The sequence below is a fragment of the Streptomyces sp. NPDC006655 genome, from assembly GCF_040703965.1.
Taxonomy (GTDB): Bacteria; Actinomycetota; Actinomycetes; order Streptomycetales; family Streptomycetaceae; genus Streptomyces.
In genome coordinates this window covers 1-55,584 of record NZ_JBEYJU010000059.1, presented here as the reverse complement: position 1 = coordinate 55,584, position 55,584 = coordinate 1, and the positions used below count along the sequence as shown (strand labels likewise).

The window sequence follows — 55,584 nt, the reverse complement described above, 5'->3', positions numbered from 1 at the left end:
CACTCCCCCAGCCTCCGGCCGGGGGGACCCCCAGAGCACGCACCTGACGCCGCGCGGCCGCCCTCCGGGCGACGACGGGAATTGTCAGACAGGCCTTAGGGCCCTGGCTCACGGCGCCCCGGGGCCGGGCGTCTGCATCTCTGACTCCTTTGGCCGGGTCTCCAGCGAGTCGAGTCCGATGCCGATGAGGCGGGCCGCGCGTCGGACGTCGGCAGTCACGGCGTCGTGCAGTTCTTCGAAGGTCCGGGTGCGGTTCAGGTGCCTGCGCAGCGCCCGGAACTGGATGGACCACAGAGCGAGCAGGGCGGTTGCGGCGATCTGCGCTTCGGGGTCGTCCGAGCTCATCCTGGTTCGCCGGGCCAGGACTTCGGCGGCTACGGCGACTTGCCTGTCGGCGGTGTCGCGCTGGTAGGCCCGCAGAGACGGAGTGGATCCCATCAGCATGCCGAAGCGCGTCAGCATGGCCTTGGCCTCGGCCGGGTCGTTCTGAGCGCTCAGCCATGACGTGATGGCGGCCAGCTCGCTGGAGAGGATCTTCAACGCCGCGTCGACCGGCGACAGGTCTGGATCGGCCAGGACGGCCCTCAGCGAGGCCGTGGTGACCTCGCCCAGATCGAGGACGAGGGATTCCTTGGTCGGGAAGTAGTTGAACACCGTCTTCTCCGACACCCCGCAGGCTTCTGCGATCTCGGCGACCCGTACCGCGTCGAAGCCCCGCTCCAGGAACATCTCGGTGGCCGTGTCGGACAGCTGCCGTCGAAGAAGCCGTTTCTTGCGCTCCCGCAGCCCCTCGACGGCGGGTACCTCGTCGTGCGGGCGCAGGGCCGCCCAATCCACGGTGCGCATCGTCATCACCGAAGCATAATCCAGTGCCGGAATATCTTCTGCTACTGTAAGTTTACAGTCGCCGTAAATACATGCCGGCGTTGCCGCATGCGGGAGGAGCCCTCCATGAGCGCCATCCACATCGTCCGTGACTACCCGCATCCACCGGAGAAGGTCTGGCGCGCGGTCACCGATCCGGAGCTGATCCCGCTGTGGACGGCCACCGGCGCCGGCGCTCGGCCAGAGGGCTTCGCCACCACGGTCGGCACCACGTTCAAGTTCACCGCGAACCCCAAGCCGGGCTGGAGCGGCGTCGTCCTGTGCGAGGTGCTGGAGGTACGCGAGCCTTCGCTGCTGCGCTACTCGTGGCAGGACGAAAGCGGTGGCGCGGTGACCGAGGTCGCCTACCGACTCGCACCGCACGACGGCGGCACTCGCTTCACCTACGACCACACCGGCTTCACCGGGGCCGGCGGCTACTTCATGGCCAGGATCCTCGGCACCGTCCGCACCAAGATGCTCACCAAGGGTCTGCCTGCGGTGCTGAACGACCTCGACGACCCGATACCGCGAGAGTGGCCCTGACGGGACGGCGGACCGGCCCCGCCGGGGGTCAGCCCTTGCCGCCGAGGGTGAAGAGCAGGAAGAGGAACGCGGCGAACACGTGCCCCACGGCGATGTAGATGATGAGCCGGATCCACAAGGACCGCGGGAACCTCTCCTCATAGTTGCTCATGGCATCTCTCCGGTGATCGGTCCCAGGCACAGCGCGGCCGTGGGACTCTGCAGCAGGGTGTGGACGAACAGGAGCTCGACCCCGTCGTGGTCCTCGGCGGCGAGCCGGTGCGGGGTCAGTGAGTCGAAGTGGGCGCTGTCGCCGGCGGCGAGCACGTGCGTGGTGTCGCCGAGGCGCAGCCGCAGCCGCCCCTGCAGGACGTACAGCCACTCCTCGCCGGGGTGCACCCGCACGACGTCGCCCTGCGAGCCGTACGGCACCCGGACCCGCAGCGCCTGCATCCCCCGGCCGGAGGACCCGGCCTGCCAGTAGGTCCAGCCGCCCGCCCCGGTAGGTTCCATGTCACCGGCGCGCACGATGGCGTCCCGCTCGGCGACGGTCTCTCCCAGCAGCTCCGAGACCGTCGTACCGTAGATGCGGGCGAGTGCGAGCAGCATCGGCAGCGAGGGCTGCCGCTGCCCGGTCTCCAGGCGGGACAGGTGCGCGGGCGACAGCCCGGCGTCCCGTGCGGCGGCCTCCAGCGTGAGCCCGGCGCGACGGCGCAGGGAGCGCAGCTGGGGAGCGACGACGGGCAGGTCCTCGACCGGCCCGCCCGCCCGTCCGTTCTCGGAGGAGCTCATGCCTCCATTGAGTCAAAGCTTTGCCTCTGCGGCAATTTTCTTGCCTCAGAGGCAAAAATCTAGCGGTTGGCCACCGCCTGCTTGATGAGGGTCCTGCCGAAGTCCCACATCAGGCCGCCCCCGCTGTGGGCGTCGTCCATCACCTCCGTGAACGCGGCCACGAAGCGGTCGACGTCCGCCTCGTCCACGATCAGCGGCGGGATGAGCTTGATCACCTCCAGGTGGTCGCCGGAGACCTGGGTGAGGATCCGGTGCCGTTGCAGCAGCGGTACGACGACCATCTGCGCGAACAGGCCCTTGCGGGCCGCCTGGAGCATGGCCCAGCGGCTGCGCAGCTTCAGCGAGCTGGGCCGGCCGAACTCGATGCCGATCATCAGGCCCCGCCCGCGGACGTCGGCGAGCAGCTCGTACGTGCCGATCAGAGCGGTGAGCCGGGACTTGAGCTGCTCCCCCACCGCCCGCGCGTTGGCGACGACCTGGTCGTTCTCCATGACGGAGAGCACCGCGAGGCCGGCCGCCATGGCCTGGGCGTTGGCGCCGAAACTGGCCGAGTGGACCAGGACGCGGTCCATGGACGAGTAGACCTTCTTGAAGATCCAGTCCTTGCCGAGGGTCGCGCCGACGGGGACATAACCGCCGGAGAGCGCCTTCGCCACGCACAGCAGGTCCGGCTCGACGCCGTCCTCGTGCTGGTAGGCGTAGAAGTCGCCGGTGCGGCCGAGACCGGTCTGCACCTCGTCGCAGATGAGCAGTGCCTTGTGCCGGTGCAGCAGTTCCTGGGCGGCCCGCAGGTAGCCGGGCGGGGCCTCGTGCACGCCCTTGCCCTGGATGGGCTCCACGATCAGCGCGGCGACGTCGCCCTTCTTCAGCTCCCGGGCGAGCGCGTCCAGGTCTCCGAGGGGGACGGCCGTGTCGGGCAGCAGCGGGGCGAAGCCGTCCCGGAAACCGTCCTCGCCGTTGACGGACAGGGAGCCCGTGGTCAGGCCGTGGAAGGCGTGGTCGCAGTACAGGACGCGCGGTCTGCCGGTGGCGAAGCGGGCGAACTTCAGGGCCGTCTCGACCGCCTCGGTCCCGCTGTTGCCGAAGAACACCCGGTCCAGGTGCGGGCTGTGCGCGAGGAGCCGTTCGGCGAGCAGGCCGGGCAGCGGCTGGCAGTCGAAGCGGGTGAGGTCGGCCAGCTGGGCGTCCAGGACGTCGTGCAGGGCCTTGCGGACGACGGGGTGATGGCGTCCCAGGCCCATCACCCCGAACCCGGCGAGCATGTCCAGGTAGTCGTTGCCGTCCGCGTCCCAGAAGTGAGCACCCTCGGCCCGCTCGTAGACCTTGTCGAAGCCGATGGTGTGCAGCATGCGCGGGAGCTGGTGGTTGAGGTACTTGCTGTGCAGCTCGTACCTCTCACCGCCACGCTCGGCGAGCAACGCACCGAGGTCGAACTCCGTACTCATTGCCTCTCCTTGTCAACACCCTCGGCGTCAGCGCCCCTCAGGGGCGCGGGGACTTGCGCGATCGACCCGGACGGCGCCGCACCCGCCGCACGACCCTCCGCACCACCCCCGTGGGCGCCGGCCCCCCGCTCCGCGAGGCTCGCCCCGATCCGCCCCGCGATCTCCACCGGCGTCAGCCCGATGTCGGCCAGCACCTCTCCCCTCTTCGCGTGCGCCAGGAACTGCTCGGGAATGCCGAAGCGCCGTACCGGCACGTCCACTTCGGCGTCGCCGAGCGCCAGCGCGACCGCCGCGCCCACGCCCGCCGCCCGGCTGTTGTCCTCGACGACCGCCACCAGCTCGTGCCGGGCCGCCAGCACCGGCAGCGCCGGATCCACGGGCTTCACCCAACGGGGGTCCACGACCGTGCAGTCGACGCCCCGGGCGGCCAGCAGCTCCGCGGCCTGGAGGCAGACCGGCGCCATCACCCCGACCGCGACCAGCAGCACCCGCGGGTCCGCACCCCGGTGCAGGACGTCCACCCCGCCGACCCGGTCGACCGCCGGGATCTCCGGCCCCACCGACTCCTTCGGGAAGCGGACCAGCGTCGGCGCGTCGTCGACGGCGACGGCCTCCCGCAGTTGGAGGCGCAGTTGCTCGGCGTCGCGCGGGGCGGCGATCCGCAGGCCGGGCACCACCTGGAGGATCGACATGTCCCACATGCCGTTGTGCGAGGCCCCGTCGACCCCCGTCACTCCCGCGCGGTCCAGGACGAACGTCACCCCGCAGCGGTGCAGCGCCACGTCCATCAGCAACTGGTCGAAGGCGCGGTTGAGGAACGTGGCGTAGACGGCGACGACGGGGTGCAGACCGCCGGTGGCCAGCCCGGCCGCGGAGACGGCCGCGTGCTGCTCGGCGATGCCCACGTCCCAGACCCGGTCGGGGAAGCGCTCGGCGAACCTGCCGAGGCCGACCGGGTGCAGCATCGCCGCGGTGATCGCCACGACGTCGTCCCGTTCCTCGCCGATGCGGACGATCTCGTCGCCGAACACCGACGTCCAGGAAGGGCCGTTGGAGGGCGTCAGGGGCTCGCAGGTGAGCGGGTCCATGACGCCGACGGTGTGGAAGTGGTCCTCCTCGTGGGCGAGCGCAGGCTCGTAGCCGCGGCCCTTCTCGGTGAGGCAGTGCACCAGCACCGGACCGTGGAAGCGTTTCGCGCGCCGCAGCGCGGACTCCACCGCTCTGATGTCATGGCCGTCGATCGGGCCGACGTACTTGAGACCCAGGTCCTCGAACATCCCCTGCGGCGCGAAGGCGTCCTTGAAGCCCTTCTTGGCGCCGTGCAGGGACTCGTAGAGGGTGCCGCCCACGACGGGTGTGCGCAGCAGGACCTCCTTGCCCCAGGCCAGCACCCGCTCGTAGCCGTCGGTGGTGCGCAGGGTGGCCAGGTGGTTGGCGAGGCCGCCGATGGTGGGGGCGTACGACCGCTCGTTGTCGTTGACGACGATGATCAGCGGCCGGTCCTTGGCGGCCGCGATGTTGTTGAGCGCCTCCCAGGCCATTCCGCCGGTCAGCGCCCCGTCGCCGATCACCGCGACGACATGGCCCTTCTCCCCCTGTACCTGGCGGGCCTTGGCGAGGCCGTCGGCCCAGCCGAGCGCGGTGGAGGCGTGGCTGTTCTCGATGACGTCGTGCTCGGACTCCTCGCGCGAGGGGTATCCGGACAGGCCGCCCTTGCCGCGGAGCTTGGAGAAGTCCTGGCGGCCGGTGAGCAGTTTGTGGACGTAGCTCTGGTGACCGGTGTCCCAGAGGATGCGGTCGGCCGGGGACTCGAAGACCCGGTGCAGCGCGACGGTCAGTTCCACGACGCCCAGGTTGGGCCCGAGGTGGCCGCCGGTCCTGGCGACCGCGTGCACCAGGAACTCGCGTATTTCTTCGGACAGTTCACCGAGTTGTGCCTCGGACAGCGCCTTCAGGTCGCGTGGTCCCCGGATGGTCTCCAGAATCGTCACGCTCGGCCCCCTCTCGGTCCGTGCTGTTCAGCTCACCGTGACGGCGGGTGTTCCGGACCCGGCGCCGTCCTGCTCCATCTGCTCGGCGATCTTCATCGCTTCCTCGATGAGGGTCTCCACGATCCTGGACTCGGGCACGGTCTTGACGACCTCGCCCTTGACGAAGATCTGGCCCTTGCCGTTGCCGGAGGCGACGCCCAGGTCGGCCTCGCGTGCCTCGCCGGGGCCGTTGACCACGCATCCCATGACGGCGACGCGCAGCGGGACCTCCATGCCTTCGAGTCCCGCCGTCACCTCGTCCGCCAGCTTGTAGACGTCGACCTGGGCGCGCCCGCACGACGGGCAGGAGACGATCTCCAGGCCGCGCTGCCTGAGGTTGAGGGACTCCAGGATCTGGATGCCGACCTTGACCTCCTCGACCGGCGGTGCGGAGAGGGAGACCCGGATCGTGTCGCCGATGCCCTGGGACAGCAGCGCCCCGAAGGCCACCGCCGACTTGATCGTGCCCTGGAAGGCCGGGCCCGCCTCGGTGACGCCGAGGTGCAGCGGGTAGTCGCACTGGGCGGCGAGCTGCCGGTAGGCCTCGACCATCACGACCGGGTCGTTGTGCTTGACGGAGATCTTGATGTCCCGGAAGCCGTGCTCCTCGAAGAGCGACGCCTCCCACAGGGCCGACTCGACCAGCGCCTCGGGGGACGCCCTGCCGTACTTCTCCAGCAGCCGCCGGTCGAGGGAGCCGGCGTTGACCCCGATCCGGATCGGCGTGCCGTGGTCCTTGGCGGCCCGCGCGATCTCCCTGACCTGGTCGTCGAACTTCTTGATGTTGCCGGGGTTCACCCGGACCGCGGCGCAGCCGGCCTCGATGGCCGCGAAAACGTACTTCGGCTGGAAGTGGATGTCCGCGACGACCGGGATCTGGGACTTCCTCGCGATGGTGGCCAGCGCGTCCGCGTCGTCCTGCGTGGGGCAGGCGACGCGGACGATCTGGCAGCCGGACGCGGTGAGTTCGGCGATCTGCTGGAGGGTGGCGCCGATGTCCGAGGTACGGGTCGTGGTCATCGACTGCACGGACACCGGGGCGCCGCCGCCGACGGCGACCGGTCCGACGTGGATCTGCCGCGACCGGCGCCGCTCGGCGACCGGCCGGGCCGGGACCTCGGGCAGGCCGAGGGAAACGGCGGTCATCCCCTACTCCCGGTTCCCGGAGACCGTCTCGCGCATCGCGCGCAGCGACTCCTTGAGGGATCCCATGGTGGCCAGGACGGCGGTGGGCTCGTAGCCGCAGTGCGCCATGCAGTTGGCGCAGCGCGGGTCCTTACCGCGGCCGTACTTGTCCCAGTCGGTCTCCTCGATGAGTTCCCGGTACGTCGGCACGTACCCGTCGCTCATCAGGTAGCAGGGACGCTGCCAGCCGAACAGCGAGTAGTTCGGGATCGCCCAGGCCGTGCACGGGAAGTCGACCTTGCCCTCCAGGAAGTCCAGGAAGAGCGGGGAGTGGTTGAGCCGCCACTTCTTCCGGTTGCCGCCGGAGAAGGCCTTCTTGAACAGCTCGCGGGTCTGCTCCACGCCCAGGAAGTGCTCCTGGTCGGGGGCCTTCTCGTAGGCGTAGGCGGGCGAGATCATCATCTCGTCGACCTTGAGGTCGTCGTTGAGGAAGTTGAGCACCTCGACGATGGTCTGCGGGGTGTCCGTGTTGAAGAAGGTCGAGTTGGTGGTCACCCGGAAGCCGCGCCGCTTGGCCTCCTTGATGGCCGCCACCGCCTCGTCGAACACGCCCTCCTTGGCGACGGACTCGTCGTGCCGCTCGCGCAGCCCATCGATGTGCACCGCGAAGGCGAAGTACGGCGAGGGCGTGAACTTGTCCATCTTCTTGCGCAGCAGCATCGCGTTGGTGCACAGGAAGACGTACTTGCGCTTCGCCACCAACTGCCGCACGATCTCGTCGATCTGCGGGTGCATCAGCGGTTCGCCGCCCGCGATGGAGACCATCGGCGCACCGGACTCCAGCACCGCGCCGACGGCCTGGGCGACCGGCATACGCTGCTTGAGCACCCCCGCCGGATGCTGGATCTTGCCGCAGCCCTCGCATTTCAGGTTGCAGGCGAAAAGCGGTTCCAGCTCCACGATCAGCGGGAACTTGTCCCGCTTGCGGAGCTTCTGTTCAGCCAAGTAGGTAGCGACCTTGATCGACTGGCGCAGCGGCATGGCCATCTGGCTCACCTCCGGGGGAGCAGCAAAGAACGGTGCCATTCGAAGAAAGCTGGAAGAACGGATCGAAGGACGCGGAAAGCCGATATTCCACCGCGTACCGTGCCGATCCGGACGAGTTCATGTTCAGGAGCGTCCACGACCACCCGTACGGCCGCAACGGGGCGCTCGCCCGCGCGCACGGCGCTCAGGAGCGTGGCCGCCGATTCCATGTCGACCGCGATCGCGCCGGTCGCGAGCAGGTCCGACCGTTCGTGACCGCGGACGACGTGGTCCGAGCCGGTGACGGGCCCGGTGTGGACGGTACGGCCGGGCAGGGTCCGTACGAGTTCCTTCACGAGGAGTTCGGTGCCGACGCACGGGACGTTTCCGCGCGGGTCCCGGGTCTCCTCGGCGACGACCAGGTCGCCGGGGTGCATCCCGGGAGCGAGCCCGGCGCAGAAACCGGTGGCCAGCACGGCGGCACCGGCGAGCGCCGGATCCGCCAGGACGCGGGTGACGGACCGTTCCGCCGCCCTGGGTCCCATGCCGGTGCGCAGCACGGTGACCGGCCCGTCCGCGCCACCGCGTTCGCCGGCGCGCAGGGCGAGGTGCTCGATGCCGAGCGCGCAGGCGATCAGCAGCGGGGCCGCAGCGGGCGTGGTGCTCATTCAGCTCCTCTCGGCCTCGGACGTGGGCTCGCCGTGGACGTAACGGCCGAGTGCGGTGAGCGGGAAGACCTGCCGGTAGAGGTGGTAGTTGATGGAGAAGTCCCAGGGAAAGCCGGTGCCGGTGAAGTACGGCTCGTCCCAGGAGCCGTCCTCGCGCTGGGTCTCGGCGAGCCACCGCACGCCCCGCTCCACCGCCTTGGACTCCTTCTCCCCCGCCGCGAGCAGGGCCATCAGCGCCCACGCCGTCTGGGAGGCGGTGGAGGCACCGCGCCCGCTCCATTCGCCGACGTGCTTGTAGGAGCGCAGGTCCTCGCCCCAGCCGCCGTCGTCGTTCTGGACGTTCTCCAGCCAGGTCACCGCGCGTCGGATCGCCGGGTGGGAGGCGGGCAGTCCGGCCGCGGTGAGCGCGGGTACCACGGAACCGGTTCCGTACACGTAGTTGACGCCCCAGCGCCCGAACCACGAGCCGTCAGGCTCCTGTTCGGCGAGCAGCCATTCGATGCCGCGCCGGGTGCGCGGGTCGTGGGACATGCCCTCGAAGGCGAGCATCTCCACGACGTGGGCGGTGACGTCCGCGGAGGGCGGGTCGATGACCTCCCCGAAGTCGCAGAACGGCAACCGGTTGGGGAACGGGCTGGTGTTGTCGACGTCGAAGGCACCCCAGGCCCCGTTCTTGGACTGCATGCCGAGGTTCCAGCGCACCCCGCGCCCGATGGCCTTCTCCATCCGCTCGGGGTCGTGGTGCCTGATGCGGCGCAGCGCGAGGACGACCTCGGCGGTGTCGTCGATGTCGGGGTAGTTGTCGTTGTGGAACTCGAACGCCCAGCCGCCCGGCGGGAGCTGGGGTCGCTTCACGGCCCAGTCGCCGGGCCGGACGATCTGCTCGCCGAGCATCCAGTCGGCGGCCTTGACCAGTTGGGGGTGGTCGGCGGGCAGCCCGGCGTCGGCGAGCGCGATGGCCGCGAGGCAGGTGTCCCACACCGGCGACTGGCAGGCCTCGATCATCCGGGCGCCGTCCTCGCGCCACACGGCGTAACGATCCAGCGATTCCAGGCCCGCGCGCATCACGGGGTGTCGCAGGTCGTAGCCGAGCAGGTGCAGGGCGATCAACGAGTACACGGCGGGCGGCTGGATGCCGCCCCAGGCGCCGTCGTTCTCCTGCCGCTCCACGATCCAGCGGGCGGCGGAGTTCAGCGCGGAGCCGCGCAGCCGGCGCACCGCGACCCTGCGGTAGCCGCGGACAACCTTGTCGAGCCGCTGGAACAGGCCCTCCCAGGTGGTCGGCGGGGCCAGCGGGCGGGGCGGGTTGGGATTCGCGGGGTCGGTGTGCAGCTCGTCCAGCGGGAAGGGCGCCGGGCGCACCGGCCGCTTCGCCGAGACGACGGTGAGCGGCACGATGGTCTGCCGGGCCCACTGGCCGAAGTTGTAGATGCTGAGCGGGAACCACTTGGGGAAGTACAGTAGTTCGGGCGGGAGTTCGGGCAGGTCCTCCCACTTCCACCAGCCGAACAGGGCCAGCCAGATCCGGGTGAAGACCCGGGCGGCGGCGATCCCGCCGCGCTCGCGGATCCAGGCCGACGCCTTCGCCATGTGCGGCGCGTCGGGCGCGTCCCCGGCGAGCCGCAGGGCGACGTACGCCTCGATGGTGGTGGACAGTTCGCCGGGGCCGCCGTAGAAGGTGGCCCAGGTGCCGTCCTCGCGCTGCTCGCCGCGGATGAAGAGCGCGGCGGCGGCGGTCGTGGCCTCGTCGCGGATGCCCAGGAACTGACGGAGCAGCAGGTCCTCGGCGTCCATGGTGACGTTGGTCTCCAGGTCGCCTTTCCACCAGCCCTGCGCGTCCTGGAGGGCGAGCAGATGGTCGGTGGCACGCCGGACGGCGCGTTCGGCGGCTTCTTGTACCCCGGCCGCGACGGGGGTGGTGAGTTCGGTGGTGGCCGAGTCGGCCCGGGGCGGCAGGGTGGCCCCGGTGCTTCCGTCGGTCGTCGCTGTCATGGCATCCCCTTCGTGCAGTCGTGCGAAATCGTTCTGCTGTGGGTCCGCCGTCGGCCGGTGCTGGCTGCGCGCTCGCACCGGCCGGCGACTACGCGAGGGCTATTCGACCGATAGTGATCATCTCTTTCGTACGACGACGAAGTCGGCCAGCGCCGTGAACTGCGCCCGTACCCGGTCGGGCATGTCGACGGCGTGGAGGGCCTCGATGGCGATGGTGTGCTGACGGCGCGCCTCTTCGGCGGTCCACTCGCGTCCGCCGGCCTCCTCGATGAGGGCGGCGCGGGCGGCGAACTCCTCCTCGGAGAAGTTCTCGAAGTCGCTGCTCTTGGCGTCGGCGGCGAGGATCTCGCCGAGCCGTTCGGAGGCCGCTCCGCCGGCCGCGAGCGCGGCGACCACCGGCAGGGACTTCTTGCGCTGGCGCAGGTCGCTCCAGGTCTGCTTGCCGGTGGACTCCGGGTCGCCCCAGATGCCGAGGAGGTCGTCGACGGCCTGGAAGGCGAGGCCGAGGTGGTAGCCGTACCGCTCCAGGGTGTCGGCGGTGCGGTCGTCGGCGCCGCCGAGCACCGCGCCGATGGAGCTGGAGGCGGCGAGCAGGGCGCCGGTCTTGTTGCCCTCCATCTCCAGGCACTCCTCGACGCTGACCCGGTCGCGGTGCTCGTAGGAGATGTCCTGGGCCTGGCCGTCGATGAGGGCGCGGGTGGCGGTGGTGATCCGGCGGGTGGCCCGGCCGGCCTCGACGGTGCCGAGTTCGAGGAGGATCTCGTTGGCGAGGGCGAACAGGGCGTCGCCGACCAGGATGGCCTGGGCCGGGCCGTGCACCTTCCAGACGGTGTCACGGTGGCGGCGCTGTTCGTCGCCGTCCATCAGGTCGTCGTGCAGCAGGGAGAAGTTGTGGACGAGTTCGACGGCGACGGCGCCGGGGATGCCGATCTCCGGCGCGGCGCCGGTGACCTCGGCGGAGAGCACGGCGAGAGCGGGGCGTACCGCCTTGCCGCCGTCCCCCTCGGCGGGGTTGCCCTCGGCGTCGATCCAGCCGAAGTGGTAGGCGGCGACGGTGTCCATGGGAGGTGCCAGGCGGTCGACAGCCGCCCGCAGTACCGGTGTTGCAAGGGTCCGGCCGCGCTCCAGGAGCGCGGTCACGTCCACCGCGTCGGCAGCCGTCTCGGCCGGGGGCACAGTGGGCACAGTTTCTCCTCTTGTTGCGGTACCGGGGGTGCGGAGGCCTGCCACCCGCTGATCGAGCGTCACGCCGCCTCCTCGAACTCGAAGAGGTGACGGGGGCGGGGCCGGCCCAGAGTGCTCAACGCGGCATCGGCCGCACAGACACCGCTGCGGACCGCACTCTCCATGGTCGCGGGCCACCCGGTGGCGGTCCACGCTCCGGCCAGGTAGAGGCCGGGTGCCTTGGTGCGGGCGCCGGGCCGCAGCCGCCCGACGCCGGGGGTGGGGGCGAACGTCGCGGTGCGCTCCCGGGTCACGAAGAAGTCCCGCACCCCGGCGCCGCGCGCGCCGGGCAACAGCCGCTCCAGTTCGGGCAGGTAGCGTTCGCGCAGCACGGCCACGGGGGCGTCGATCTCGTCCTGGGCGGCGGACTGGGACAGCGCGAGGTACTGGCCCTCGCGCAGCCCCGAGGCGTGGGTGCGGTCGAACACCCACTGGACCGGGCTGCCGAGAGCCGCGAAGAACGGCTTCGTCAGCACCGTACGGTCGTAGACCACATGGACGTTGAGGATCGGCGCGGTGCCGATCTCCAGAAGGTTTTCCGGGGCGTCGAGGGCGCCGGCGGGCAGCAGGTCATAGGCCTCGCGCTGGGCCACGGCGAGCACCACCGCGTCCGCCGTGAGCGTCTCGCCGGGAACCTGAACGCTCCAGCCCCCGTTCTCGTTGTGGAGGACGGAGGTGACGCGTGTTCGGACTTCGGTACGCACGCCCGCGGAGTCGAGCGCCTTGCGGGCCAGCCGGTCGTGCAGTTCGCCCAGCGGCACCTGGGCCCAGCCGATGTCGGCCGCGCCCGGGTCGGACAGCAGACCGGTCTTGAACACCATCGCGGCGAGCCCCAGCGAGGCGTCGCCCGCGACCGCGTTGAGGGTGGCGACCCCGACCAGGTCCCACAGGGCCTCGACGGCACGCGCCGACTGGCCGTGGGCGGCCAGCCAGCTGCCGAAGTCCTGTGCGTCCAGGCTCGGATCGGCGAGGTCGAGTCCCTTGAGCGCGAGCGCGGCCCGCCCGACCCTGGCCCGTTCGGCGAGCGAGAGGTGCGGATAGGCGGCCAGGCTGCGCCCCAGATGCAGGGGTACGGGCAGCGGGTCGCGCCGCAGCCTGCCCAGGCGCCGCCCCTCGGGCTTCGCGAGATCGAGCACGGGCACGTCGAGGCGGTCCTGCACCGGTGCCAGCGCCGCGCCCTCGATGCGGTCGAGGAACCAGCGGTAGGCGGTGCAGCACCGCAGGTACACGTGCTGGCCGTTGTCCACGGTCAGGTCGCCGCGCCGGAAGGAGAAGGCGAGCCCGCCGAGCCTCGGCCTGCCTTCGAGCAGGGTGACGCGGAGCCCCGCGTCGGCCAGGGCGAGGGCGGCCGTGACACCGGCCAGGCCGCCGCCGACCACGACGGCGGTGCGCCCGGACGGGATGTCGTCGTGCGTCCCCTCGGATCGCGTGCCGTCGCTCATCGTGCGCCCTTTCCCGCCTGCCCGTCGTGCTGCCCGAACCGGCCACGGCGGACCGTCGCAGTCAGGGACGCCACCCCGCCGCGGAGGGTTGCCTGCCGTTTCCCTCCGGTGGAGCCGCCCCGGCCCGGGTTGTCCATCAGGCGCGCCTCCTGACGGCCTGCCGGGAGGTGTGCCGCCGGGTGTCGATCCCGGACAGCCCGCGTACGGCGACGTAGGCCTTCTCGTGTCCGGGCAGCGAGACCCGGCCGCGCAGCACCGCGTCCGGCTCGCGCTCGATGCGGTCGAGCAGCCGGCGGTAGATCCCGGCCATGGCGGCGACGCAGGCGCCGCTGCGCCGGTCGAGCATGGGCAGCAGCCGGTAGCCCTCGGCGAAAAGGGCACGGGCGCGGCGTACTTCGAAGTGCACGAGACCCGCGAAGTCCGAGCCCTCGGGCGGGATCGGACCGTCGAGGCCCGCCGAGCAGCCGAACTTGGCGAGGTCGTCCTGGGGCAGGTAGGTACGGCCGTTGCCGGCGTCCTCGCGGATGTCCCTGAGGATGTTGGTGAGCTGGAGTGCGAGCCCGAGCGTGTCCGCGTACTCCGGCGCGCGCTCGGCACCGCGCGCCCCCGGTTCGGTACCGAACACGCCGAGCGAGAGCCTGCCGATGGCACCGGCCACACAGCGGCAGTAGACCTTGAGGTCGTCCCAGGTCTCGTAGGTCTCGCCGCGTACGTCCATCAGCACGCCGTCGATCAGCTCGTCCAGGCCGCCGAGCGGGATCGGGAAGGCCTGGGCGGCGTGCGCGAGGGCGACCGCGACCGGGTCGGTGTCGTCCTCGGCGACCGCGCCCTCCTGGATCCGGGCGAGCAGCGCCCGGGTGCCCTCCAGCCGGGCCACCTTCACGTCGTCCGCCAGCGCGCCGTCGCCGATGTCGTCGACCCGCCGGGAGAAGGCGTAGAGCGCCGACATGGCGCGCCGCTTCGGTGCCGGCAGCAGCCTGATGCCGTAGGCGAAGTTCCGGGCCTGCTGTCCGGTGACCGTCTCGCAGTAGCTGTAGGCGGCGAGTACCGGTGCGGACACGTGTGTGGGAGAGTCCACGGTCCGGATCACCCCTCTCCTCGCAGAGTCACGCCCACCTCACGCAGCAACCGGCCCTTGCCGGGCTTGGGCGGGCCGGGAAGTACGTCGTATTCGGCGGCGGCGATCGCGCCGATCGCCGCCCTTCCCCCCGCCACGAACCCCGCGAGCAGCAGCTTCAACCTGCCGTGGACGCTACCCACAAGGGGGGCGCCTTCATTCAGGAGACCGCGGGCGCGTTGCGCTTCGTATGCAACCAGTGCACGCACCGATGCGCCCGTGGTTTTCCCGGCGAGATCCGCCTCCTGGACGTGAAAGCGCTTCATGTCCTCGGCGGGCAGATAGATGCGGTCGCGGCCGAAGTCCTCGGCCACGTCCTGGAGGTGTTCGACGATCTGCAGCGCGGTGCAGATCGCGTCGGAGAGCCGGACCCGCTCGGGGGTCGAGGTGCCGGTGACGGCGAGGACCAGACGGCCGACGGGGTTGGCGGACAACTCGCAGTAGGCGAGCAGGTCGTCGTAGGTCTCGTACCGTGCGACGGTCTGGTCCTGGCGGTTGGCGGCGATCAGCCCGAGGAACGGCTCGGGGGTGAGGGAGTGGCGGCGCACGGTCGGCTGCAGGCGGCGCAGCAGCGGGTGGTGCGGGGTCCCGTCGAAGACGCGGCGCAGGTCGGCCTCGAAGGCGTCCAGGAGGACCAGGCGGTTGTCGGCCTCCGCGGCCGGGACCCCGAGCAGCCGGGCGTCGGCGCCGCCGGGGGCCAGGTCGCCGTCGCCGATGTCGTCGACGAGGCGGGCGAAGCCGTACACCGCCATGAGGTCGTCGCGCCAGGCCTTCGGCAGGAAGAAGGGCGCCACGGGGAAGTTCTCGTCCGCGGCCTTGGCCAGCGTGCCGCGCTCCGCGTCGGCGGGGTGCGCCGGGGCGGTCGCCGTCACCGTTCGCTGCCCGGGGCGGGGACGGCGCGGCCTGCGTTGAGCTGGGGAGTTTCCGTAGCCATTGCCGTCACATCTCCCGTTCTACACTGCCGACCCAATACACACTATTTCGGACACGCCGCCCGCCAGTCCGCAGGGCAGCCCGGCGGAGGGTGTCGCGCATTATCGCCCCACTTGCCGCTTTCCGGGACCGGTACAGCTTACGTTGTACAACGCATGGACGATCGTCGGGGTGTCCCGCAGATCACAACAACACACCGATTGGCTTCAAGATTCCTTCGGCAGCACGGAGTTGACGCTTCCTTTGCAGACGCGAGTCCCCGCCGGAAGGTTCCGGCGGGGCCCTGGCCAAAACCGATCGCCTGCCCGTGGCATCGCCGGCTACTTGCCGGTGAACTTCTCGTACTCCTTGAGCACCTCTTCGGTCGGGCCGTCCATGCGCAGCTCGCCGCGCTCCAGCCACAGAACCCGGTCACAGGTGTCACGGATGGACTTGTTGTTGTGGCTGACCAGGAACACCGTGCCGGCGTGCTCGCGCAGCTCGCGGATCCGGTCCTCGGAGCGCTTGCGGAACGCCGCGTCCCCGGTGGCCAGCGCCTCGTCGATCATGAGGACGTCGTGGTCCTTGGCGGCGGCGATGGAGAACCGGAGCCGGGCCGCCATGCCGGACGAGTAGGTGCGCATGGGCAGGGTGATGAAGTCGCCCTTGTCGTTGATGCCGGAGAAGTCGACGATCTGCTGGTAGCGGGCCCGGATGTCCTCACGGGACATGCCCATGGCGAGACCGCCGAGGATGACGTTCCGTTCACCGGTGAGGTCGTTCATGAGGGCCGCGTTGACGCCGAGCAGCGAGGGCTGGCCGTTGGTGTAGACCCTGCCCTTCTCCGCGGGCAGCAGGCCGGCGATGGCCCGCAGCAGGGTGGACTTGCCGGAGCCGTTGGACCCGATCAGGCCGATCGCCTCGCCGCGGTAGGCGACGAAGGAGACCCCGCGGACCGCGTGCACCTTGCGGACACCGCGCTCGTCGCCGCGCCTGACGATACGGCTGAGGGCGGAGGTCGCGCTGCCCTTGCCGGTCTTGGCGCCGTTGACGCGGTAGACGATGTGCACGTCCTCCGCTATGACGGTGGGGATCCGCTCCCCTGTGCTCTGCTCAGCCACGGCCGTACCGCTCCTCCGCCTTCCAGAAGTACACGAATCCGCCGCCGAAGACGACCACGGCCCAGGCCAGGGCGACGGCCCAGACGTGCGGCGGCAGGTTCGAGGCGCCGTAGCCGTCGATGAGCGCGAAGCGCATCAGGTCCATGTAGACGGTGGCGGGGTTGACCTGGAGGAGGGTGCGCGCCCACTCCGGCCGGCCCTCCATCATCTTGGTGATCGAGAATATCACGCCGGACATGTACATCCAGGTGCGCAGGACGAACGGCAGCAGCTGCGCGAGGTCCGGCGTCTTGGCGCCCATCCGGGCCACGATCAGGGCCAGCCCGGTGTTGAACAGGAACAGCAGGAACAGGACCGGCACGACCAGCACCCAGGACAGGCCGGGGCGGCTGCCGAACCCGACCACCACGGCGACCATGACGATCATCGAGAACAGCAGCTGCTGGAGCTGCTGGAGCGCGAAGGAGACGGGCAGCGAGGCACGCGGGAAGTGCAGCGCGCGCACCAGGCCGAGGTTGCCCGAGATCGCCCGGACGCCCGTCATGATCGAGCTCTGCGTGAAGGTGAAGGTGAAGACGCCGGTGACCAGGAACGGGATGTAGACGTCCTGCGACATGCCGCGGCTGGCGTGCAGGATGACGCCGAAGATGAAGTAGTACACGGCCGCGTTCAGCAGCGGGGTGGCCACCTGCCAGAGCTGGCCGAGCTTGGCCTGGCTGTACTGGGCGGTGAGCTTCGCCTGGGAGAAGGCCAGGATGAAGTGACGGCGGCCCCACAGCTGGCGTACGTACTCGACGAGGGAGGGCCGGGCGCCGCTCACCGCGAGCCCGTACTTGGCGGCCAGCTGCGCCGCCGTGAGGCCCTCGTCGGGCGCCGGTGCCGCGCTCACCGCGATCCCGCCGTCATGCGTTGTCTCACTCAAGGGTGGAGGCCTTCGTCGTCTGGTTCGTCTTACTCATGTCTTACGGAATTGTGCTACAGGAAGCCGACACGTATCCGCGAGGGGATACGGTCACGGGGTCGGCCGCGCGGCCGCGCACCCCCCGAGTCTGTCAGATCACCGGGGGACGGCCCAGTCGCGTGAGCTTCCACACGGTCCGCCAGCGCATCGGGCGACGGGGGCCGCAGGGCGTGGTCCAGCCCTCCCGGAAGCCGGCGAACCAGGCGTGCAGGGCCGGACGGGACGGACGGCGCACCAGGGTCAGCAGCAGCCACACCCCGAGGTAGACGGGGACCAGCGGCGCGGGCAGGTTGCGGCGGGCCAGCCAGACCCGGTTGCGGGCGACCATCCGGTGGTAGACCGCGTGCCGGGAGGGCGCGGTCGTGGGGTGGAACAGCACCATGTCGGAGCGGTAGTCGATCATCCAGCCGGCGTCCAGGGCGCGCCAGGCCAGGTCGGTCTCCTCATGGGCGTAGAAGAACTCGTCCGGCAGTCCGCCGACCTCGGCGAGGACCTGGGTACGGACGGCGTTGGCACCGCCGAGGAAGGTGGTGACCCGGGAGGAGCGCATCGGGTCGGAGGCCCGTAGCCGCGGCACGTGGCGGCGCTGGGTCTCACCGGTCTCCGGGTCGGCGATGCGGAAGCTGATGATGCCGAGCTTCGGGTCGGCGGCGAAGGCCTGCCGGCACAGCTCGGCGGTGTCGTGCTCGGGGAGCAGGCCGTCGTCGTCGAGGAAGAGCAATATGTCGACATCGCGACCGCTGGGACCGAAGGCTTCTATGCCGACGTTGCGCCCGCCGGGGATGCCGAGGTTCTCGGGCAGCTCCAGGGTGCGGACACCCGCGGGGACGTCCGGGACTGGCGAGCCGTTGCCGACGACGACCACCTCGATCCGCTCGCCGTTCTGCTTGGCGATCGAGTCGAGGAGGGCGCACAGTTCGTCGGGGCGGTTGCCCATCGTGATGACGACCGCGCCGACCTTCAGCCCGGCGCTCACCGCAGCCTGCTCGACGCGAGGACGGACACCAGGTGCAGCAGGGTCTGCAGCACCGCGATGCCGGCCAGCACGGCGGTGCCGAGCCGGGTCCAGAAGAGGTCGCCGTGGAAGTGGTCGGCGACGGCGAGCAGCAGGATCAGCAGCGAGGCCTCGATGCCGAGGATCAGCCGGTGGAACTTGAACGCGGCGGCGGCCCGGCGGGCCAGCGCCATCCCGGAGGAGCGCATCTCGGCGGCGGCCTCCTTGACCACCGGCAGCCCGGCCTGGTGCCGGGCGACCCCGACCAGGTCGGTCTCGGCCTTGATCAGGATCGCGCCGAGCGCGCCCAGCGTGCCGAGGAAGGCCCACAGCCAGTCGATACGGCCGCTGCCGAACAGGTCGGCGGCGCGCAGCCCGAGTCCGACCAGGACGGCCGCGTCGGTGAGGTAGGCCCCGACCCGGTCGAGGTAGACCCCGCCGAGCGAGTACTGCTGCTTCCAGCGCGCGATCTCGCCGTCGACGCAGTCGAGGAGCAGGTACATCTGGACGCACACCACGCCGAGCACGGCGCCCCAGACGCCCGGCACCAACAGGGCCGGGCACGCGAGGACGCCGAAGACGGTCATCAGGTACGTGAGCTGGTTGGGGGTGACCCTGGTGTTCACCAGGTAGCGGTCCACCCGCAGGGACACCTCACGCATGTAGAGGCGTCCCATCCAGTGCTCACCGCTGCGCCGGTCCTTGACCCCAGCGGGGTGCACGACCGGACGGAGTTCAGCTACCGATGGCCTTGACATAGTCGACGTAGAAGTCCTTGATCTGGTGGGTCTTGAGGTCGAGGTGCTCGAGGATGGTGTAGCGGCCGGGCCTGGTCTCCGGAGCGAACTCCACGACCCGGACGAACTCGTCCACGGTGAAGCCGATCTCCTCCGGCAGCACCGGCAGTCCGTGCCGGCGCAGCACTTCGGCCATGGACACGGACTGCTCGTGGGCTCCGCGCAGGTACATCGCGAAGGCCGCGCCGAGCCCGCACTGCTCCCCGTGGCTCGCGGCACGCCTGGGGAACAGCAGGTCGAAGGCGTGGTTGATCTCGTGGCAGGCGCCGGAGGACGGGCGGGAGTCGCCCGACACCGACATGGCGATGCCGCTGAGCACCAGCGCCTCGGCGAGCACCTGGAGGAAGTCGTTCTCCCCGATGCCGCCGGGGTGGCGCAGCACGGCCTCGCCGGCCTGCCGGGCCATCGCGGCCGCCAGTCCGTCGATCTTCTCGCCGTTGACGCGGTGGGACAGCTCCCAGTCCGCGATCGCCGAGATGTTGGAGACGGCGTCGCCGATCCCGGAGCGCACGAAACGCGCCGGGGCCTCCCGGATGACGTCGAGGTCGATGACGACCGCGATCGGGTTCGGCACGCCGTAGGAGCCGCGGCCCGCGTCGTTGTCGAGGGTGGCGACCGGCGAGCACAGGCCGTCGTGCGCGAGGTTCGTCGGCACGGCTACCAGCGGCAGGCCGACCCGTGCCGCGGCGAACTTGGCACAGTCGATGATCTTCCCGCCGCCGAGGCCGACGACCGCGTCGTAGCGGCCGGCCTTGATGTCGCCGGCCAGCCGGATCGCGTCGTCCAGGGTGCCGCCGCCGACCTCGTACCAGGTGGCGCCGGGCAGGCTCGGCGAGACGCGCTCGCGCAGCTTCGTACCGGAACCGCCGCTGACGGCGACGGCGAGCCGCCCGGAGTGCGAGATGCGTTCGTCGGCGAGCACACCGCCGAGGTCGTCGAGGGCACCCGGGCGGATGTCCACGACGACCGGCGAGGGGATCAGCCGGGTCAGTACTGGCACGCGATCTCCCGTCCCCTGGCGAGATCGTCGTGGTTGTCGATCTCGACCCACCGGACGTCGCCGATCGGCGCGACGTCGATCCGGAAGCCGCGGTTGACCAGCTCCTGGTAGCCGTGCTCGTAGAACTGCTGGGGGTCGGTCTCCCAGACCGTCCTGAGCGCGTCGGCGAGCTCGGGCGCGGCGTCGCCCTCGATGAGGGTGACGCCGATGTACTCGCCGGTCGCCTCGGCCGGGTCCATCAGCTTGGTGATCTTCGTCATGCCCCGCTCGGCGTCGACGACCACCTTCATCTCCTCGTCCGCGAGGGACTTCACGGTGTCGAGGGCCAGGATGATCCGCTTGCCGTCGCCGCGGGCGGCGAGCAGTGTCTTCTCGACCGAGACCGGGTGCACGGTGTCGCCGTTGGCGAGGATCACGCCGTCCTTGAGGGCGTCACGGCCGCACCACAGGGAGTAGGCGTTGTTCCACTCCTCTGCCTTGTCGTTGTCGATGAGGGTGAGCCTGAGGCCGTACTTGGCCTCCAGGGCCGCCTTGCGCTCGTACACGGCCTCCTTGCGGTAGCCGACGATGATCGCGACCTCGGTCAGGCCGATCTCGGCGAAGTTGCCGAGGGTCAGGTCGAGCACCGTGATCGAGTCCTCTATGCCCGCGGGCCCCACCGGCACCAGCGCCTTGGGCAGGCTGTCGGTGTAGGGGCGCAGACGCCGTCCGGCGCCGGCCGCCAGCACGAGGCCGATCATGCGGGTTCTCCTTCGTCGTGTACGGCGGGCGCGCCGCGCTTGTGAGCGGCCACCCAGAAGCGGATGCTCTCGACGAGCACCAGCACGGCCACGGCCACGGCGAGGACCGTGAGCGCGACCTTGAACTGCGCGGCGGTGAGCACCGCGGCGAGCACGGTGACCGCCAGCGTCCGCCCTTCCTGCCCCCCGATGACCTGTACCAGCCAGGCCGGCGGCGCCCCGGCGTCGCCGCGGATGCGGTACACCGTGTCGTAGTGATGGTAGGCGACCGCGGCCACCAGGCCGAAAGCCGCCGGAAGGGCTCCGTTCACCCCGGCTTTGCTCGCGAGGACGAGGACGAGGACGGTGCCGTATTCGGCGGCGCGGAAGAGAGGCGGGACCAGCCAGTCGAGGGCGCCCTTGAGGGGGCGGGCGAGGGCCTGGCCGGAGGTGAGGGCGTAGACGAGGGCGCCCACGACCGGGGCCCAGGTGACGCCGGAGAAGAGGGAGACGGCGAGGACGGCGGCGCCGCCCAGCGCCACCAGGAGGGGAGGGCCGAAGGGACGGCGACCCGCGAGCCGGGCGAGCGGGCCGTTGTCCGCCAGGTCCGCCAGCGCCCGCGCCGCCCGGTCGGTCCGCCTGGCCTTGCGGGTCAGCGACCGCAGCACCCGCCCGGCCGTGGTGTACGTGGCCGCGAGGGCGCAGCCGACCAGCAGCACGCAGAGGGTGATCCGCGGGGTCGTGGCCGCCGTCAGGACGGCTATGAGTGCCCACCGTTCGCCGATGGGCAGGACTATCATCCGGCGCACCCAGACCGTCCAGCCGACGCTGTCGAGCCGGTCGGAGAGGGCGGCGGTGGGGCTGGTGTTGGCGGTGGCGTCGTGGTTGGCCTCGTTGAAGGAGAAGTCGACCACGTGCCGGCAGGTCTGCAGGATCATCGCGCCGAGGGCCAGCGCCCACACGTCGTCGCCGCCGCGGGCCGCGCCCAGCGCGAGGCCGGCGTAGTAGGCGTACTCCTTGGCCCGGTCGAAGGTGGCGTCCAGCCAGGCACCGAGCGTGGAGTACTGCAGGGAGTAGCGGGCGAGCTGGCCGTCGGTGCAGTCCAGCACGAAGGACGCGATGAGCAGGACCCCCGCCGCCACGAACCCGGCCCGGGTGCCGGTGGCCGCGCAGCTCGCCGCGATCAGCGCGGTGAGCAGGGAGGCGGTGGTGACCTGGTTGGGGGTCAGCCCCCGGCGCGCGCACCAGCGGGCGACGTAGCGGGAGTAGGGGCTGATGAAGAAGGTGGTGAAGAAGCCGTCGCGGGACTTCACGGCCGACTTCAGGCGTACGGCCTCGTCGTCGACGGCGGCGACGGCCTGCCGTGCCTCGTTGCGGGCCTGCGGGTCGGCGGGGACGGCGGCGACCAGGCTGCCCAGCTCGGGGCGGTGGACGTCGGCGTCCAGGGCGGTGACGAGGCCGTCGACGGCGAGCACGGTGCCGCCGCCCGCCGAGGCCTCACGCGACAGCGCCCGGGCGAGGGCGTGACGGGCGGCTGGCTGGGCGGTGACGGCGCCGGGGATCGCGGCGAGCGGGAAGCGCGGATCGGTGAGACCGAGGCGCAGGGCGTGCGGGTGACCGACGAAGCGGGCGTCGACCACCGCCACCCGCCGGTCGGCGGGCACGGTCGCGAGCACGGCCTCGGCGTCGGTCGCGTCGGCGGCCGGGCGCACCTCGAAGCCGAGTGCCCGTAGATCGCTCTCCAGTGACGATCCGGGGACCGGCTGACCGGTGACGATGGCGGTCGACAACCGAACTCACTCCCTGGGTGCGGCGCACGGGCGCCTGCTGCGTGATGGGGCACGGTGTGGCTGGTGGCCCCCGGACGGCATTCGGCAGAGGTTAGCGGATGGTGAGGATTCCTTGTTCACCGGCCGTTCACGGCCCGGACGGCGCGCACCGGCCTGGCCTTTGCCGAGATCATCATCCGTGATCCGGGCCCCGGGCCACAAACCGCGCTCGCAGACCGGGCATTGGCGACATAGTGAGGGTGCCCTGACCTGGTTTCGTTTGCGCAGGTCAGGGCACATGACAACGGTGTTCACTGCCGCGTTGCCGGATACCCCCCACCCGTAGTTCACTGTCAACCCGGGCCCAGTACAGGAGGCGGATCCCATGGGGGCAGGGCACGACCACGGCCACGCGCACAGCCACGTGCCGGCCACCGGCACGGCCGCGGCGGCGTACCGCGGGCGGCTCCGGGTCGCGCTCGCCATCACGCTCGGAGTGATGGTGGTCGAGATCTTCGGCGGCCTGGTGGCCGACTCGCTCGCGCTGATCGCGGACGCGGCGCACATGGCGACCGACGCCCTGGGCCTCGGCATGGCCCTGCTGGCGATCCACTTCGCCAACCGCCCGGCGAGCACCAACCGCACCTTCGGCCTCGCCCGCGCGGAGATCCTCGCCGCCCTGGCCAACTGCCTGCTGCTGCTCTGCGTGGGCAGCTACGTCCTCTACGAGGCGGTCCAGCGGTTCCTGACGCCCGCCGACACACACGGCGGTCAGATGATCGTGTTCGGAGCGATCGGCCTGGTCGCCAACATGATCTCGCTCACGCTGCTGGTGCGCGGCCAGTCGGAGAGCCTGAACGTGCGCGGCGCCTTCCTGGAGGTGGCGGCCGACGCGCTGGGCTCGCTGGCGGTGCTGATCTCGGCCGCGGTGATCCTGACCACCGGCTGGCAGGCGGCCGACCCGATCGCCTCGCTGGTCATCGGCGTGATGATCGTGCCCAGGACCCTGAAGCTGCTGCGCGAGACCCTGGACGTCCTGCTGGAGTCCGCTCCGAAGGACGTGGACATGGCGGAGGTGCGGTCGCACATCCTGGCGCTGGACGGCGTGGAGGACGTCCACGACCTGCACGCCTGGACGATCACCTCCGGCATGCCGGTGCTGTCGGCGCACGTGGTGGTCCGCTCCGACGTACTGAACGCCATCGGCCACGAGAAGATGCTGCACGAACTGCAGGGCTGCCTCGGCCACCACTTCGACGTGGAGCACTGCACCTTCCAGCTGGAGCCGAGCGGACACGCGGAGCACGAGGCCCGGCTCTGTCACTGACGCCACCGTCGTCCTGGCGTTCGAGGAGTCCTCGAACAGGTACCCCTTGGGGCCCGCAGGGTTCCCGTTCGTAGGCTTAGGGCACGATCAACAACCGGGCCCCCTTCCGGCGTGCCCGTACGGGAAGTGTCGGAAGTGTCGGTTTCGTACGGCAGACTTGGGGTGCCAGGACCGAGGCGAAGGATGGGTATGCCGATCACACCTGCCACCGCGGCGCACAGCACGCCGGAAGGCACCGCGGACGCGATCTTGCTTGAACTCGTCGACGAGAAGGGTGTGACCATCGGCACCGCGGAGAAGCTGGCCGCGCATCAGCCGCCCGGACAGCTGCACCGGGCGTTCTCCGTCTTCCTCTTCGACGAGCACGGCAGGCTGCTGCTCCAGCAGCGGGCACTGGGCAAGTACCACTCCCCCGGCGTGTGGTCCAACACCTGCTGCGGCCACCCCTACCCCGGTGAGGCGCCCTTCGCGGCGGCGGCCCGCCGCACCTTCGAGGAACTGGGCGTCTCCCCGTCCCTGCTCGCCGAGGCGGGCACGGTCCGCTACAACCACCCGGACCCGGCCTCCGGCCTGGTCGAGCAGGAGTTCAACCACCTGTTCGTCGGGATGGTCCAGGCGCCGCTCGTGCCGGACACCCAGGAGGTCGAGGCGACCGCGTTCGTGACAGCCGCCGAGCTGGCCGAGCGGCACGCCGAGGAGCCCTTCTCCGCCTGGTTCATGACCGTGCTGGACGCGGCCCGTCCGGCGGTCAGGGAGCTGACGGGCGCGTCCGCGGGCTGGTGAGGGGCCGCACCCGGCCCGTCGTCACGACAGCATCGCGGGTTTGAGCGGCAGGGCGGCCCAGATCACCTTGCCGCCGCTCGACGTGTGCTCCACGTCCACGACCCCGCCCGCCTCCCGGGCTACCTCCCGGACCAGCAGCAGCCCCCGGCCGCCGGTCTGACCGTGGTCGGCCTCCAGGGCGGTCGGGCGGTAGGGGTGGCTGTCCTCCACCGCCACCCGCACCCACTCGGCGCCGACGGCGACCTCGACGGCCAGCACCGGCGACAGCACCGCCGCGTGCTTGACCGCGTTGGTGACCAGTTCGGAGACGATCAGCAACAGTCCGTACACCAGGTCCTCCGTGACGGGGACGCCCTGGCGCCGGAGCAGGTCCCGTACGGCGCGGCGCGCCTGCGGGACAGAGGCGTCCACGGCGGCGGCCGTGAACCGCCAGACGCCCTCGTACGGCAGCGGATCCGGCGGCGGCTCGCCGCCCGCCTCTGGACGCGGGTCGTGCCCGCGCCCGTGGTTCTCCATCGTCCGGTCGCCACCCTCGCGCTCGATTGTCACCACACGTCGAGTGTTGGTAACGACCCGCTCCGCTCCGGATGACTGAACACAAGTCAGCAACTATCGAACGGATCTGACCGTTGGCGTATGACAACGTCAGTTGTGGGACCGCTTGCTGAACCGCCGAAAGCCGACTTCGCGAACTATTAGGGTTGTACTGCAACCCCTGGGGACGTGGGGAACCGCGCGACGCGTGGATACCATCCGGCACCATGGAGCCCCGCCTCACCCACCGGGTCGAAGAAGCCGTTGCCACCGTAGTGATGCGCAACGCGACCAAACGCAACGCGATGACCGCGGCGATGTGGCGGGCCCTTCCGCCCCTGCTCGGGGAACTCGCCGCCGACCCCGCCGTGCGGGCACTGGTCCTCACCGGCGAAGGCACCACCTTCTGCGCCGGCGCCGACATCTCCACCCTCCAGGGTTCCGCCGCCGAGGCCCAGGCCCTCGCCGGCGCCGCCGAGGAGGCGCTCGCCGCGTTCCCCAAGCCGACCCTCGCCGCCATCCGCGGCCACTGCGTCGGCGGCGGCGCACAGCTGGCCGCCGCCTGCGACCTGCGGTTCGCCGAGGAGGGCGCGCTGTTCGGGGTGACACCCGCCCGACTCGGCATCGTCTACCCGGCCGCCGCCACCCGCCGTCTGGTGTCCCTCGTCGGCCCGGCCACCACCAAGTACCTGCTCTTCTCGGGCGAGCTGCTCGGCACCGAGCGGGCACTGCGCACCGGCCTGGTGGACGAGGTGCTGCCGGAGGGCGAACTGGACAAGCGGGTGGCCGAGTTCACCAGGATCCTGACCGCGCGCTCCCAGCTGACGCAGGCCGCCGCGAAGGAGTTCGCGAACGGCCGCACGGACCGCGACGCCCACTGGGCCGAGCAGGCCCGCGGCAGCGGCGACACCGCGGAGGGCGTCACCGCGTTCCTGGAGCGCCGTCCGCCGCGGTTCACGTGGTCGGTCCCACGCCGAGGCTGAACCGGCTCTCGGGCCGGTGTCGGCGCGGCTCCGGACGCCGTCGACGGGGCGGACGAGGACGGCTCGCCGCGCCGGGGCCCTGGAGTCCGTACCGACCAGTCAGTAGCGTGCTCGCCATGACTACCACCGCCCTGGAGCCGCTCGCCGGCCGCCGCTGCCACACCCTGCTCAACTCCCTGCACGCGACGCACTACTTCAGCCCCGAGCTGGCCGAGGAACTGGCCGCGCTCGGGGTCAACCACCCGCGGGCCGTCAACTTCGCGGCGCGCGCTGCCGCGTTGGGACCGGTCGGGGCCGGGACGGTGACGGCCGTGTTCTACAACTACAAGCACGAGCTGGTGGCCCGGCACGTGCCGGCCGTCTGGGAGGCCGCCTCCCCGCACGACGTGCTCGCCGCACGCGCGCGTGCCGTCGACGCGTCGATGCGGCGGCTGCTCGGTGCGGACGCGGTGGGCTGCGACGCGATGGCCGAGGCGGCGGAACTGGCGCTGCGCGCCACCGAGGCGTGCTCCCGCGCGGGACGGCCGCTGTACTCGGCCCACGCGGACCTGCCGGTGCCCGGGGAGCCGCACCTCGCCTACTGGCACGCGACGACGCTGCTGCGTGAGCACCGCGGCGACGGGCACGTCGCGACGCTGGTCGCGGCCGGTCTCGACGGTCTCGAAGCGGTGGTCACGCACACCGCGACCGGCAAGGGCATGCGGCCGAAGTGGGTGTTCGCCACGCGCGGCTGGAGCCGGGACGACTGGGAGGCGGCCCGGGAACGGCTCCGGGAGCGCGGGCTGCTGGACGCGGCGGGCGAGCTGACCGCGGCGGGAGTGGCCCTGCGGGCGGAGATCGAGACGCAGACGGACCGGCTCGACCGGGCGCCGTACGAGCACCTGGGGGCCGACGGAGTGGCCCGGCTGACCGGGCTGGCGCGCGGCTTCGCCGCGGCGGCCGTGGCGGCGGGTGCCTTTCCGGCGGATCTCGTCGGCAAGGGATGATCGCGAAGGGCTGAGTCGAGCGCTGCCGGGGCCAGGTCGCGGGCGCGGCGGCCGGGCGCGGCGGGCGGCCGGTCGCGGCGGACACGGCGGAAGGGGCGCCCTGAGGCCCGGTTGTCGGTGTCACCTGCCACAATTGCGGCGCAACCTCAGTGGAGAAGGCGGTACGGGATCGTGACGACACCCGGGTCCCTGGTTCCAGGGTCCATCGAAGGCAGGATCGCCGAGGAGCTCGGCGTACGGGAGCGGCAGGTCAAGGCTGCCGTGGAACTGCTCGACGGCGGTTCGACGGTGCCCTTCATCGCCCGCTACCGCAAGGAAGCGACCGAGATGCTCGACGACGCGCAGCTGCGCACGCTCGAGGAGCGGCTGCGCTACCTGCGGGAGCTGGAGGAGCGGCGCACCGCGATCCTGGAGTCGGTGCGGGAGCAGGGCAAGCTCACCGACGAGCTGGAGGCGCAGATCCGGGGCGCCGAGACCAAGGCGCGGCTGGAGGACATCTACCTGCCGTACAAGCCGAAGCGGCGGACCAAGGCGCAGATCGCGCGGGAGGCCGGTCTCGAACCGCTGGCCGAGGGGCTGCTCGGCGACCCGACGGTGGAACCGCTCACCGCGGCCGCCACCTTCGTGGACGCCGACAAGGGCGTGGCCGATCCGCAGGCCGCCCTGGACGGGGCCCGCGCGATCCTCACCGAGCGGTTCTCGGAGGACGCCGACCTGATCGGTGAGCTGCGCGAACGCATGTGGGTGCGGGGCCGGCTCACCGCGAAGGTACGGGACGGCAAGGAGGAGGCGGGCGCGAAGTTCGCCGACTACTTCGACTTCTCGGAGCCCTTCACCGAGCTGCCCTCGCACCGGATCCTCGCGATGCTGCGCGGTGAGAAGGAGGACGTCCTCGACCTCGTCCTGGAGCCGGAGGAGCCGACCGAGGGGCCGTCCTCGTTCGAGGGGATCGTCGCCCACAGGTTCGGGATCGCCGACCGGGGGCGGCCCGCCGACAAGTGGCTGTCGGACACGGTCCGCTGGGCCTGGCGGACCCGGATCCTCGTCCACCTCGGCATCGACCTGCGGCTGCGGCTGCGTACGGCCGCCGAGGACGAGGCGGTCGACGTGTTCGCGGCGAACCTGCGCGACCTGCTGCTGGCCGCCCCGGCGGGCACCCGCGCGACGCTGGGTCTGGACCCCGGTTTCCGCACCGGCGTGAAGGTCGCCGTGGTCGACGCCACCGGCAAGGTCGTCGCCACCGACGTCATCTACCCGCACGTCCCGGCCAACAAGTGGGACGAGGCGATCGCCAAGCTCGCCCGCCTCGCCAAGGAGCACGCGGTCGAGCTGATCGCGATCGGCAACGGCACGGCGTCCCGTGAGACCGACAAGCTCGCCGGTGAGCTCATCACCCGGCACCCGGAGCTGAAGCTCACCAAGGTGATGGTGTCGGAGGCGGGCGCGTCCGTGTACTCGGCGTCCGCGTTCGCCTCGCAGGAACTGCCCGACATGGACGTGTCGCTGCGCGGCGCGGTCTCCATCGCCCGCCGTCTCCAGGACCCGCTCGCCGAGCTGGTGAAGATCGACCCCAAGTCGATCGGCGTGGGCCAGTACCAGCACGACCTGTCCGAGGTGAAGCTGTCGCGCTCGCTGGACGCGGTGGTCGAGGACTGTGTGAACGGCGTCGGGGTGGACGTCAACACCGCCTCCGCGCCGCTGCTCGCGCGGGTCTCCGGCATCACCTCCGGGCTCGCCGAGAACATCGTGAACCACCGGGACGCCAACGGCCCGTTCACGTCCCGTGCCCAGCTGAAGAACGTGGCCCGGCTCGGCCCCAAGGCCTACGAGCAGTGCGCGGGCTTCCTGCGCATCCGCGGCGGCGACGACCCGCTGGACGCGTCGAGCGTGCACCCGGAGGCGTACCCCGTCGTACGGCGCATGGTGAAGACGTCCGGCCAGGAGGTGGCCTCGCTCATCGGCAACACGGGTGTGCTGCGCTCCCTGCGGCCGACGGACTTCGTGGACGACACGTTCGGTCTGCCGACGGTCTCCGACATCCTCAAGGAGCTGGAGAAGCCAGGGCGTGACCCGCGTCCGGCCTTCAAGACGGCCACCTTCAAGGAAGGCGTCGAGAAGATCTCCGACCTGGCCTCCGGGATGATCCTGGAGGGGGTCGTCACGAACGTGGCGGCGTTCGGCGCGTTCGTCGACGTCGGTGTGCACCAGGACGGTCTGGTGCATGTCTCGGCGATGTCCAAGACGTTCGTCAAGGACCCGCGGGACGTGGTGAAGCCGGGTGACATCGTCAAGGTGAAGGTGCTCGACGTGGACATCCCGCGCAAGCGGATCTCGCTGACGCTGCGCCTTGAGGACGAGGCGGCGCCGGTCTCCGCCGGTGAGCGCCGGCAGCAGCGCGGCGGCGGCGCACGTCCGCCGCAGCAGCGCCAGCAGCAGCGCCAGGGGGGCGGCTCCCGCCAGGGGGCGGCGGCCCCGGCCCCGGCGAACAGCGCGATGGCCGACGCGTTGCGCCGCGCGGGCCTGCTGAACCCGAAGAACGGCAAGCGGTGACGACTCCATCGGGAGCCGCGGCCCGGTGAGGTGCCGGGGAGCCGCGGGACCGTCCGGTCCGGCCGCGCGGCTCCCTGCACCCTTGGGCAGGCCCGAAGCCCGCTCCGGGGCTCAGCGTTCCGTGACCTTGCCCGCGGTCAGCTCCAGGTGGCGGGTGACCTGTACCGCGTCCAGCATGCGGCGGTCGTGGGTGACCAGGAGGAGGGTGCCCTCGTAGGTGTCGAGGGCGGACTCCAGTTGTTCGATCGCGGGCAGGTCCAGGTGGTTCGTGGGCTCGTCCAGGACGAGGAGGTTGACGCCGCGGCCCTGGAGCAGCGCCAGGGCGGCGCGAGTGCGTTCGCCCGGGGAGAGCGTGCCCGCCTGGCGCAGCACATGGTCCTGTTTGAGGCCGAACTTGGCCAGCAGGGTGCGCACCTCGACCGGCTCGGTGTCCGGGACCGCCGCGCAGAAGGCGTCCAGCAGGGACTCGGTGCCGTGGAAGAGCCTGCGAGCCTGGTCGACCTCGCCGACCAGCACGCCGGAGCCGAGGGCCGCGTGCCCGGCGTCCAGCTCCACCCGGCCCAGCAGCGCGGCGAGCAGCGTCGACTTGCCCGCGCCGTTGGCGCCGGTGACCGCGACCCGGTCCGCCCAGTCGATCTGGAGGGAGACCGGGCCGAGGGTGAAGTCGCCGCGCCGTACCTCGGCGTCCCGCAGGGTCGCCACGACGGCGCCCGAACGCGGAGCCGCCGCGATCTCCATGCGCAGCTCCCACTCCTTGCGCGGTTCCTCCACGACCTCCAGGCGTTCGATCATGCGCTGGGTCTGGCGGGCCTTGGCGGCCTGCTTCTCGCTGGCCTCGCTGCGGAACTTGCGGCCGATCTTGTCGTTGTCGTTGGACGCCTTGCGCCGGGCGTTCTTGACGCCCTTGTCCATCCAGGAGCGCTGCATCTGGGCCCGGTCCTGGAGGGCGGCCCTCTTGTCGGCGTACTCCTCGAAGTCCTCGCGGGCGTGCCGGCGGGCCACGTCGCGTTCTTCCAGGTAGGCGTCGTAGCCGCCGCCGTAGAGGTTGATCTGCCGCTGGGCGAGGTCGAGTTCGAGGACCTTGGTGACCGTGCGGGTGAGGAACTCGCGGTCGTGGCTGACGACGACCGTGCCCGCGCGCAGACCGGTCACGAAGCGTTCGAGCCGCTCCAGGCCGTCGAGGTCGAGGTCGTTGGTGGGCTCGTCGAGGAGGAAGACGTCGTACCGCGACAGGAGCAGGGAGGCGAGACCCGCGCGGGCCGCCTGGCCGCCGGACAGGGCGGTCATGTGCTGGTCCAGGTCGACGGCGAGGCCCAGCGAGTCGGCGACCTCCTCGGCCCGCTCCTCCAGGTCGGCACCGCCGAGGTCGAGCCAGCGCTCCAGGCTGACGCCGTAGGCGTCGTCGGCGCCCGGTGCGCCGTCCACCAGGGCCTGGGTCGCCTCGTCCATCACGCGCTGTGCCTCGGCGACGCCGGTGCGCCGGGCGAGGAACGCGCGGACGGTCTCCCCCGGCCGCCGCTCCGGCTCCTGGGGCAGATGGCCGACGGTCGCGGTCGGCGGGGAGAGCCGCAGCTCGCCCTGCTCGGGGGCGGTGAGCCCGGCGAGCAGCCGGAGCAGGGTGGACTTGCCCGCGCCGTTGGCACCGACCAGACCGATCACGTCCCCGGGTGCGACGACGAGGTCGAGCCCGGAGAAGAGCGAGCGGTCGCCGTGCCCGGCGGCGAGGTTCTTGGCGACGAGGGTGGCAGTCATCAGAAGGCCGATCCTAATGGTCCGGGCAGGGCGCTCCGCGTCCCGTTCGCCCGGTCAGCGGGGCGTCGCCGCCACCAGGACGCCGCCTGTGGTCCGGGCCACGACGTAGGACGCGCCTCTGGCCGGTCTCCCGTCGAGGGGGACGCGGTGGCTGCCGGGTTCCAGGACGCCGTCGAAGAGTTCGTGGGCGCGGGGGCGGGAGAACCGGTCGAGCCGGTACGCGGTGAGCCGTACCCGGCAGGGCGCGGTGACCTCGACGACCGCGGTGCCGGCGGCGACGGCGGTGCCGGCGGCGACGGCCAGGCGGGCGAGCCGGCGCTGCGGGAGCGGGCTGCGGTCGAGCGCGTGCTCGATCTGGGCGACGAGGAGCGGGACGATCGGGGCGAGCCCGTCGACGTACGCGACCGTCACGCCCGCCCGGCCGAACGCCTCGCGGACGGCGGCTCGTTCGGGCTCCCCGGCGGTGGGGCCGAAGGCCACGGCGCCGTAGCAGCGGAGTTCCTCGGCGGGGACGCCGTCGGCGTCACGGGTGATGTCGGCGCCGATGCCGATGGTGCGCAGGGCGGCGGCCAGCCTGGCGAAGAGGGCGACCCGGGCGCCGATCAGCAGGACGCGGCGGGCGGCCGGCGGGCCGGAGTCCGCCAGGAGGGCGCCGAGGGCCTCACGGTAGCCGGGACCGTGGAAGCGGAACGGGCCGATGCCGCGGTAGCCGTTGAGCTCCAGGTCGGCGTGCGGTCCGGTCTGCCAGGCGAAGTCGCGCCAGACGTAGTCGTCGCCGTCCCGTTCGATGAGCGCGGTGACCGCGCCGCAGGCCAGGTCCTCGCACTCGGGGCAGCCGTAGATGACGTACCGGTCGCCGGGCAGCGGCGGTTCGGCCTCCAGTAAGAGGCAGCGGACCTGGGCGGTGAAGATCGCGGGCGGGACGTCGGAGGCGAGCGGGGAGACGGCGTCCAGATCGGAGAGCTGGAACAGCAGCGGGCGGCCGTCGACGATGAAGTCCACGAAGTCCCGGTGGAGCTGGTAGCCGCCGTCGGCGCGGACACCGCCGGCGCGCGTCGCCGGGGCCAGGCCGAAGGTCGCGTATGCGGCAGACATGCTGTGAGTATCCCCAGAGCGGGACGTTCTGAGCGCGGCATGACATCTTCGGCTACCGTCGCGTCGTGGCGTACGAGCTGAGCGACGAAGTGACCGTGGTCGGTGCCGGGGTGGTCGGGCTGACCACGGCGGTGGTGCTGGCCGAGGGCGGCCGCCGGGTGCGGGTGTGGGCGCGGGAGACCGGTGGGCGTACGACCTCGGCGGTCGCCGGTGCGCTGTGGTGGCCGTACCGCATCGAACCGGAGGCACTGGTCGGGGAATGGGCGCTGGCCTCCCTCGTGGTGTACGAGGAGTTGGCGGCGCGGCCGGAGGAGACCGGCGTACGCCTGGTCGAGGGTGTACACGGGGGGCTGCGGCTGGACGAGGTGGGTCCCTGGGCGGCGCGGGTGCCGGGGCTCAGCGACACCGACGAAGGGGTCGCGGCACGACTGCCGTTGATCGACATGCCGGTCCATCTGGCCTGGTTGCGGGCGCGGTTGGAGCGGGCGGGTGGGACGGTGGAGGAGCGGGAGGTGCGCGGGCTGCACGAGGTGCCCGCGCCGGTCGTGGTCAACTGCACCGGGCTCGGCGCTCGTTCGCTGGTGCCGGATCCCGCTGTGCGTCCGGTGCGCGGACAGCTGGTCGTGGTGGAGAACCCGGGGATCACGACCTGGTACACGTCCGTCGACGAGGTCGAAGGGGGTGCGTCCGCCTACTTCTTCCCGCAGCCGGGCGGTTTGCTGCTCGGGGGCACGGCGGAGGAGGACGGCTGGTCCCTGGAGCCGGATCCGGCCGTCGCGGCCGGGATCGTGGCGCGGTGCGCGGCGGTACGGCCGGAGATCGCCGGGGCCCGGGTCCTGGCGCACCGGGTGGGGCTGCGGCCGTACCGGGGAGCGGTCCGGTTGGCCCGTGAACCCCGTCCGGACGGCGGGCTGCTGGTCCACAACTACGGGCACGGCGGGGCCGGGGTCACGGTGGCCTGGGGGTGCGCCCGGGAGGCGGCCGGCCTGGTGGACACCAAACCGGCTGCCTAGCACCGCTTTCTTCCGAGGCCCCGGTGCTCAGCTCGCCGGGACGCGGTGGGTGGTGCGCGGGGCGCGCACGCCGCCCAGGAGACCCGTCGTGGGGGCGCTCCAGCGGGCGGTGGTGGCGCCGGCGAACGCGGCCGGGCCGCCGACCAGCGGGACCCTGGCCGCCGTACGGGACAGGTCCAGGGTGAGCGTCGGGCTGGTGGACGGCGGATCGATGAGGTCCTTGTCCGTGCCCGCGACGATCAGCGCCAGCCGGTGTCCCTTCGCTACGACGTGGTCGGTGGCCGCGAGGTCGACGGTGATCGTGTACGCCCTGCCCGGGGTGAGCGGGACGCCCCTGCCGGGGTCGGCGTAGGTGCCGAGGTCGGCCCAGCCGCGGCTGAAGACGGTGTAGTCGACGGCCTTGGTCTTCGCCGCGGTCCTCAGGAAGCAGGCGCTGTCACCGGCCGTGCTCGCGCCCCAGCAGGTGCGGTCGGTGAGCGTGGTGATGCCCTCGGCCGCGTCGGAGTAGTCCCGGATGGTGTCCGGGCCGAGGTCGACCAGGACGGCGGTCAGGTGGGCCGTCGAGGTGGTCGGGGTGGCGGTGACCGTGACCGTGGAGGAACCGGACAGCCGCACGTCGTGCGTGAGCGGCGCGGTGAGGAAGCCGGCCTTGTCCGGGGTCGGGGTGGCGATCCGGGCCGCCCAGTCGGTCTCGCTCTGCCGCGGGTCGTCGGTGAAGGTCTCGGTGCCGGTGCCCGTGCGCAGGCCGAGGGTGCCGACGCCCGCCTGGGTGCCCGCGGCGGGACGCAGGGTGGTGGCCCGGGTACCCCGCGGCGGCCACACGGCGGAGGTCACCCACTGGTCGGGGTGGCGTTCGACGTCGGCCATCGGCTCGTGGTCGATCCCGTTGTCGTAGCCGAGGAGTTCGTGGTCGAACCAGCGGTGCAGGGTGTCGACCCAGGCGCCGCGCCGGTAGTCGAAGGGGTCGACGTGGCCGGTCTGGGAGAGCCAGATCTTGCGCCGGACGCCGTTCTTCGCGAGGGCGTCCCACCACTGGCCGAAGTGCTTGGTGCGGACGTTGAGGTCCTGCATGCCGTGCACGAGGAACACGCTGGCCTTCACCTTGGCCGCGTCCTTGACGTAGTCCCGCTCGGTCCACAGGCCGGTCCAGTCGCCGCTGCGCGGGGCGCCGGCGGCCAGCTTCCGCTGGACGGCGGCGCACGAGGCGTGGGCCGCGTCGCTCTCCACCGCGTCGGCGAGCCAGTCGGGTCCCGAGTCGTACAGCGGGGCGCCCTGGGCGAAGTAGTAGTCGTACCAGGAGGAGATGGCGCTGATCGGGACGATCGTCTTCAGGCCTTTCACGCCGGTCGCGGCGACACCGTTGGCGATGGTGCCGTCCCAGCTCTTGCCGATCATGCCGGTGCGGCCGTTGGTCCAGGTCGCCCTGACGGTGGTGGTGCCGGTGCGGCTGCTGTACGCCTTGGCCCGGCCGTTCAGCCAGTCGACGACGGCCTTCGCGGACCGGATGTCCGAGCGGCCGCCCACGTCGACACAGCCGTCCGAGCGGTTGGTGCCGGCCAGGTCGACGCCGACGACGGCGTAGCCGCGCGGTACGAAGTAGTTGTCGTAGAACAGCGGCATCCGGACGATGTTCCCGTGGGCGTCGTACGTCTTGAGCTGGCTCTCGTTGCCCCGGCCGCAGCACGAGTAGTAGGGGCTGGCGTCCATGATGACCGGCACCTTGCGGCCCTGGGCGGCGGGTTCGGCGGGGCGGACGATGTCGGCGGCGACGCGGTCGGTCTTCCCGTCGCCGTCGGAGTCGAGTCCGGTGTCCACCCAGACCGCCTCGCGGATGGCGTGGGCGTACGAGTAGACGGGCCGGCTCTCCCGGGGGTTACCGGCGGCCTGGGCCGTGGCCGGGGTGAGGAAGGCGGCGATCAGGGCCGCGACGGCCGCCACGGCGAACGGTCTCCAGATCGTGAAGCGCGTACGAATCGACATGCGGCGGACGCTACCCCGGTCAACTCCCGTGCAGAAGGGGGCGCCTGAGGCGCCGTCGGATCGGATGACGGCTGAATGGCGATCGTGTGACAGCAGGGGCCATGGACAGGCCAGGGGTCACAGGGAGTGAATAGGCTCCGAACAGGCACGTGCTCCGTCCACCAGATGCATGCTCCGTCGACGTGGCGTCCCGGCCCGCTGTGGCGGGGCGCCCCGGCCCCCTACCGAACTGGAGTTCACTTGCACCGCAGAATCTTCGCGCCGGGCGTCCTCGCGGCGGCCTCCCTGCTGCTGGCGATCCCGGCCTCGGCGGCGAGTTACAGCCCCGGCGCGCCGGGGATCGGCGACCCCTATTACCCGTACTACGGCAACGGCGGCTACGACGTCTCCCACTACGACCTGCGCCTGCAGTACCAGCCGGCCACCGATGAACTGGCCGGAACGGCCACGATCCTGGCACGGACCACGCAGGATCTGTCCAGCTTCGACCTGGACTTCCTGCTGGACGTGAGCGAGGTGCGGGTCAACGGGACGCAGGCCGCCTTCACCACCTCCGGTCAGCACGAGCTGGTGATCACGCCGAAGTCGCCGCTCGCGAAGGGCACGCCGATCACCGTCGTCGTCCGCTACAGCGGGGTGCCGTCGACCAAGACCGCGTACGGCTTCAACACGTGGCACCGCACCCCGGACGGCGCGGTCGCGGCGGACGAGCCCGAGGCGGCCTGGTGGTGGTACCCGAGCAACGACCACCCACTCGACAAGGCGACCTACGACGTGTCCGTGGCCGTCCCCGACGGCACCCAGGTCATCTCCAACGGTCTGCTCCAGTCGACGAGTTCGAAGCTGGGCTGGACCCGCTACAACTGGCGGCAGAACAAACCGCAGGCGACCTACCTGACCACGCTGGCGGTCGGGAAGTTCGACATCACCAGCAGCACATCCGAGGGCGGGGTGCCGGTCGTCAACGCCTACAGCAAGGACCTCGGGGACAACGACGGGGCGGCACGGGCGAGCGTGGAGCGCACCGGGGAGCTGGTGGACTGGCTCTCCGGCTACTTCGGGCCGTATCCGTTCGCCTCGGCCGGCGGGTACGTGCCGAACACCACCACCGGCTACGCGCTGGAGACGCAGACCCGGGTGTACTACAGCCCGAAGCAGTTCGCGAACGGCTCCAACACCTCGGTGGTCGTGCACGAGCTGGCCCACCAGTGGTACGGGGACGACGTCTCCCTCAAGGGCTGGAAGGACATCTGGCTCAACGAGGGGTTCGCTCGGTACGCGCAGTGGCTGTGGTCGGAACACGAGGGCGAGGGGACGACGCAGGAGCTCGCCGACTACGTGTACGCGTCGCATCCGGCCGACGACGCGTTCTGGACGGTCAAGCCGGGGGATCCCGGTCCCGACGACCAGTTCGACATCGCCGTGTACGACCGGGGGGCGCTGGCCGTGCAGGCGCTGCGGAACGCGGTCGGTGACGACGCGTTCTTCGCGATCCTGAAGGGGTGGCCGAAGGAGCACGCGTACGGGAACGCGTCGGTCGGGGACTTCGAGGAGTACGCCGAGAAGGTGTCGGGGAAGTCGCTGGGCGCGCTGTTCGACGCGTGGCTGTTCGAGCCGACGAAGCCGGCGGCTGCTTCTTTCAGGGGCGCGGCCGCGGTGGCTCCGGTGCAGCCGAAATCCTGGAAGAAGATCGAGGCCACGAACTACGTGCACTGAGGGGGTGCCGGGTTCGGTACGCGGGGGGGCTGCGGGCCTGTTGTGGCTGGTCGCGCAGTTCCTCCCCCAGCCTTCGGCCGGGGGTACCCCCAGCGCCCCTGAAGGGGCGCCTAGGTGCCGTAGTCGTAGACCGTGACCGGGATTCCGCGAGACAGCAGGCGTTCGTTTATCAGGGGCTCGATGCGGGACCACTTGCCGCCGGCCAGGCCGCAGCCTATGCGCGGCATGTGGACGGACGCGCCGAGTTCGAGGGTTCGGTCGGCCAGGGTGGCCAGCGCCGTGTCGATCGCCTCGTAGCGGACCGGGACGCCCTTGCTGCCCGTTCTGGTGCCGCGCTGGCCGATCATGTTGGCCACCCATGTGTAGCGGTCGGCGCGGACCAGCTGGACCGCGCCGAGCGCGAAGTCGTTGTGCGCGCGGTCGCGGTGCCAGGCCCGGTACGCCTTCTCCGGCTCCGGCCAGCGGCGCGAGACCGCCAGGACGAAGCCCTTGCCCCAGCCCCCCAGGTCGTTGCAGACATGGGCGATCACCTTGACGCCCTTGCCCGACGGCGCGGTGGCGTCCCCCCGGATGTACGTGATCTCCGACATGACGCCACCCTAGGCGACGCCACTGACAGTGGCGCTGACCTGCTACTTTTGGTGGGACCGCTGGGCGACCCGGCCGCGAACGCCGAACCAGCCCGCCACCAGGAGTGCGGCGATCACCGGGATGAGCAGGAGGGTCTTGCGGCCGACCTCCGGGTCGTTCCCCATCATGCCGAGGCAGAGCAGCAGGAAGGCGATCGTGGCCAGCTCTGTGTAGGGGCTGAAGCGGAGGCGGAACGACGGGCGCTCGACCAGGCCCGCCTTCGCCCGGCGGACGAAGACCAGGTGGCAGAGCATGATGATCACCCAGGTGCTGACGATGCCGAGGGAGGCCACGTTCAGCACGATCTCGAAGGCCTGGCTGGGCATCAGGTAGTTCAGCCCGACGCCGAGCACGCAGACCGCGCACGTCAGCAGGATGCCGCCGTAGGGGACCTGGCTGCGGTTCATGCGGGCCGTGAACTTCGGGGCGGAGCCCGCCGCCGCCATCGAGCGCAGGATGCGGCCCGTCGAGTACAGGCCGGAGTTGAGGGAGGACATCGCGGCGGTGAGGACCACCAGGTTCATCACGTCACCCGCGCCGGAGATGCCGATCTTGGAGAGGACCGTGACGAACGGGCTCTCGTCGGCCGAGTAGACCGAGCCGGGGAGCAGCAGGGCCAGGAGGACGACCGAACCGACGTAGAAGAGTCCGACGCGCCACATGATCGAGTTCACCGCGCGCGGCACGACCTTCTCCGGCTCGGCGGTCTCGCCGGCCGCGACGCCGACGAGTTCCAGGGCCGCGTACGCGAAGATCACGCCCTGCATGACCAGGACGACCGGCATCAGGCCGTGCGGGAAGATCCCGCCGTGGTCGGTGATGACACTCAGGCCCGGGGTCGTGCCGTCGACCTTGTGCCGGGTGGCCAGCAGGAAGATGCCGACCAGCATGAAGCCGACCAGGGTGGCGACCTTGACGATCGCGAACCAGAACTCCATCTCTCCGAAGATCTTCACGGAGATCAGGTTCACCGCGAGCACCACGGCCAGGGCGATCAGCGCGAGCGTCCACTGGGGGATGCTCGTGAACATGCTCCAGTAGTGCGTGTAGAGCGCGATCGCGGTGATGTCGGCGATACCGGTCGTCGACCAGTTGAGGAAGTACATCCAGCCGGCGACGTAGGCACCCTTCTCACCGAGGAACTCGCGCGCGTACGACACGAAGGATCCGGAGGAGGGGCGGTACAGGACCAGCTCGCCGAGGGCCCGGACCACGAAGAAGGCGAAGACGCCGCAGACCAGGTAGGCGAGGGCGAGCGCCGGGCCGGCGTTGTGCAGGCGTCCGCCGGCGCCCAGGAAGAGGCCGGTTCCGATCGCACCGCCGATGGCGATCATGTTGACGTGGCGGTGCTTGAGGTCCTTGCTGTAGCCGGCGTCGCCCGCGTCCGCGGGCGTCCGTGCCGCGTCGGTCCGGGTGGCGACGGCCTGTGCCGTGTCGACGGCGTCCTTGCTCACAGGTGGGTCCACTCTCTGGTGCGCCCGAGCGGATCGCGCTCGGCTGTCCGGACGTACTCGGTCGGCGCGCTCGGTGGGTGCACAGACCAAGGCGCAACCTTCCCCCGGGCCCCGGGCACATGCGATGACGTGGATCACAAAGCGGGACTTCTCACTGTGTCGCAGTACCGGTGTGACAGCGATACTGCTGCACATGACGACCGACACCGACGGCGAGTCCGGCCCGCCCGCGCTCACGATCGACGAACTGGCCGCGCGGGCCGGTACCACGGTCCGCACGGTCCGGTTCTACGGCACCAGGGGGCTGCTCCCGCCGCCGGTGATCGGTCCCCGCCGGGTGGGGCACTACGGACGGGAGCACCTGGCCAGGCTGGCGCTGATCGAGGAGTTGCAGCACCAGGGCATGACGCTGGCGGCGATCGAACGCTATCTGCGGCAGCTGCCGCCGGGCCTGAGCGACGACGACCTGGCCATCCACCGCGCCGCGGTCGCCTCCTGGGCCCCGGACGCCGAGGAGACGGTGACCGCGGCGGAACTGCGGCGCCGGGCCGGGCGCCCGCTGGACGGGCCGGACGTCGAGCGGCTCGTCGCCATGGACGTCGTACGGCCCGACGGCGACGCCTACCGCGTCGACCCCGGTCTGTTCCGGCTGGCCGTGCGGCTTCTCGACGTGCCGCTGTCCGAGAAGGCGATCCTGGCCGCGCGCACGGTCCTGATCGAGCACTCGCGGGCGGCGGCCCACGAGCTGTCCCAGCTGTTGCGGGCGGAGGTCGCGGAGCGGGCCGAGGAGGACGTGAAGTCTCTTTCCGCCCACATGCGGCCGCTGGTGGTGCAGGCACTGCTGACCACGTTCCAGCGGTCGCTCCGGGCGGAGGTGCACCAGTGGCTCGCCGCCCCTCAGGAGGGCGGCGAGCCCGGTGCGGACCCGGACGTCAGCGGGCGTCGGTGAAGGTCTCCCCCTTCTCCGCCTTGGCGAGGAGCAGCGCGGGCGGTGTGAAGCGCTCGCCGTAGGTCTCGGCGAGTTCGCGCGCGCGGGCCACGAAGCCCGCGAGGCCGCCCTCGTAGCCGTTGACGTACTGGAGGACGCCGCCGGTCCAGCCCGGGAAGCCGATGCCGAAGATCGAGCCGATGTTGGCGTCCGCGACCGAGGTGAGGACGCCCTCCTCCAGCAGGCGGACGGTGTCCAGCGCCTCGGCGAAGAGCATCCGCTCCTGCATGTCCCGGAACGGGATCTCGTGGCCCGGCTTGGTGAAGTGCTCGCGGAGACCGGGCCACAGGGCGGTGCGGCTGCCGTCCTCGGCGTAGTCGTAGAAGCCCGCTCCCCCGCTGCGGCCGGGGCGGCCGAACTCGTCGACCATGCGGTCCACGACCGCCTCCGCCGGGTGCGCCTGCCAGGTGCCGCCCGCCTCCTCGACGGCCCGCTTCGACTCACGGCGGATCTTCTGGGGCAGGGTGAGGGTGAGCTCGTCCATCAGGGAGAGCACCTTGGCCGGGTAGCCGGCCTGGGCCGCCGCCTGCTCGACCGACGCGGGCTCGATGCCCTCGCCGACCATGGCGACGCCCTCGTTGATGAAGTGGCCGATCACCCGGGAGGTGAAGAAGCCGCGCGAGTCGTTGACGACGATCGGCGTCTTGCTGATCTGCCGGACCAGGTCGAAGGCGCGGGCGAGGGCCTCGTCGCCGGTGCGCTCGCCCTTGATGATCTCGACGAGCGGCATCTTGTCGACGGGCGAGAAGAAGTGCAGCCCGATGAAGTCGGCCTGGCGCTCGACACCTTCGGCGAGGGCGGTGATGGGCAGCGTGGAGGTGTTGGAGCAGAGCAGCGCGTCGGGGGCGACGACGGACTCGATCTCCTGGAAGACCTTGTGCTTGAGGGCGGTGTCCTCGAAGACGGCCTCGATCACGGCGTCGCAGCCGGCGAGGTCCTGCGGGTCCGCGGTGGGCGTGATCCGGGCGAGCAGCGCGTCCGCCTTCTCCTGGCTGGTACGGCCCTTGGCCACGGCCTTGGCGCACAGTTTCTCGGAGTAGTCCTTGCCCTTCTGCGCGGCGGCGATCGAGACGTCCTTGAGGACGACGTCGATGCCCGCGCGGGCGCACGAGTAGGCGATCCCGGCGCCCATCATCCCCGCGCCGAGCACGGCGACCCTGGTGACCTTGCGGGGCTCGATGCCCTGCGGGCGGTTGGCGCCGGAGTTCACGGCCTGGAGGTCGAAGAAGAACGCCTGGATCATGTTCTTCGAGATCTGTCCGGCGGCCAGCTCCACGAAGTAGCGGGCCTCGATGACCTGGGCGGTCTCGAAGTCGACCTGGCTGCCCTCGACGGCGGCGGCGAGGATGCGGCGCGGCGCCGGGTAGGGCGCGTTGTTGGTCTGCTTGCGCAGGGTCGCCGGGAACGCGGGCAGGTTGGCGGCGAACTTGGGGTTGGCGGGGGTGCCGCCGGGGATCCGGTAGCCCGGCCTGTCCCAGGGCTGCTGTGACTCGGGGTGGGCGTCGATGAAGGCGCGCGCCTTGGCCAGCATTTCCTCCGGGGTGGCGGCCACCTCGTGGACGAGGCCGTTCTGCAGCGCGCGCGTGGCGTTGTACTGGGTGCCCTGGAGGAGGACCTTCAGCAGGGCGTCGGCGATGCCGAGCAGGCGTACCGTGCGGACGACTCCGCCGCCGCCCGGGAGCAGGCCGAGGGTGACCTCGGGGCAGCCGATCCTGGTGCCGGGGGTGTCGAGGGCGACGCGGTGGTGGCAGGCGAGGGCGAGTTCGAAGCCGCCGCCGAGGGCCGCGCCGTTGATGGCGGCGACGACCGGCTTGCCGAGGGTCTCGATCCGGCGCAGGTTGCGCTTGACCGCGAGGCCGCCGTCGAAGAGGTCCTGGGCGGTCTCGGGGGTGACCCGGATGAGGTCACGCAGGTCGCCGCCGGCGAAGAAGGTCTTCTTGGCGGAGGTGAGGACGATCCCCCGGATCGAGTCCTGCTCGGCCTCCAGCCGGTCGGCGACGGCGGCGAGGGACTCGACGAAGGCCGCGTTCATGGTGTTGGCGGACTGGTCGGGGTCGTCGAGGACGAGGGTGACGACGCCGGTGTCGTCCTGTTCCCAGCGGATGGTGGTGCTCTCGGTCATGGCTCGTGTCTCCGTGAGGTCTGTTGGTTCCGCCGGGGGTTTCAGACGCGCTCGACGATGGTGGCGATGCCCATGCCGCCGCCCACGCACAGCGTGGCGAGGCCGTAGCGCTTGTCCTGGCGCTCCAGCTCGTCGACGAGCGAGCCGAGGATGATCGCGCCGGTGGCGCCCAGCGGGTGGCCGAGCGCGATGGCGCCGCCGTTGACGTTGACCTTGTCCAGGGACAGGCCCATGTCCTTCACGAAGCGCAGCACGACCGCCGCGAACGCCTCGTTGATCTCGACCAGGTCGATGTCGTCGATGGTGAGACCGGCCTTGGCGAGGGCCTTGCGGGTGGCCGGGGCGGGGCCGGTGAGCATGATGGTCGGTTCGGAGCCGGAGACGGCCGCCGAGACGATCCGCGCCCGCGGGGTGAGGCCGTAGCGCTCGCCGATCTCCCGGGAGCCGATGGCGACCAGGGAGGCGCCGTCGACGATGCCGGAGGAGTTGCCCGCGTGGTGGACGTGGTCGATCTTCTCGACCCAGTGGTACTTCTGCAGGGCGACCGCGTCGAAGCCGCCGAGTTCGCCGATGTCGGCGAAGGAGGGCTTCAGCTTGGCGAGGGAGTCGGCGGTGGTGCCGGGCCGCAGGTGCTCGTCGTGGTCGAGGACGGTGAGGCCGGCGCGGTCCTTCACCGGGACCACGGAGCGGTCGAATCGGCCCTCCTTCCAGGCGGTGGCCGCGCGCTCCTGGGAGAGCGCGGCGTACTCGTCGACGTCCCGCCGTGAGAAGCCCTCGATGGTGGCGATCAGGTCGGCGCCGATGCCCTGCGGGACGAAGTTGACGGCCAGGTTGGTCATCGGGTCGTTGAACCAGGCGCCGCCGTCCGAGGCCATCGGCACCCGGGACATCGACTCGACGCCGCCGGCGAGGACGAGGTCCTCGAAGCCGGAGCGGACCTTGGCGGCCGCCATGTTGACCGCCTCGAGGCCGGAGGCACAGAAGCGGTTCTCCTGGACGCCTGCCACGGTGTCGGGCAGTCCGGCGGCGATGGCGGCGATCCGCGCGATGTCGGAGCCCTGGTCGCCGACCGGGCCGACGACACCGAGCACGATGTCGTCGATGGCGGCGGGGTCGAGGCCCGGGAAGCGGCCCCGGAGCTCGTGGATGAGTCCGACGACCAGGTCGATGGGCTTCGTACCGTGCAGGGCGCCGTTCGCCTTGCCGCGGCCGCGCGGGGTGCGGATCGCGTCGTACACATACGCTTCGGTGCTCACTGACAAGCCTTTCAACGAGGGTTCACGCAGGGCGAGGGTGGGGTCAGAGCCAGTTCTTGACGGTCTCGACCAGGCGGGCCGGGTCCGGGCCGACGGGGGTGACGTCCAGCATGGTCACGCCGGCCTCGCGGAAGGCCTCGATGCGCTCGCGGACGTAGCCTTCGGGGCCGCACAGGGATATGAGCTCGCAGAACTCGTCCGGTACGGCCGCCGCGGCGTCCCGGTGCCGGCCGTCGAGGTACAGCTCCTGGATGAGCCGGGCCTCCTTCTCGTAGCCGTAGGCGACGGCGAGGTCGTTGTAGAAGTTCTTGCCGGGCGCGCCCATGCCGCCGACGTAGAGGGCGATCCTGGGGCGGGCGAGGTCGCGGGCGGCGGCCGCGTCCTCGCCGATGGCCAGCAGTCCGCCGGCGACGATCTTCAGCTCGCCGAGGGCCGGGTCGCGCCGGGCGGCGCCCTGGCCGAGCGGGGTCCCCCAGACGTCCCGGGCCTTCTCCGGGATGAACAGGGTGGGCAGCCAGCCGTCGGCGATCTCGGCGGTCATCCGGACGTTGGCGGGGCCGAGGGAGGCGACGTAGAGCGGGACCTCGGGGCGGACCGGCTTGGTGAGGATCTTCAGTGGCTTGCCGAGGCCGCCCGGAAGCGGCATGTCGGTGATGCCGTGGTGGTCGATGGTTTCGCGGCGCAGGATCCGCCGGGTCAGCTCGATGGTCTCGCGGGTGCGGCCGAGCGGCTTGTCGTAGGGCTTACCGTGCCAGCCCTCGACCACCTGGGGTCCTGAGGCGCCGAGGCCGATGATCGCCCGGCCGCCGGAGATCGCGTCGAGGCCGGCCGCCGTCTGGGCGATGAGGGCGGGGGTCCGCGAGTAGACGTTGAGGATCGCGGAGCCGATCTTCATCCGTTCGGTGCGGGCGGCCAGGTAGCCCATGACGGTGGGCGAGTCGAAGCCGTACGCCTCCGCGACCCAGACCGCGTCGAGGCCCGCCGCCTCCAGCGCGGCCGCCTGGTCCGCGGCTCGGCGCGGGTCCCCCGCGTAGTCGAGAAAGGTCGAGAGCTCCATCAGCCGGTGTCCTTGTCATCGTCCTCGCGGGGGTCGCCGTCCTCGCGGGGGTCGCCGTCCTCGCGGGGGTCGCCGTCCTCGCGGGGGTCGCCGTCCTCGCGGGGGTCGGCGGTGAACAGAGTGAGTACCGCCCAGTCGTGGGCCACCTCGATGGTGTGGGCGCCCGGTTGCGCGGGGGCGGTGCGCACGCTCGTGGGGGTCGCGGAGAAGCGGGGGGCGGGGGCCGGCTGGGTGATGCCGCCGTGCTCGGTGAAGGTGGCGCGGGCGGCCAGATGGGGGTGGTGCGGGGCCTCCCCCAGGGACAGCACGGGGGCCACACAGGCGTCGGACCCCTCGAAGACCGCCGTCCACTCGTCCCGGGTGCGTGCCTTGAAGCGGGCGGCGACCCGCTCGCGCAGCTCGTCCCAGCGGGTCCAGTCCTTGCGGGCGTCGGCCAGGCCCTCCAGGCCGCCGAGCAGGCCGAGGAACTCGGCGTAGAACTGCGGCTCCAGGGCGCCCACCGCCATGTACCGGCCGTCGGCGGTCTCGTAGGTTCCGTAGTACGGGCAGCCGCCGTCCAGCAGGTTGGCGGCGCGCCGGTCCTGCCAGCCGCCCGCGGCCAGCATGCCGTGGATCATCGCGGCGAGGTGCGCGGTGCCGTCCACGATGGCGGCGTCCACCACCTGGCCGGTGCCGGTCGTGCGCGCGTGGTGGAGCGCCGCCAGGACGCCCACGACGAGGTAGAGGGCACCGCCCGCGTAGTCACCGAGGAGGTTGGCGGGTACCGCCGGGGGTTCGTCGGGTCGGCCGATCATGCCGAGGGTGCCGGTGAGGGCGATGTACGCGATGTCGTGCCCGGCGCGGTGGGCCAGCGGTCCCTCCTGGCCCCAACCGGTCATCCGGCCGTAGACCAATCGGGGGTTGCGGGCGTGGCAGTCCGCGGGACCGACACCGAGGCGCTCGGCGACGCCGGGGCGGTAGCCCTCGACGAGGATGTCGGCCCGGGCGGCGAGACCGAGGACCCGGGCGGGGCCGTCCGGGGACTTCAGGTCGACGAGCACCGAGCGTTTGTTGCGGTTGGTGACGTCGTACGCGGGGTCGATCGCCAGCCCCGGGCCGCCGGGCCGGTCGACGCGGACCACGTCGGCGCCCAGGTCGGCGAGGAGCATCGCGGCGAACGGACCCGGTCCGATGCCGGCCAGCTCGACCACGCGCACACCGGAGAGCGGGCCCTGTCCTGGCGTCCCTGCCGTGGTCATGTCGCCCCCGGTCCGATGGAGTCGTGTGACACAACTGATGTAACACCGATGATGCTAAGAACACGTTCCACTGGGCACAAGAGTGGACGAGCAAGCGCTTAGTCAAGATACCCGGTGGGGGTGCGTCCGCACCCTTCACGCTAGCCTCAGCCACCGACAACGGCGCGGGTTCGACCACCAAGAGGTGTCATGAGCAGGCTGAAATCGACCGACCGTCCCTCCGCGGACCGTCCCTACGACCTCGTCCTCTTCGGGGCCACCGGGTTCGTCGGCGAGCTCACCGCCGAGTACCTGGCCGCACACGCCCCCGAGGGCCTGCGCTGGGCGGTGGCGGCCCGTGACGAACACAGGCTGCGGGCGCTGCGCGAGCGGCTGCCGGGCGGCTCGGAGGTCGGCCTCCTGCGTGCCGACGTCACGGACCCGGCCTCGATCCGCGCCCTCGCCGAGCACGCGCGCGTGGTGGCGTCCACCGTCGGTCCGTACGGCCGTTACGGCGAGGAGCTGGTCGCGGCCTGCGCGGACACCGGGGCCGACTACCTGGACCTGTGCGGGGAGCCCGAGTTCGTCGACCTGATGTACGTCCGCCACGACGCACGCGCGCGGGAGACCGGCGCGCGTCTGGTGCACGCGTGCGGGTTCGACTCGGTGCCGCACGACCTGGGCGCCTACTTCACGGTGTGCCGGCTGCCGGAGGGTGTGCCACTGACGGTGGACGGTTACGTGACCGCCGAAGCGGCCTTCTCCGGCGGCACCTTCGCCTCCGCGCTGGAGCAGTTCGCGCGCCCCCGGCAGATGGCGGCCGCCGCGCGGGACCGGGCCCGGCACGAGCCCCGGCTGATGGGCCGGCGGGCGACCGCGCCGGCCGGCGCGCCGCGGTTCGCCCGGGAGGTCGGGGCCTGGGCGCTGCCGCTGCCCACCATCGACCCCCAGATAGTGCGCCGGTCGGCGAGGGCCCTGGGCCGGTACGGCCCCGACTTCCGCTACCGGCACTACGCGGCCGTCAGGCATCTGCCGGTGGCGCTCGGCGGGGTGGCGGCCGTGGGCGCGGTCGCCGCGGCCGCGCAGGTGCCGCAGGCCCGGCGCTGGCTGTCGGACCGGCTCAAGCCCGGCGAGGGGCCGAGCGCCGAGAAGCGGGCGCGCAGCTGGTTCAGGGTGCGGTTCGTCGGCCAGGGCGGCGGCCGGCGCGTCCTCACGGAGGTCTCGGGCGGCGATCCCGGCTACGGCGAGACGGCGAAGATGTTCGCCGAGGGGGCGCTCTGCCTCGCCCTGGACGACCTGCCCACCACCGCCGGGCAGGTCACCACGGCACAGGCCATGGGCGACGCGCTCATCGACCGGCTGCAAGCAGCCGGGATCGGGTTCCGGGTGGCGGCGACCCTGTGACCCTGGGTTCCGGGCCTCCAGGGCTGCCCTAGGCCTGCCACTGGAGCACGGTGTAGAGCATCCCGGCCGTCCAGGCGAGCCCCGCCACCACGGCGAGGACCAGCGCGGCCGTCATGGGGCGCTGGTCGCGCTGGGCGCGGTGGGCGGGGTGGGCCACGGACTCACGGTGTGTCGTCATGCGGCCAGCCTGCCGTCGGCGTGTAACAGCGGCATCCGTACTCGTACTCAGATTCGCTACTCGGACCGGGCTTCCCGCAGCGCCCCGCGGCACAGCGCGTCCGCGCGGCGGGTGGTCTCCGGCAGGCGGTACCTCGGGGTGAGCGCCAGGGTGTGGGCGCAGGCGTTGTCCAGGCTCACCCGGTGGCCGACGGAGACGAACACCGGTTTGACGGCGTCCCGGGTGCGCAGGGCGCGGCCGACCTCCTCGGTGCCCGCGAGCAGCGGCGCGTGACTGCCGCGCGGGGCGCCCGGGTCGTCGTACGCGAAGGTGAACGGGTTCTTGGCGACGCCGATGGTGGGCAGGCCGGTGAGGACTCCGAGGTGGCTGGCGAGGCCGAAGCGGCGCGGGTGGGCGAGGCCGTAGCCGTCGCAGACGACCAGCCCGGGCGGGCAGGGCAGGGCGTCGAGAGCGGCCCGTACGGTGGGGATCTCGCGGAAGGCGAGCAGACCCGGCACGTACGGGAAGGAGACCCGGCCGACGGCGGTGGCCTCGGCGACGGTCTCCAGGGTCGCCGCGTCCAGCACCACGGCGGCCGCCGCGACCAGGTCGCGTTCGTCGTCGTAGGCCACGTCCACGCCCGTGACGTGCCCGGTGCCGGGCGCGGGTCCCGGCTCGTCGAGGATCACCCGCCCCCGCAGTTCGTCCTGAACCGCCAGGGCGGCTTCCTCGGTCGCGGGCCAGCCCGCGGGTGCGCGTACGGTCGTCATGGTGGCCCCGAGCGTACGGCGCGGCACGCGCGCGTGCGGCCACGGGGCCGCCCCGGCCGCGGCGGGACACTCAGAGCTCTCGTCGACCGCACGGCATGACGACCACTCCCTTCGTGGCGTGCCGACGTCGGGTACCTGGGAGGTCAGCCCTCCAGACGTGCCGCCCGGCCCTGTTCGCCGGCCGCCCAGCAGCTGAGGTCCGGGGTGCAGGCCACGGTGTCGTAGGAGCCAGTGTCGACGGTCCGCCAGGTACGGCCGCCGTCCGTGGTCAGGTCGGTGCCGGTGGGGCCGACGGCGAGGGCGGCCGTGCGGCTGTGCGGGAGCCAGGCGACGCCGGAGCGGTAGCCGGGCGGCGGGGTGGCGGCGGGCCGCCAGCTCCGGCCGCCGTCCGGGGTGGCCGCGGCCGCCCGCGGGGAGGACTGGCCCGCACGGTAGTCGCCGCCGACGGCGAGGCCGTGGACGCGGTCGCGGAAGGCGAGGGCGAAGACGCCCCTGGCGGGGTCGCCCGCCGGGATCGGGGTGTCGGCCGCGGTCCAGGTCAGTCCGCGGTCGGCGGAGTGCAGCACGCGCGCGCGTGCGCCGCCGCCGGTGGCCAGCCAGACGTCCTCGGGCCCGGAGGTGACCAGGCACTGGCCGCTCGCCGCGAAGCCCGCCTCGCCGTCCAGGGCGGCCGGCATGCCGGCGTTCGGCAGCACCCGCCAGGTGCGGCCGCCGTCGCCGGTGGACAGGATGCGGAACCTGCCGTCGACCGGGTCGCTCACGGCGAGGCCGTGGCGGCGGTCGAAGAAGGCCAGGCAGTCGTAGAACGCCGCCGGGTCGGTGTTGCGGAACGACTCGGTCCAGGTCGTGCCGCCGTCCTCGGTGCGGTAGACGCGGGACGCCTCGCTCTCGCCGATGGCCAGGACCACCGCGTGGCGGGCGTCGAACGCCTCGACGTCCCGGAACTGGAGGTCGCCGGCGCCCGGCGGCGAGACGTTCCGCCAGTGCGTACCGCCGTCCGTGGTGCGCAGCACGGTGCCGCCGGTGCCCGCCAGCCAGGCGGTGTCCCGGTCGACGGCGGCCAGGCCCCGGAAGCGCACGTCCGGGGTGCCGGTGTCCTTCAGCGCCCAGTGCGGCGCGGGAGTCGCGGCCCGCGCGGAACCGGCGGTCAGCGCCGCCAGGGCCGCCGTGCACGCCACCCCCACAGCCGCCACCCGCCTCGTCCGTCGTATCCGTCCGGTCCGTCGCGTGATCCCCATACGCCTCATGGCGCGCGAAGCTAGCCCACCGTCCCGGTGGCGTAAAGAGGGCACGGCCGCCCCACCAGAGGTAAACCGACGGTGTGAATAAGCCCGGTGACAGAGGTCACTCGCACTTCATGTGCACGGATGGCCCGTGTCCGTCGTCTCTTCCAGTGCCAGGTCTCACCCGCCCGGATATTCGTTCAGCCGTCATGAGGGAGCAAGGCGTTGTCCATCGTCATCGAGCAGCCCGTAGAGGCCCGCCTGGTCGCCGCGTCGCCGCGCATGCAGCGCATTCCCGCCACCCTGCACTACGACCGTGACGATCCGTTCGCCGTCCGCATGACCTTCCCGGCGCCGGCCACCCTGGAGGGTGTCGACGTCTGCTGGACGTTCTCCCGCGAGCTGCTGGCGGCCGGGCTGCACGCCCCGGAGGGCCAAGGGGACGTACGGGTGCGGCCGTACGGGTACGACCGGACGGTGCTGGAGTTCCACGCCCCCGAGGGCACCGCCGTCGTCCATGTGCGCACGAGTGAGATCACCCGGTTCCTGGAGGCCACCGGGGACCTGGTGCCGACCGGTCTCGAACACCTCCGGCTGGACCTGGACCACGACCTCGCCGAACTGATGCGCGACGCCTGCTGAACCACCGCCGTGCCCGCACGGGCCTGATTCCGTTCAATTCCTTTGACACTCCTCCCGGCGTCTTCCTAACCTGTTCCACGTCCTGTTGCCGTCGATTGGAGAAGGACGTTGCTCGTCTGAGGTCCTGAGACACCGCGTCACACCCGTGAGGTGTGTCTGTGGCGTTCGACCTCGGCGTACGAGCCGTCCTCCGGCGCGGGACCTCTTCCCGGCCCCTCGGCTGCTGCCCCGCGGTGTCTCGACACGCGTTTGCCCCCGACACCGCAAGCAACCGCGAGGCGCCCTTATGTATGCTTCCGTCACCTGTACCGCTCTCTCCTTCTCCTGGCCCGACGGCTCCGCCGTCTTCGAGGACCTGGACGTCGCCTTCGGACCCGGCCGCACCGGTCTGGTCGGCGTCAACGGATCCGGGAAGTCAACCCTTCTGAAGCTCGTCGCCGGCGAACTCACCCCGTCCGACGGCACCGTGAAGGTGGCCGGCGAGGTCGGCTGCCTCCCGCAGAACGTCACGCTGGACACCGCGCTGCGGGTCGACGAGGTGCTCGGCATCGCCGCCCGGCGGGCCGCGCTGCACGCCATCGAGGCGGGTGACGCGTCCGAGGCGCACTTCGAGGCCCTGGGCGACGACTGGGACGTCGAGGAGCGCGCCCTGGCCACCCTCGGCGAACTGGGGCTCGGCCACATCGGCCTGGACCGGACCGTGGGCGAGGTGTCCGGCGGCGAGTCGGTGCTGCTGCGGCTGGCCGCGCTGCTGCTGCGCCGTCCGGACGTGCTGCTGCTCGACGAGCCCACCAACAACCTCGACCTGTACGCCCGCAAGCGCCTGTACACGGCCGTCACCTCCTGGCCGGGCGTGCTGATCGTGGTCAGCCACGACCGCGAACTCCTCGACCTGGTCGACCAGATCGCCGACCTGCACGCCGGGGAGGTCACCTGGTACGGCGGCAACTTCTCGGCGTACGAGGAGGCCCTCGCCGCCGAACAGGAGGCGGCCGAGCGCATGGTGCGGGTCGCGGAGGCCGACGTCCGCAAACAGCGGCGCGAACTCTCCGACGCCCAGGTCAAACTGTCCCGCCGCAAGCGCTACGGGCAGAAGATGTACGAGCAGAAACGCGAGCCCAAGATCGTCATGGGGGCGCGCAAGCGGGCCGCGCAGGAGTCGGCCGGCAAGCACCGCATCATGCACGAGGAGCGGCTCGCCGAGGCGAGGGAACGGCTCGACGAGGCGGTGGAGGCGGTACGGGACGACGACGAGATCCGCGTCGAACTGCCGTACACGGCCGTGCCGCCGGGCCGGAACGTGCTCACCCTGGAGAACCTGGAGCTGGCCCACGGTTCGCGGGTCGAGGGGATCCTGGATCTGCGCGGCCCCGAGCGGATCGCGCTGATCGGGCGCAACGGCGCGGGCAAGACGACGCTGCTGCGCACGATCGCCGGTGAACTGGCGCCGCTCGCGGGCGAGGCGCGCACCCATGTGCCGCTGCGCTTCCTGCCCCAGCGCCTCGACGTCCTCGACGACGAGGCGAGCGTCGTGGAGAACGTGGCCCGGTTCGCGCCGGGCGCCACCAACAACCGGATCCGGGCGCGCCTGGCGCGCTTCCTGTTCCGGGGCGCCCGCGCCGACCAGAAGGCGGCCACGCTCTCCGGCGGCGAACGGTTCCGGGCCGCCCTGGCCGCGTTGCTGCTGGCCGAACCCGCCCCGCAGCTGCTGATGCTGGACGAGCCGACGAACAACCTCGACATGGCGAGCGTCCGGCAGCTGACCACGGCCCTGGAGTCGTACCAGGGGGCCCTGGTCGTGGCCAGTCACGACGTGCCGTTCCTGGAGTCGATCGGGATCACCCGCTGGCTGCTGATGGCGGACGGCGGGCTGACGGCCACCACGCCGGAGGAGGTGGCACGTCTCGGCGAGGGCGCAGCCTGACGACAGGGGTTTTGTCGACACGGGCCCGCCCTGCATGATGGCGGTCCGGCACCCCCACGACGGGTGCCGGACCGCGCCCCCCGACCCCGGAGACCCGACGTGCCCAGCAAGAAGGCCCTCGTCCGCCGCCCCAGCCCGCGCCTCGCCGATGGCCTGGTGACGCACATCGAGCGGGAGAAGGTCGACGCCGGGCTCGCCCGGGAGCAGTGGGAGGCGTACGTGGAGACACTGCGCGCGCACGGCTGGGAGACCATCGAGGTGGATCCCGAGGACGACTGCCCGGACTCGGTCTTCGTCGAGGACACGGTCGTCATGTTCCGGAACGTGGCGCTGATCACCCGGCCCGGCGCCGAGTCCCGGCGGGCCGAGACCGCGGGCGTCGAGGAGGCGGTGGCCCGCCTCGGCTGCTCGGTCAACTGGATCTGGGAGCCGGGCACCCTGGACGGCGGTGACGTCCTCAAGGCGGGCGACACCGTCTACGTCGGCCGCGGCGGGCGGACCAACGCGGCCGGGGTGCAGCAGTTGCGGGCCGCCTTCGAACCGCTGGGCGCCCGGGTGGTGGCGGTACCGGTGAGCCGGGTGCTGCACCTGAAGTCGGCGGTGACCGCGCTCCCCGACGGAACGGTTCTCGGGCACATCCCGAACGTGGACCGGCCCTCGTTGTTCCCCGGCTTCCTGGCGGTGCCCGAGGACGCGGGCGCCCACGTGGTGCTGCTCGGCGGCGGCAAGCTGCTGATGTCGGCGAGCGCCCCGAAGACCGCGGAGTTGCTGACCGATCTCGGCCACGACGTCGTCACGGTGGACATCTCCGAGTTCGAGAAGCTGGAAGGATGTGTGACGTGCCTCTCGGTCCGACTGCGGGAGCTGTACGTCTGACGGGTGATCGATTCGCCTCCCCGGGCCTGGGACCTGCGGGTCCCGGAGCCGGTTGACATGTCCCGATTCGCCGCGGGCACAGTACCTGATCAGCGATCTTTACAGCGCACTTAACCTACGGCTTCGTAACCTACGGATTCGTAGCCTACGATCTCGTAGGTTCCCGGCCCCGCTCGCCGGTTCTCTCGCGTTCCTTCCCCTTGTTCGGCGTCCCCCTGGAGTTCTCGTGACGATCACTTCTCCCCACCTCGGCAGCTCGTCCGCCTGGACCGACGCGCGGCTGCTGTACGCCCTGGAGGAAGTGGTCGAGAAGGAACTGAACCGCCATCTGAAGGTCGCCAAGGACTGGATGCCGCACGAGTACGTGCCCTGGACCGACGCCCGTAACTTCCCCGGTTTCTTCGAGGACGGGCAGGCCTGGGAGAAGGAGCAGTCCAAGGTCACCGAGATCGGCCGGATCGCCCTGGTGGTGAACCTGCTCACCGAGGACAACCTGCCCAGCTACCACCACGAGATCGCCTCGCTGTTCGGCCGGGACGGCGCCTGGGGCACCTGGGTGCACCGCTGGACCGCCGAGGAGGGCCGGCACGGCATCGTCATGCGTGACTACCTGCTCGCCTCGCGCGCGGTCGACCCGGACAAGCTGGAGGCGTTCCGGATGTCGCACATGAGCGAGGGTTTCGAGTCGGACAACAGCCACTCGATGCTGCACTCGGTCGCCTACGTGGCCTTCCAGGAGCTCGCGACCCGTATCTCGCACCGCAACACCGGCCACCAGTCCGGTGATCCGGTCTGCGACCGCATGCTGGCCCGCATCGCGACCGACGAGAACCTGCACATGGTCTTCTACCGCAACCTCCTGAAGTCCGCGTTCGAACTGGCCCCCGACCTGACGATGCAGGCGGTGCGGGACGTCGTGGTCAACTTCCGGATGCCCGGCCACGGCATCCCCGGCTTCGAGCGCGCCGCCGCCCAGATGGCGATCGGCGAGGTCTACAACATGCGCATCCACCACGACGACGTGCTCCAGCCGGTGCTGCGCCACCTGAAGGTCCTGGAGATCGACGGTCTCGGCCCGGAGGGGCTCAAGGCGCAGGAGGAACTCGGCCTGTTCCTGGGCGGCCTGAACGCGGAAGCACTCAAGTTCGACGAGAAGCTGGCCGCGCGCAAGGCCCGGATGGCGGCCCGCGCGGGCGCCTGACCCCCCGGGGACGGCGGGCGGGGGCACCCGCCGTGGCGTGGGTTCAGCGGGACGCCCGGCGCAGTCGCAGGCGTTCCTTCTCGGACAGGCCGCCCCAGACCCCGAAGCGTTCGTCGTTGTCCAGCGCGTACTCCAGGCAGGCGGAACGCATCTCGCACATACCGCAGATGCGCTTCGCCTCGCGCACCGAGCTGCCGGGCTCGGGGAAGAAGAAGTCGCCCCCGGTCTGCGCGCACAGCGCCTGCGCCTGCCAGGCCGGGACGGGCGTGCGGGGCATGGTCATGGTGTCGAAGTGCATGGCCAGGATCGTGCCGTGCGGTGAAAAACGTTCGATCAACGCCCGCTCAACGCGGGTCCGGCCCACCGCACCGGTGTCGATGATGCGCCCGCGTGCCACGCTCGTGCACGGCGGCGCGCGGGGCGGATCCGGTTCGGTGGGCGTGGTCCGGCCCTGATTGTCCGTGGGCGGTGGAAGACTCGGTGGAGCAGAAAGCGGGCCCCTTACGAGGAGGGCGATGATGCTCACCACCCGTTTCGTCCACGGCGCTCCCACCTGGATCGACCTCGGCACGCCCGAGATCGACGGCGCCGTCTCCTTCTACAGCGGTCTCTTCGGCTGGCGGTTCCAGTCGGCGGGACCCGACGCCGGCGGTTACGGGTTCTTCCAGCTCGACGGCCGGATCGTGGCCGGCGGTGTGCAGACGGCACCGGAGCAGGGCCCGCCGGCCTGGACGGTGTACTTCCGGAGCGACGACGCGCAGGCGACCGCCAAGACCGCCGAGCAGGCGCACGGCGGTGTCCTCCTCCAGCCGACGGACGTGCTGGACCAGGGCCGGGTGGCGCTCCTCTCCGACCAGGCGGGCGTGCCCTTCGGCATCTGGCAGCCCGCGTCGAGGAAGGGGGTCGACGTGGCGGGCGAACCGGGTGCGCTGTGCTGGGTCGAGCTGTACACCGCGGACATCGCGGCGGCCGCCGCCTTCTACCGCAAGGTGCTGGGTCTTGAGACCTCCGGAGCCCCGTTCCCCGGCGGGACCTACACCTGTGTCAACCCGGCGGGCGGTGACGAAAAGTCGATGGTCGGCGGGATGGTGCCGCTGGCCGAGGATCCGGCCGAGGCGCAGGTGGGCGCGTACTGGCTGCCGTACTTCGAGGTGGAGGACCCGGACGCGGTGGTCGAGAAGGCCCAGCAGACGGGCGGCAGGGTGCGGATGCCGGCCACCACGCTGGAGGGGGTGGGCCGGATGGCCAAGCTGGCCGACCCGTACGGCGCCCGGTTCGCGGTGATCAACAGCGAGCCGCAGCAGGGCTGAGCCCGACACGGGCCGGAAGCGGGCTAGGGCCCTTCTGATGGATCTCCGTGGGAGAAGGAGCGGCGTTCGGTGCGTGCGATCGGCGTGCGGGGTGGCGGGCGTCGCGACGGC

The 55,584-nt window shown here is 71.6% G+C and carries 51 protein-coding genes; 16 read left to right on the top strand and 35 right to left on the bottom strand.

Annotated features, from left to right (window positions below):
• Window positions 1–108 precede the first annotated feature (108 nt).
• The gene (locus AB0958_RS29230; RefSeq protein ID WP_366893473.1) at window positions 109–852 is read right to left on the bottom strand and encodes a TetR family transcriptional regulator; all 744 of its coding nucleotides are present in this window, start codon (window positions 850–852) and stop codon (window positions 109–111) included.
• A gap of 99 nt (window positions 853–951) precedes the next feature.
• Here AB0958_RS29230 and AB0958_RS29225 point away from each other — a divergent pair, with 99 nt between their 5' ends.
• Window positions 952–1,410 carry an SRPBCC domain-containing protein gene (locus AB0958_RS29225; protein WP_366893472.1) on the top strand — a complete coding sequence of 153 codons (459 nt, stop codon included), beginning with the start codon at window positions 952–954 and terminating at the stop codon, window positions 1,408–1,410.
• A gap of 28 nt (window positions 1,411–1,438) precedes the next feature.
• Here the strand turns inward: AB0958_RS29225 and AB0958_RS29220 are convergent, their stop codons facing one another.
• The 20 genes from AB0958_RS29220 to AB0958_RS29125 all read right to left on the bottom strand — a co-directional run bounded on the left by AB0958_RS29220 (window position 1,439) and on the right by AB0958_RS29125 (window position 22,544).
• Window positions 1,439–1,561, bottom strand: coding sequence for a DUF6126 family protein (locus tag AB0958_RS29220; RefSeq protein WP_132887285.1), 123 nt, complete (start codon window positions 1,559–1,561; stop codon window positions 1,439–1,441).
• Window positions 1,558–2,181 carry an XRE family transcriptional regulator gene (locus AB0958_RS29215; RefSeq protein ID WP_366893471.1) on the bottom strand — a complete coding sequence of 208 codons (624 nt, stop codon included), beginning with the start codon at window positions 2,179–2,181 and terminating at the stop codon, window positions 1,558–1,560. The genes AB0958_RS29220 and AB0958_RS29215 overlap by 4 nt, the downstream gene beginning before the upstream one ends.
• Window positions 2,182–2,240: 59 nt before the next feature.
• Window positions 2,241–3,626 (bottom strand): aspartate aminotransferase family protein, encoded by a 1,386-nt coding sequence (locus AB0958_RS29210; RefSeq protein ID WP_366893470.1) that lies wholly within the window; start codon window positions 3,624–3,626, stop codon window positions 2,241–2,243.
• Window positions 3,623–5,617 (bottom strand): 1-deoxy-D-xylulose-5-phosphate synthase, encoded by a 1,995-nt coding sequence (gene dxs / locus AB0958_RS29205; RefSeq protein WP_366893469.1) that lies wholly within the window; start codon window positions 5,615–5,617, stop codon window positions 3,623–3,625. Before dxs ends, AB0958_RS29210 begins: the two co-directional genes overlap by 4 nt.
• 27 nt (window positions 5,618–5,644) lie before the next feature.
• Window positions 5,645–6,802, bottom strand: a complete 1,158-nt coding sequence (gene ispG, locus AB0958_RS29200) for a flavodoxin-dependent (E)-4-hydroxy-3-methylbut-2-enyl-diphosphate synthase (RefSeq protein ID WP_366893468.1) — start codon at window positions 6,800–6,802, stop codon at window positions 5,645–5,647.
• Window positions 6,803–6,805: 3 nt separating this feature from the next.
• Window positions 6,806–7,828: an adenosyl-hopene transferase HpnH gene (gene hpnH / locus AB0958_RS29195; RefSeq protein ID WP_366893467.1), complete on the bottom strand. Its 1,023-nt coding sequence runs from the start codon at window positions 7,826–7,828 to the stop codon at window positions 6,806–6,808.
• Between the two features lie 5 nt (window positions 7,829–7,833).
• Window positions 7,834–8,475, bottom strand: a complete 642-nt coding sequence (locus AB0958_RS29190; protein WP_366893466.1) for a 1-hydroxy-2-methyl-2-butenyl 4-diphosphate reductase — start codon at window positions 8,473–8,475, stop codon at window positions 7,834–7,836.
• A complete protein-coding gene (gene shc, locus AB0958_RS29185; protein ID WP_366893465.1) occupies window positions 8,476–10,467 on the bottom strand; it encodes a squalene--hopene cyclase in 1,992 nt (663 codons plus the stop codon). It lies immediately after the preceding gene.
• Window positions 10,468–10,584: 117 nt separating this feature from the next.
• Complete coding sequence (locus tag AB0958_RS29180) at window positions 10,585–11,652, bottom strand: polyprenyl synthetase family protein (protein WP_165939268.1); 1,068 nt, start codon at window positions 11,650–11,652, stop codon at window positions 10,585–10,587.
• Between the two features lie 59 nt (window positions 11,653–11,711).
• A complete protein-coding gene (hpnE, locus tag AB0958_RS29175; protein WP_366893464.1) occupies window positions 11,712–13,133 on the bottom strand; it encodes a hydroxysqualene dehydroxylase HpnE in 1,422 nt (473 codons plus the stop codon).
• Window positions 13,130–13,270 carry a DUF6380 family protein gene (locus tag AB0958_RS29170; RefSeq protein WP_366893463.1) on the bottom strand — a complete coding sequence of 47 codons (141 nt, stop codon included), beginning with the start codon at window positions 13,268–13,270 and terminating at the stop codon, window positions 13,130–13,132. Before AB0958_RS29170 ends, hpnE begins: the two co-directional genes overlap by 4 nt.
• Window positions 13,270–14,223 (bottom strand): presqualene diphosphate synthase HpnD, encoded by a 954-nt coding sequence (gene hpnD, locus AB0958_RS29165; protein WP_366893462.1) that lies wholly within the window; start codon window positions 14,221–14,223, stop codon window positions 13,270–13,272. The genes AB0958_RS29170 and hpnD overlap by 1 nt, the downstream gene beginning before the upstream one ends.
• Window positions 14,220–15,122 (bottom strand): squalene synthase HpnC, encoded by a 903-nt coding sequence (hpnC, locus tag AB0958_RS29160; protein ID WP_366893461.1) that lies wholly within the window; start codon window positions 15,120–15,122, stop codon window positions 14,220–14,222. Before hpnC ends, hpnD begins: the two co-directional genes overlap by 4 nt.
• Window positions 15,123–15,503: 381 nt before the next feature.
• The gene (locus AB0958_RS29155) at window positions 15,504–16,283 is read right to left on the bottom strand and encodes an ABC transporter ATP-binding protein (RefSeq protein ID WP_366893460.1); all 780 of its coding nucleotides are present in this window, start codon (window positions 16,281–16,283) and stop codon (window positions 15,504–15,506) included.
• The gene (locus AB0958_RS29150) at window positions 16,276–17,205 is read right to left on the bottom strand and encodes an ABC transporter permease (protein WP_366893459.1); all 930 of its coding nucleotides are present in this window, start codon (window positions 17,203–17,205) and stop codon (window positions 16,276–16,278) included. The genes AB0958_RS29155 and AB0958_RS29150 overlap by 8 nt, the downstream gene beginning before the upstream one ends.
• Window positions 17,206–17,335: 130 nt before the next feature.
• Window positions 17,336–18,220, bottom strand: coding sequence for a glycosyltransferase (locus AB0958_RS29145; RefSeq protein WP_366893458.1), 885 nt, complete (start codon window positions 18,218–18,220; stop codon window positions 17,336–17,338).
• The gene (locus AB0958_RS29140) at window positions 18,217–18,960 is read right to left on the bottom strand and encodes a CDP-alcohol phosphatidyltransferase family protein (RefSeq protein WP_366893457.1); all 744 of its coding nucleotides are present in this window, start codon (window positions 18,958–18,960) and stop codon (window positions 18,217–18,219) included. Before AB0958_RS29140 ends, AB0958_RS29145 begins: the two co-directional genes overlap by 4 nt.
• Window positions 18,961–18,973: 13 nt before the next feature.
• Window positions 18,974–20,035, bottom strand: a complete 1,062-nt coding sequence (locus AB0958_RS29135; protein WP_366893456.1) for an iron-containing alcohol dehydrogenase family protein — start codon at window positions 20,033–20,035, stop codon at window positions 18,974–18,976.
• Complete coding sequence (locus tag AB0958_RS29130; RefSeq protein WP_366893455.1) at window positions 20,023–20,775, bottom strand: phosphocholine cytidylyltransferase family protein; 753 nt, start codon at window positions 20,773–20,775, stop codon at window positions 20,023–20,025. The genes AB0958_RS29135 and AB0958_RS29130 overlap by 13 nt, the downstream gene beginning before the upstream one ends.
• Window positions 20,772–22,544 (bottom strand): DUF5941 domain-containing protein, encoded by a 1,773-nt coding sequence (locus AB0958_RS29125; RefSeq protein ID WP_366893454.1) that lies wholly within the window; start codon window positions 22,542–22,544, stop codon window positions 20,772–20,774. The genes AB0958_RS29130 and AB0958_RS29125 overlap by 4 nt, the downstream gene beginning before the upstream one ends.
• Window positions 22,545–22,908: 364 nt before the next feature.
• Between AB0958_RS29125 and AB0958_RS29120 the strand changes: the two genes are divergently transcribed.
• Together AB0958_RS29120 and idi are read left to right on the top strand one after the other, a co-directional pair.
• The gene (locus tag AB0958_RS29120; protein WP_366893453.1) at window positions 22,909–23,850 is read left to right on the top strand and encodes a cation diffusion facilitator family transporter; all 942 of its coding nucleotides are present in this window, start codon (window positions 22,909–22,911) and stop codon (window positions 23,848–23,850) included.
• Between the two features lie 189 nt (window positions 23,851–24,039).
• Entirely contained in the window at window positions 24,040–24,633 is a 594-nt protein-coding gene (gene idi / locus AB0958_RS29115; protein ID WP_366893452.1) for an isopentenyl-diphosphate Delta-isomerase, read from the top strand.
• Between the two features lie 21 nt (window positions 24,634–24,654).
• Here the strand turns inward: idi and AB0958_RS29110 are convergent, their stop codons facing one another.
• On the bottom strand, window positions 24,655–25,149 hold the full coding sequence (locus AB0958_RS29110; RefSeq protein ID WP_366893475.1) for an ATP-binding protein: 495 nt from the start codon (window positions 25,147–25,149) through the stop codon (window positions 24,655–24,657).
• Between the two features lie 245 nt (window positions 25,150–25,394).
• Here AB0958_RS29110 and AB0958_RS29105 point away from each other — a divergent pair, with 245 nt between their 5' ends.
• The 3 genes from AB0958_RS29105 to AB0958_RS29095 all read left to right on the top strand — a co-directional run bounded on the left by AB0958_RS29105 (window position 25,395) and on the right by AB0958_RS29095 (window position 29,686).
• Window positions 25,395–26,150 (top strand): enoyl-CoA hydratase/isomerase family protein, encoded by a 756-nt coding sequence (locus tag AB0958_RS29105; RefSeq protein ID WP_366893451.1) that lies wholly within the window; start codon window positions 25,395–25,397, stop codon window positions 26,148–26,150.
• Window positions 26,151–26,266: 116 nt separating this feature from the next.
• Window positions 26,267–27,136 (top strand): hypothetical protein, encoded by an 870-nt coding sequence (locus tag AB0958_RS29100; RefSeq protein ID WP_366893450.1) that lies wholly within the window; start codon window positions 26,267–26,269, stop codon window positions 27,134–27,136.
• Between the two features lie 171 nt (window positions 27,137–27,307).
• Window positions 27,308–29,686: a Tex family protein gene (locus AB0958_RS29095; protein WP_366893449.1), complete on the top strand. Its 2,379-nt coding sequence runs from the start codon at window positions 27,308–27,310 to the stop codon at window positions 29,684–29,686.
• A 111-nt stretch (window positions 29,687–29,797) separates the two neighbouring features.
• Here AB0958_RS29095 and AB0958_RS29090 read toward each other — a convergent pair whose 3' ends face one another.
• Complete coding sequence (locus AB0958_RS29090) at window positions 29,798–31,438, bottom strand: ABC-F family ATP-binding cassette domain-containing protein (RefSeq protein ID WP_366893448.1); 1,641 nt, start codon at window positions 31,436–31,438, stop codon at window positions 29,798–29,800.
• A gap of 54 nt (window positions 31,439–31,492) precedes the next feature.
• Window positions 31,493–32,533 (bottom strand): oxidoreductase, encoded by a 1,041-nt coding sequence (locus AB0958_RS29085; protein WP_366893447.1) that lies wholly within the window; start codon window positions 32,531–32,533, stop codon window positions 31,493–31,495.
• A gap of 65 nt (window positions 32,534–32,598) precedes the next feature.
• On the opposite strand from AB0958_RS29085, the gene AB0958_RS29080 reads away from it, so the two are divergent.
• Window positions 32,599–33,546, top strand: a complete 948-nt coding sequence (locus tag AB0958_RS29080; RefSeq protein WP_366893446.1) for an FAD-dependent oxidoreductase — start codon at window positions 32,599–32,601, stop codon at window positions 33,544–33,546.
• 27 nt (window positions 33,547–33,573) lie between these two features.
• Here AB0958_RS29080 and AB0958_RS29075 read toward each other — a convergent pair whose 3' ends face one another.
• Window positions 33,574–35,526 carry a Xaa-Pro dipeptidyl-peptidase gene (locus AB0958_RS29075; RefSeq protein ID WP_366893445.1) on the bottom strand — a complete coding sequence of 651 codons (1,953 nt, stop codon included), beginning with the start codon at window positions 35,524–35,526 and terminating at the stop codon, window positions 33,574–33,576.
• Between the two features lie 240 nt (window positions 35,527–35,766).
• Between AB0958_RS29075 and AB0958_RS29070 the strand changes: the two genes are divergently transcribed.
• Window positions 35,767–37,242, top strand: coding sequence for a M1 family metallopeptidase (locus tag AB0958_RS29070; protein WP_366893444.1), 1,476 nt, complete (start codon window positions 35,767–35,769; stop codon window positions 37,240–37,242).
• 110 nt (window positions 37,243–37,352) lie between these two features.
• Here the strand turns inward: AB0958_RS29070 and AB0958_RS29065 are convergent, their stop codons facing one another.
• Together AB0958_RS29065 and AB0958_RS29060 are read right to left on the bottom strand one after the other, a co-directional pair.
• Complete coding sequence (locus tag AB0958_RS29065) at window positions 37,353–37,832, bottom strand: macro domain-containing protein (protein WP_366893443.1); 480 nt, start codon at window positions 37,830–37,832, stop codon at window positions 37,353–37,355.
• A gap of 42 nt (window positions 37,833–37,874) precedes the next feature.
• Window positions 37,875–39,326 carry an amino acid permease gene (locus tag AB0958_RS29060; protein ID WP_366893442.1) on the bottom strand — a complete coding sequence of 484 codons (1,452 nt, stop codon included), beginning with the start codon at window positions 39,324–39,326 and terminating at the stop codon, window positions 37,875–37,877.
• Between the two features lie 193 nt (window positions 39,327–39,519).
• Between AB0958_RS29060 and AB0958_RS29055 the strand changes: the two genes are divergently transcribed.
• Window positions 39,520–40,275 (top strand): MerR family transcriptional regulator, encoded by a 756-nt coding sequence (locus AB0958_RS29055; RefSeq protein ID WP_366893441.1) that lies wholly within the window; start codon window positions 39,520–39,522, stop codon window positions 40,273–40,275.
• Here the strand turns inward: AB0958_RS29055 and AB0958_RS29050 are convergent.
• The 4 genes from AB0958_RS29050 to AB0958_RS29035 are packed head-to-tail and all read right to left on the bottom strand — an operon-like array spanning window position 40,259 to window position 45,987.
• Complete coding sequence (locus AB0958_RS29050; protein ID WP_366893440.1) at window positions 40,259–42,436, bottom strand: 3-hydroxyacyl-CoA dehydrogenase NAD-binding domain-containing protein; 2,178 nt, start codon at window positions 42,434–42,436, stop codon at window positions 40,259–40,261. The genes AB0958_RS29055 and AB0958_RS29050 overlap by 17 nt on opposite strands.
• Before the next feature lie 41 nt (window positions 42,437–42,477).
• Window positions 42,478–43,692 (bottom strand): acetyl-CoA C-acetyltransferase, encoded by a 1,215-nt coding sequence (locus tag AB0958_RS29045; RefSeq protein WP_366893439.1) that lies wholly within the window; start codon window positions 43,690–43,692, stop codon window positions 42,478–42,480.
• 43 nt (window positions 43,693–43,735) lie between these two features.
• Window positions 43,736–44,749, bottom strand: a complete 1,014-nt coding sequence (locus tag AB0958_RS29040; RefSeq protein ID WP_366893438.1) for an LLM class F420-dependent oxidoreductase — start codon at window positions 44,747–44,749, stop codon at window positions 43,736–43,738.
• Window positions 44,749–45,987, bottom strand: a complete 1,239-nt coding sequence (locus tag AB0958_RS29035) for a CaiB/BaiF CoA-transferase family protein (RefSeq protein WP_366893437.1) — start codon at window positions 45,985–45,987, stop codon at window positions 44,749–44,751. The genes AB0958_RS29040 and AB0958_RS29035 overlap by 1 nt, the downstream gene beginning before the upstream one ends.
• 189 nt (window positions 45,988–46,176) lie before the next feature.
• Here AB0958_RS29035 and AB0958_RS29030 point away from each other — a divergent pair, with 189 nt between their 5' ends.
• Window positions 46,177–47,370 carry a saccharopine dehydrogenase NADP-binding domain-containing protein gene (locus tag AB0958_RS29030; protein ID WP_366893436.1) on the top strand — a complete coding sequence of 398 codons (1,194 nt, stop codon included), beginning with the start codon at window positions 46,177–46,179 and terminating at the stop codon, window positions 47,368–47,370.
• 28 nt (window positions 47,371–47,398) lie between these two features.
• Here AB0958_RS29030 and AB0958_RS29025 read toward each other — a convergent pair whose 3' ends face one another.
• The 3 genes from AB0958_RS29025 to AB0958_RS29015 all read right to left on the bottom strand — a co-directional run bounded on the left by AB0958_RS29025 (window position 47,399) and on the right by AB0958_RS29015 (window position 49,535).
• Window positions 47,399–47,548, bottom strand: a complete 150-nt coding sequence (locus tag AB0958_RS29025) for a hypothetical protein (RefSeq protein WP_366893435.1) — start codon at window positions 47,546–47,548, stop codon at window positions 47,399–47,401.
• 56 nt (window positions 47,549–47,604) lie between these two features.
• A complete protein-coding gene (locus AB0958_RS29020; RefSeq protein WP_366893434.1) occupies window positions 47,605–48,297 on the bottom strand; it encodes an endonuclease V in 693 nt (230 codons plus the stop codon).
• Window positions 48,298–48,440: 143 nt separating this feature from the next.
• Window positions 48,441–49,535: an oxidoreductase gene (locus AB0958_RS29015; RefSeq protein ID WP_366893433.1), complete on the bottom strand. Its 1,095-nt coding sequence runs from the start codon at window positions 49,533–49,535 to the stop codon at window positions 48,441–48,443.
• A 210-nt stretch (window positions 49,536–49,745) separates the two neighbouring features.
• Between AB0958_RS29015 and AB0958_RS29010 the strand changes: the two genes are divergently transcribed.
• From AB0958_RS29010 to AB0958_RS28995, 4 genes are all read left to right on the top strand, one after another.
• Window positions 49,746–50,162, top strand: coding sequence for an SsgA family sporulation/cell division regulator (locus AB0958_RS29010; protein WP_366893432.1), 417 nt, complete (start codon window positions 49,746–49,748; stop codon window positions 50,160–50,162).
• Between the two features lie 286 nt (window positions 50,163–50,448).
• On the top strand, window positions 50,449–52,086 hold the full coding sequence (locus tag AB0958_RS29005) for an ABC-F family ATP-binding cassette domain-containing protein (protein ID WP_366893431.1): 1,638 nt from the start codon (window positions 50,449–50,451) through the stop codon (window positions 52,084–52,086).
• Window positions 52,087–52,185: 99 nt separating this feature from the next.
• Complete coding sequence (ddaH, locus tag AB0958_RS29000) at window positions 52,186–52,962, top strand: dimethylargininase (RefSeq protein WP_366893430.1); 777 nt, start codon at window positions 52,186–52,188, stop codon at window positions 52,960–52,962.
• A gap of 226 nt (window positions 52,963–53,188) precedes the next feature.
• Window positions 53,189–54,163, top strand: a complete 975-nt coding sequence (locus AB0958_RS28995) for an acyl-ACP desaturase (RefSeq protein WP_366893429.1) — start codon at window positions 53,189–53,191, stop codon at window positions 54,161–54,163.
• A gap of 43 nt (window positions 54,164–54,206) precedes the next feature.
• Here the strand turns inward: AB0958_RS28995 and AB0958_RS28990 are convergent, their stop codons facing one another.
• Complete coding sequence (locus tag AB0958_RS28990; protein ID WP_366893428.1) at window positions 54,207–54,461, bottom strand: WhiB family transcriptional regulator; 255 nt, start codon at window positions 54,459–54,461, stop codon at window positions 54,207–54,209.
• Between AB0958_RS28990 and AB0958_RS28985 the strand changes: the two genes are divergently transcribed.
• Together AB0958_RS28985 and AB0958_RS28980 are read left to right on the top strand one after the other, a co-directional pair.
• Complete coding sequence (locus tag AB0958_RS28985) at window positions 54,460–54,618, top strand: hypothetical protein (RefSeq protein WP_366893427.1); 159 nt, start codon at window positions 54,460–54,462, stop codon at window positions 54,616–54,618. The two genes, AB0958_RS28990 and AB0958_RS28985, sit on opposite strands and share 2 nt — an antisense overlap.
• 63 nt (window positions 54,619–54,681) lie before the next feature.
• Window positions 54,682–55,473: a VOC family protein gene (locus tag AB0958_RS28980; protein WP_366893474.1), complete on the top strand. Its 792-nt coding sequence runs from the start codon at window positions 54,682–54,684 to the stop codon at window positions 55,471–55,473.
• Window positions 55,474–55,584: the final 111 nt, after the last annotated feature.

Excerpts from the sequence above, each read along its gene's own strand:
- AB0958_RS29230 (WP_366893473.1), bottom strand. The coding sequence starts at position 852 with ATGACGATGCGCACCGTGGATTGGGCGGCCCTGCGCCCGCACGACGAG.
- AB0958_RS29225 (WP_366893472.1), top strand. The coding sequence starts at position 952 with ATGAGCGCCATCCACATCGTCCGTGACTACCCGCATCCACCGGAGAAG.
- AB0958_RS29220 (WP_132887285.1), bottom strand. The coding sequence starts at position 1,561 with ATGAGCAACTATGAGGAGAGGTTCCCGCGGTCCTTGTGGATCCGGCTC.
- AB0958_RS29215 (WP_366893471.1), bottom strand. The coding sequence starts at position 2,181 with ATGAGCTCCTCCGAGAACGGACGGGCGGGCGGGCCGGTCGAGGACCTG.
- AB0958_RS29210 (WP_366893470.1), bottom strand. The coding sequence starts at position 3,626 with ATGAGTACGGAGTTCGACCTCGGTGCGTTGCTCGCCGAGCGTGGCGGT.
- ispG (WP_366893468.1), bottom strand. The coding sequence starts at position 6,802 with ATGACCGCCGTTTCCCTCGGCCTGCCCGAGGTCCCGGCCCGGCCGGTC.
- hpnH (WP_366893467.1), bottom strand. The coding sequence starts at position 7,828 with ATGGCCATGCCGCTGCGCCAGTCGATCAAGGTCGCTACCTACTTGGCT.
- AB0958_RS29190 (WP_366893466.1), bottom strand. The coding sequence starts at position 8,475 with ATGAGCACCACGCCCGCTGCGGCCCCGCTGCTGATCGCCTGCGCGCTC.
- shc (WP_366893465.1), bottom strand. The coding sequence starts at position 10,467 with ATGACAGCGACGACCGACGGAAGCACCGGGGCCACCCTGCCGCCCCGG.
- hpnE (WP_366893464.1), bottom strand. The coding sequence starts at position 13,133 with ATGAGCGACGGCACGCGATCCGAGGGGACGCACGACGACATCCCGTCC.
- AB0958_RS29170 (WP_366893463.1), bottom strand. The coding sequence starts at position 13,270 with ATGGACAACCCGGGCCGGGGCGGCTCCACCGGAGGGAAACGGCAGGCA.
- AB0958_RS29130 (WP_366893455.1), bottom strand. The coding sequence starts at position 20,775 with ATGATCGGCCTCGTGCTGGCGGCCGGCGCCGGACGGCGTCTGCGCCCC.
- AB0958_RS29120 (WP_366893453.1), top strand. The coding sequence starts at position 22,909 with ATGGGGGCAGGGCACGACCACGGCCACGCGCACAGCCACGTGCCGGCC.
- idi (WP_366893452.1), top strand. The coding sequence starts at position 24,040 with ATGCCGATCACACCTGCCACCGCGGCGCACAGCACGCCGGAAGGCACC.
- AB0958_RS29110 (WP_366893475.1), bottom strand. The coding sequence starts at position 25,149 with ATGGAGAACCACGGGCGCGGGCACGACCCGCGTCCAGAGGCGGGCGGC.
- AB0958_RS29105 (WP_366893451.1), top strand. The coding sequence starts at position 25,395 with ATGGAGCCCCGCCTCACCCACCGGGTCGAAGAAGCCGTTGCCACCGTA.
- AB0958_RS29100 (WP_366893450.1), top strand. The coding sequence starts at position 26,267 with ATGACTACCACCGCCCTGGAGCCGCTCGCCGGCCGCCGCTGCCACACC.
- AB0958_RS29090 (WP_366893448.1), bottom strand. The coding sequence starts at position 31,438 with ATGACTGCCACCCTCGTCGCCAAGAACCTCGCCGCCGGGCACGGCGAC.
- AB0958_RS29085 (WP_366893447.1), bottom strand. The coding sequence starts at position 32,533 with ATGTCTGCCGCATACGCGACCTTCGGCCTGGCCCCGGCGACGCGCGCC.
- AB0958_RS29075 (WP_366893445.1), bottom strand. The coding sequence starts at position 35,526 with ATGTCGATTCGTACGCGCTTCACGATCTGGAGACCGTTCGCCGTGGCG.
- AB0958_RS29065 (WP_366893443.1), bottom strand. The coding sequence starts at position 37,832 with ATGTCGGAGATCACGTACATCCGGGGGGACGCCACCGCGCCGTCGGGC.
- AB0958_RS29055 (WP_366893441.1), top strand. The coding sequence starts at position 39,520 with ATGACGACCGACACCGACGGCGAGTCCGGCCCGCCCGCGCTCACGATC.
- AB0958_RS29050 (WP_366893440.1), bottom strand. The coding sequence starts at position 42,436 with ATGACCGAGAGCACCACCATCCGCTGGGAACAGGACGACACCGGCGTC.
- AB0958_RS29040 (WP_366893438.1), bottom strand. The coding sequence starts at position 44,749 with ATGGAGCTCTCGACCTTTCTCGACTACGCGGGGGACCCGCGCCGAGCC.
- AB0958_RS29035 (WP_366893437.1), bottom strand. The coding sequence starts at position 45,987 with ATGACCACGGCAGGGACGCCAGGACAGGGCCCGCTCTCCGGTGTGCGC.
- AB0958_RS29030 (WP_366893436.1), top strand. The coding sequence starts at position 46,177 with ATGAGCAGGCTGAAATCGACCGACCGTCCCTCCGCGGACCGTCCCTAC.
- AB0958_RS29025 (WP_366893435.1), bottom strand. The coding sequence starts at position 47,548 with ATGACGACACACCGTGAGTCCGTGGCCCACCCCGCCCACCGCGCCCAG.
- AB0958_RS29020 (WP_366893434.1), bottom strand. The coding sequence starts at position 48,297 with ATGACGACCGTACGCGCACCCGCGGGCTGGCCCGCGACCGAGGAAGCC.
- AB0958_RS29015 (WP_366893433.1), bottom strand. The coding sequence starts at position 49,535 with ATGGGGATCACGCGACGGACCGGACGGATACGACGGACGAGGCGGGTG.
- AB0958_RS29005 (WP_366893431.1), top strand. The coding sequence starts at position 50,449 with ATGTATGCTTCCGTCACCTGTACCGCTCTCTCCTTCTCCTGGCCCGAC.
- AB0958_RS28985 (WP_366893427.1), top strand. The coding sequence starts at position 54,460 with ATGGCCAGGATCGTGCCGTGCGGTGAAAAACGTTCGATCAACGCCCGC.
- AB0958_RS28990 (WP_366893428.1), bottom strand. The coding sequence starts at position 54,461 with ATGCACTTCGACACCATGACCATGCCCCGCACGCCCGTCCCGGCCTGG.
- AB0958_RS28980 (WP_366893474.1), top strand. The coding sequence starts at position 54,682 with ATGCTCACCACCCGTTTCGTCCACGGCGCTCCCACCTGGATCGACCTC.